The sequence below is a fragment of the Streptomyces sp. SID12488 genome, from assembly GCF_010548275.1.
Taxonomy (GTDB): Bacteria; Actinomycetota; Actinomycetes; order Streptomycetales; family Streptomycetaceae; genus Streptomyces.
Map to the genome: position 1 here is coordinate 113,359 of NZ_JAAGLT010000016.1, position 57,671 is coordinate 171,029.

The 57,671-nt window shown below is 69.4% G+C and carries 43 protein-coding genes (1 of these 43 running past the window's edge); 22 read left to right on the forward strand and 21 right to left on the reverse strand.

The window, feature by feature from the left end; translation table 11 throughout:
• A protein-coding gene (locus tag G3I56_RS23965; protein WP_164412240.1) for a trypsin-like serine protease crosses the window boundary here: on the reverse strand, positions 1–1,893 show its 5' portion. The gene continues 321 nt to the left of window position 1, outside the view; only the first 1,893 of its 2,214 coding nucleotides appear in the window; it begins with the start codon at positions 1,891–1,893; its stop codon lies off the left edge, out of view.
• A gap of 97 nt (positions 1,894–1,990) precedes the next feature.
• On the reverse strand, positions 1,991–2,536 hold the full coding sequence (locus G3I56_RS23970; protein ID WP_203690517.1) for a hypothetical protein: 546 nt from the start codon (positions 2,534–2,536) through the stop codon (positions 1,991–1,993).
• A gap of 541 nt (positions 2,537–3,077) precedes the next feature.
• Between G3I56_RS23970 and G3I56_RS44785 the strand changes: the two genes are divergently transcribed.
• From G3I56_RS44785 to G3I56_RS24040, 12 genes are all read left to right on the forward strand, one after another.
• Positions 3,078–6,407 carry an ALF repeat-containing protein gene (locus G3I56_RS44785; protein WP_343240036.1) on the forward strand — a complete coding sequence of 1,110 codons (3,330 nt, stop codon included), beginning with the start codon at positions 3,078–3,080 and terminating at the stop codon, positions 6,405–6,407.
• Positions 6,408–6,530: 123 nt separating this feature from the next.
• Positions 6,531–6,911: a hypothetical protein gene (locus tag G3I56_RS23980; RefSeq protein ID WP_164412243.1), complete on the forward strand. Its 381-nt coding sequence runs from the start codon at positions 6,531–6,533 to the stop codon at positions 6,909–6,911.
• A 47-nt stretch (positions 6,912–6,958) separates the two neighbouring features.
• Positions 6,959–7,111, forward strand: a complete 153-nt coding sequence (locus tag G3I56_RS44790) for a DUF397 domain-containing protein (RefSeq protein ID WP_203690518.1) — start codon at positions 6,959–6,961, stop codon at positions 7,109–7,111.
• A 107-nt stretch (positions 7,112–7,218) separates the two neighbouring features.
• A complete protein-coding gene (locus tag G3I56_RS44075) occupies positions 7,219–7,962 on the forward strand; it encodes a hypothetical protein (RefSeq protein WP_239135061.1) in 744 nt (247 codons plus the stop codon).
• 461 nt (positions 7,963–8,423) lie between these two features.
• Positions 8,424–8,714: a hypothetical protein gene (locus tag G3I56_RS24005; RefSeq protein WP_164412365.1), complete on the forward strand. Its 291-nt coding sequence runs from the start codon at positions 8,424–8,426 to the stop codon at positions 8,712–8,714.
• Positions 8,715–8,850: 136 nt separating this feature from the next.
• Entirely contained in the window at positions 8,851–9,141 is a 291-nt protein-coding gene (locus G3I56_RS24010; protein WP_164412247.1) for a hypothetical protein, read from the forward strand.
• Positions 9,138–9,530 (forward strand): PIN domain-containing protein, encoded by a 393-nt coding sequence (locus G3I56_RS24015; protein WP_164412249.1) that lies wholly within the window; start codon positions 9,138–9,140, stop codon positions 9,528–9,530. Before G3I56_RS24010 ends, G3I56_RS24015 begins: the two co-directional genes overlap by 4 nt.
• Before the next feature lie 103 nt (positions 9,531–9,633).
• Positions 9,634–10,188, forward strand: a complete 555-nt coding sequence (locus G3I56_RS24020; protein ID WP_164412251.1) for a Uma2 family endonuclease — start codon at positions 9,634–9,636, stop codon at positions 10,186–10,188.
• 161 nt (positions 10,189–10,349) lie between these two features.
• Complete coding sequence (locus G3I56_RS24025) at positions 10,350–10,934, forward strand: TerD family protein (protein ID WP_164412253.1); 585 nt, start codon at positions 10,350–10,352, stop codon at positions 10,932–10,934.
• A gap of 335 nt (positions 10,935–11,269) precedes the next feature.
• The gene (locus tag G3I56_RS24030) at positions 11,270–13,036 is read left to right on the forward strand and encodes a SpoIIE family protein phosphatase (RefSeq protein WP_343240037.1); all 1,767 of its coding nucleotides are present in this window, start codon (positions 11,270–11,272) and stop codon (positions 13,034–13,036) included.
• 45 nt (positions 13,037–13,081) lie between these two features.
• Complete coding sequence (locus tag G3I56_RS24035; RefSeq protein WP_164412255.1) at positions 13,082–13,609, forward strand: SRPBCC family protein; 528 nt, start codon at positions 13,082–13,084, stop codon at positions 13,607–13,609.
• 103 nt (positions 13,610–13,712) lie between these two features.
• Positions 13,713–16,769 carry an FG-GAP-like repeat-containing protein gene (locus G3I56_RS24040; protein ID WP_164412257.1) on the forward strand — a complete coding sequence of 1,019 codons (3,057 nt, stop codon included), beginning with the start codon at positions 13,713–13,715 and terminating at the stop codon, positions 16,767–16,769.
• A gap of 150 nt (positions 16,770–16,919) precedes the next feature.
• On the opposite strand, the gene G3I56_RS24045 is transcribed toward G3I56_RS24040, so the two are convergent.
• Positions 16,920–17,846 carry an alpha/beta fold hydrolase gene (locus G3I56_RS24045; protein WP_164412259.1) on the reverse strand — a complete coding sequence of 309 codons (927 nt, stop codon included), beginning with the start codon at positions 17,844–17,846 and terminating at the stop codon, positions 16,920–16,922.
• A 157-nt stretch (positions 17,847–18,003) separates the two neighbouring features.
• Here G3I56_RS24045 and G3I56_RS24050 point away from each other — a divergent pair, with 157 nt between their 5' ends.
• Entirely contained in the window at positions 18,004–18,591 is a 588-nt protein-coding gene (locus tag G3I56_RS24050) for a TetR/AcrR family transcriptional regulator (RefSeq protein ID WP_343240042.1), read from the forward strand.
• A gap of 56 nt (positions 18,592–18,647) precedes the next feature.
• Here the strand turns inward: G3I56_RS24050 and G3I56_RS24055 are convergent, their stop codons facing one another.
• The 9 genes from G3I56_RS24055 to G3I56_RS24095 form a co-directional block, all read right to left on the reverse strand.
• Positions 18,648–19,946, reverse strand: coding sequence for an ammonium transporter (locus G3I56_RS24055; protein WP_164412263.1), 1,299 nt, complete (start codon positions 19,944–19,946; stop codon positions 18,648–18,650).
• 150 nt (positions 19,947–20,096) lie between these two features.
• Positions 20,097–20,759, reverse strand: coding sequence for an XRE family transcriptional regulator (locus G3I56_RS24060; RefSeq protein ID WP_239135062.1), 663 nt, complete (start codon positions 20,757–20,759; stop codon positions 20,097–20,099).
• 9 nt (positions 20,760–20,768) lie between these two features.
• The gene (locus G3I56_RS24065) at positions 20,769–21,857 is read right to left on the reverse strand and encodes an FAD-dependent oxidoreductase (protein ID WP_164412265.1); all 1,089 of its coding nucleotides are present in this window, start codon (positions 21,855–21,857) and stop codon (positions 20,769–20,771) included.
• Complete coding sequence (locus G3I56_RS24070; protein ID WP_203690519.1) at positions 21,854–23,173, reverse strand: FMN-binding glutamate synthase family protein; 1,320 nt, start codon at positions 23,171–23,173, stop codon at positions 21,854–21,856. Before G3I56_RS24070 ends, G3I56_RS24065 begins: the two co-directional genes overlap by 4 nt.
• Positions 23,174–23,306: 133 nt before the next feature.
• Positions 23,307–23,984: a glutamate synthase gene (locus G3I56_RS24075; protein ID WP_164412267.1), complete on the reverse strand. Its 678-nt coding sequence runs from the start codon at positions 23,982–23,984 to the stop codon at positions 23,307–23,309.
• A complete protein-coding gene (locus tag G3I56_RS24080; protein WP_164412270.1) occupies positions 23,972–24,847 on the reverse strand; it encodes a glutamine amidotransferase family protein in 876 nt (291 codons plus the stop codon). Before G3I56_RS24080 ends, G3I56_RS24075 begins: the two co-directional genes overlap by 13 nt.
• Before the next feature lie 66 nt (positions 24,848–24,913).
• Positions 24,914–26,275 (reverse strand): type III glutamate--ammonia ligase, encoded by a 1,362-nt coding sequence (gene glnT / locus G3I56_RS24085; protein ID WP_164412272.1) that lies wholly within the window; start codon positions 26,273–26,275, stop codon positions 24,914–24,916.
• Positions 26,276–26,436: 161 nt separating this feature from the next.
• The gene (locus tag G3I56_RS24090) at positions 26,437–28,392 is read right to left on the reverse strand and encodes a family 2A encapsulin nanocompartment cargo protein cysteine desulfurase (RefSeq protein WP_164412274.1); all 1,956 of its coding nucleotides are present in this window, start codon (positions 28,390–28,392) and stop codon (positions 26,437–26,439) included.
• Positions 28,367–29,308, reverse strand: coding sequence for a family 2A encapsulin nanocompartment shell protein (locus tag G3I56_RS24095; RefSeq protein WP_164412276.1), 942 nt, complete (start codon positions 29,306–29,308; stop codon positions 28,367–28,369). Before G3I56_RS24095 ends, G3I56_RS24090 begins: the two co-directional genes overlap by 26 nt.
• A 158-nt stretch (positions 29,309–29,466) precedes the next feature.
• Here G3I56_RS24095 and G3I56_RS24100 point away from each other — a divergent pair, with 158 nt between their 5' ends.
• From G3I56_RS24100 to G3I56_RS24120, 5 genes are all read left to right on the forward strand, one after another.
• Positions 29,467–30,369, forward strand: coding sequence for a LysR family transcriptional regulator (locus G3I56_RS24100; RefSeq protein WP_164412278.1), 903 nt, complete (start codon positions 29,467–29,469; stop codon positions 30,367–30,369).
• Positions 30,370–31,173: 804 nt separating this feature from the next.
• Entirely contained in the window at positions 31,174–32,283 is a 1,110-nt protein-coding gene (locus tag G3I56_RS24105; RefSeq protein ID WP_164412280.1) for an ABC transporter substrate-binding protein, read from the forward strand.
• 90 nt (positions 32,284–32,373) lie between these two features.
• On the forward strand, positions 32,374–33,243 hold the full coding sequence (locus G3I56_RS24110; RefSeq protein WP_164412282.1) for an ABC transporter ATP-binding protein: 870 nt from the start codon (positions 32,374–32,376) through the stop codon (positions 33,241–33,243).
• On the forward strand, positions 33,240–34,019 hold the full coding sequence (locus G3I56_RS24115) for an ABC transporter permease subunit (RefSeq protein WP_164412284.1): 780 nt from the start codon (positions 33,240–33,242) through the stop codon (positions 34,017–34,019). Before G3I56_RS24110 ends, G3I56_RS24115 begins: the two co-directional genes overlap by 4 nt.
• Entirely contained in the window at positions 34,016–34,849 is an 834-nt protein-coding gene (locus G3I56_RS24120; RefSeq protein WP_164412286.1) for an ABC transporter permease subunit, read from the forward strand. Before G3I56_RS24115 ends, G3I56_RS24120 begins: the two co-directional genes overlap by 4 nt.
• Before the next feature lie 61 nt (positions 34,850–34,910).
• Here G3I56_RS24120 and G3I56_RS24125 read toward each other — a convergent pair whose 3' ends face one another.
• The 4 genes from G3I56_RS24125 to G3I56_RS24140 all read right to left on the reverse strand — a co-directional run bounded on the left by G3I56_RS24125 (position 34,911) and on the right by G3I56_RS24140 (position 39,383).
• The gene (locus tag G3I56_RS24125) at positions 34,911–36,161 is read right to left on the reverse strand and encodes an ABC transporter permease (protein WP_343240038.1); all 1,251 of its coding nucleotides are present in this window, start codon (positions 36,159–36,161) and stop codon (positions 34,911–34,913) included.
• Complete coding sequence (locus G3I56_RS24130; protein WP_164412373.1) at positions 36,158–36,835, reverse strand: ABC transporter ATP-binding protein; 678 nt, start codon at positions 36,833–36,835, stop codon at positions 36,158–36,160. The genes G3I56_RS24125 and G3I56_RS24130 overlap by 4 nt, the downstream gene beginning before the upstream one ends.
• A gap of 86 nt (positions 36,836–36,921) precedes the next feature.
• Entirely contained in the window at positions 36,922–38,415 is a 1,494-nt protein-coding gene (locus tag G3I56_RS24135) for a peptidoglycan-binding protein (protein WP_164412288.1), read from the reverse strand.
• Positions 38,412–39,383, reverse strand: coding sequence for a hypothetical protein (locus G3I56_RS24140; RefSeq protein WP_203690521.1), 972 nt, complete (start codon positions 39,381–39,383; stop codon positions 38,412–38,414). The genes G3I56_RS24135 and G3I56_RS24140 overlap by 4 nt, the downstream gene beginning before the upstream one ends.
• A gap of 169 nt (positions 39,384–39,552) precedes the next feature.
• Between G3I56_RS24140 and G3I56_RS24145 the strand changes: the two genes are divergently transcribed.
• Genes G3I56_RS24145 through G3I56_RS24155 form a run of 3 tightly spaced genes read left to right on the forward strand, consistent with a single transcriptional unit; the run spans position 39,553 to position 42,337 of the window.
• Positions 39,553–40,245: a response regulator transcription factor gene (locus G3I56_RS24145; protein WP_164412290.1), complete on the forward strand. Its 693-nt coding sequence runs from the start codon at positions 39,553–39,555 to the stop codon at positions 40,243–40,245.
• Positions 40,242–41,768 (forward strand): HAMP domain-containing sensor histidine kinase, encoded by a 1,527-nt coding sequence (locus G3I56_RS24150; RefSeq protein ID WP_164412292.1) that lies wholly within the window; start codon positions 40,242–40,244, stop codon positions 41,766–41,768. The genes G3I56_RS24145 and G3I56_RS24150 overlap by 4 nt, the downstream gene beginning before the upstream one ends.
• Positions 41,765–42,337 (forward strand): hypothetical protein, encoded by a 573-nt coding sequence (locus G3I56_RS24155; protein ID WP_164412294.1) that lies wholly within the window; start codon positions 41,765–41,767, stop codon positions 42,335–42,337. Before G3I56_RS24150 ends, G3I56_RS24155 begins: the two co-directional genes overlap by 4 nt.
• Positions 42,338–42,385: 48 nt before the next feature.
• Here the strand turns inward: G3I56_RS24155 and G3I56_RS24160 are convergent, their stop codons facing one another.
• From G3I56_RS24160 to G3I56_RS24180, 5 genes are all read right to left on the reverse strand, one after another.
• Positions 42,386–43,222 (reverse strand): hypothetical protein, encoded by an 837-nt coding sequence (locus G3I56_RS24160; protein ID WP_164412296.1) that lies wholly within the window; start codon positions 43,220–43,222, stop codon positions 42,386–42,388.
• Between the two features lie 91 nt (positions 43,223–43,313).
• Positions 43,314–44,141 carry a hypothetical protein gene (locus tag G3I56_RS24165; protein WP_164412298.1) on the reverse strand — a complete coding sequence of 276 codons (828 nt, stop codon included), beginning with the start codon at positions 44,139–44,141 and terminating at the stop codon, positions 43,314–43,316.
• Between the two features lie 98 nt (positions 44,142–44,239).
• Positions 44,240–44,521, reverse strand: coding sequence for a hypothetical protein (locus tag G3I56_RS24170; RefSeq protein WP_164412299.1), 282 nt, complete (start codon positions 44,519–44,521; stop codon positions 44,240–44,242).
• Positions 44,522–44,683: 162 nt separating this feature from the next.
• A complete protein-coding gene (locus tag G3I56_RS24175) occupies positions 44,684–45,256 on the reverse strand; it encodes a suppressor of fused domain protein (protein ID WP_164412301.1) in 573 nt (190 codons plus the stop codon).
• Positions 45,253–53,337 carry a ricin-type beta-trefoil lectin domain protein gene (locus G3I56_RS24180; RefSeq protein WP_164412303.1) on the reverse strand — a complete coding sequence of 2,695 codons (8,085 nt, stop codon included), beginning with the start codon at positions 53,335–53,337 and terminating at the stop codon, positions 45,253–45,255. Before G3I56_RS24180 ends, G3I56_RS24175 begins: the two co-directional genes overlap by 4 nt.
• A 583-nt stretch (positions 53,338–53,920) precedes the next feature.
• Here G3I56_RS24180 and G3I56_RS24185 point away from each other — a divergent pair.
• The gene (locus tag G3I56_RS24185) at positions 53,921–57,484 is read left to right on the forward strand and encodes an FG-GAP-like repeat-containing protein (RefSeq protein WP_164412305.1); all 3,564 of its coding nucleotides are present in this window, start codon (positions 53,921–53,923) and stop codon (positions 57,482–57,484) included.
• Positions 57,485–57,671 lie beyond the last annotated feature (187 nt).

The following is a 57,671-nucleotide window of genomic DNA, read 5'->3' on the forward strand; positions in this document are numbered from 1 at the left end:
GTCGACTGTCTCCTGGGGGACGCCCACGGCCAGTTTCATCGTCGCCACGGTGCTCACCGCGCGCGGTGCGGTGTTGACGGCGGTCACGGTCCAGCCGAAGCGGTCGTTGGCCTGCGAGGTGCCGGTGGTGTCGTCGCTGTCGGTGCCCTGGAGGTAGGAGTTGAACTGGGTGAAGGTGCCCGAGGCGGGGATGCGGAAGGTGAGCACGGCGCCAGCGTCGTCTTTGGCGGCACCGTCGATGGTCAGGTCCTCGCCCCAGATGCCGACCGCGAGGATCGACTCGGTGGCTGCCGCCGCGCCCGAGGGGCGGTACGGGACCATGGCCAGGGCGGAGCCGAACTGGTCGCCCGCATCGGCGCCGCCGGAGATGGCGTCGAGGTCCTGGTCGAGCCCGAAGCGCGGGGTGGGCCTGCCCTCGGAGTTGAGGGTGTGGCTGAAGACGGTCGCCATGCCGGCGCCCGCGGCGCTGCCGACGGCTTCGCCCGGGGAGCCGACGGCGAAGTGGTTGCCGTCGGCCGCGATCGCGCCGCCGAAGCCGTCGTTGGCCTCCGCGGTGTCCGGGACGTTCGTGCTGTCCTGGCCGACGCTGATGTTGGTGGTGCCCCGCAGGTAGTAGACGGCGCCCGCCTTGGCGAGGGTCCCGACGGACTCGCCGGGCACGCCGATGATCAGGTACGGCTCGCCTGCGGTGGTGGTGCCGGCCGCGATGGCGTCGCCCATGCGGTCGCCGGACTCGGCAGCGGAGGTACCGATCGCTCCGGAGCCCGTGCCCTGTTCGAAGTGGGTGTTCTTCTTGACGCCGGTGCCAAGGCCGCCGGGGGCGCCGTGCAGGACGTCCACCGTACCCGCGTCGACGGCTGCACCAATGTCCTCGCCGGCGGTGCCGACGACGAGGTCGGTACAGCCGTCCTCGTCGTGGTCGACGGTGGCGAGGGACTCGCCGAACCAGTCGCCGGCCTCCGTGGCGCCGGGGACCCAGTCGAGGTTCTGGTTGATCTCGGCGGTGCCCTTGCCGCCGCCGTACACGACCCGGACAAGACCCGCGTTCGCATCGCCGCCCACGGTGGCCTGGGGATCGGCGACGGCGATGTCCTCCACGCCGTCGCAGTTGAAGTCGGTGACGCGTACCGCTCCGGTCTTGGAGTTCACCCAGGAGGCGAGGTCGTCGACGCGGGTGGCGATGCCGCCGGTGCGGGTCTCGGTGGCGGCGATGCCGAGGCAGCCGCCCTGGTAGGACTGGCTGCTCAGGGCCGCCAGTTGGGAAGTGCCGTTGACGGTGCGTACGAGGGGGCCGCCGCTGTCGCCCAGGCAGGCCGCGGCGCCGTTCTTGCCGGTGACCGTGGCGTTGGTGGCGGTGGACGCGTCGACGGAGAAGGCGCCGGTGTGCAGGTTGAAGGGCGCCCACTCGGTGGTACTGCGGCCGAACCCGGCCAGGGTGAGTTCCTCGCCGGCGGTGGGCGCGGCGGTGGCCAGGGCGATGGGGGTGACGTTGGTGACCGGGCGGTTGAGCCGGGCCAGTACCGCGTCGCGGTCGGTACGGGGGACCAGCTCGACGATCTCGCGGACGGCGCCGCCGGTGCCGGAGAGGTCGGCACGGCCGATGGTCGTGGTGGTCTTCAGGGCCGGCTTTCCGGCGGGCACGGTGAGGCCGGCGGCCGGGTTGTCGACGAAGCAGCTGGCGGCGGTGAGCAGCCATTCCCGGTCGACGAGGACGCCGGAGCAGCCGCGGTCGTGCTCGCCGACGATCACCTGTGCGGTGTAGGCGTAGGTGGTCGTGGCAGCGGGAACGGCGGGGCCGGTGACGGCGGTGGCGGAGCCGGCGGCGAGCGCGGCTGAGCCCAGGGTAAGGGCGGCGGCCAGTGCGGCGAGGCGCACGGGTCTGGCATGACGCATGAAGCGAGTCCTTAGAAAAGCGCAGGAAGCGACGAACGCACAGGAGGCCCGAAAGGCCCGGGAGGCAGGAGAAGGGGCAACGGGGGTGGGGCGAGGGCTACTTGGCCGCGCGGATCTCCACGAGCATGTGCTCACGGCTCTGCTCGTCGGCGCTCTCGCCGACCGCGGTCCAGGTGTTCTTCTCCACGTCGAAGGACTTCTCCTCCGTACCGACCGTCATGTCGACCTCGGTCGCGTACGTGTTGCCCTTGATGGCGTAGACCGAAGGGATCTCCAGGGTCAGCCAGCCGGAGGTGCCCTTCACCGCGAAGCAGATCTTGTCCGTCTTCTCACGGGCCCAGACCTCCAGCAGATCGGTCCCGCTCGCACAGTCGGCCAGCGTGATGTGCCCGTCCCCGCGCTTGAGGACGATGTTCTGCTCGGCCAGGATCTTGTCCGCGTTCGGGTAGGCGAAGTTCTCCACCGCGTACCCCGGGGCCTCATCCGCGACGGCTTCGGCGGCGGTGCCGCCCTCGTCGGCGGGAGTTCCCGGCTGGCTGCCTGTCAGCGCGAGCCAGGCCAGGGCGCCCGCGGCCACGGAGGCGGCCAGGGTACGGGTCACGAGGCGTCTGGTTCTTGACGCGGTGGTGCTGAATGCCTTCATCGCAGTCCTAAATTAGAAAACGGGCGCGAAAGCTGCGGCACGTCGAGGTCCGCAATTTTTTCAAAATTTTCAGCACGACGAAAAATACGGGAAAGACAACAAAAAAAGTGCATGCCGACGGATTCACCCCCACCCATATCCGCAGCTCCCTGAATACAAAACTATTTACTCAAACTTTGTCCACGGCGAAGACCATCACAAACTATCCAAATCCGAAAGATGCCCCGTGACTTGCGTCACCTCGCGGGAGGGTTGTACGGATGCCTGTGGAGATTTCGAAAAGGAAAGATTTCTGGTGGGTAACGTTCCGCTTCTCAACGACTCCCTGGCACCCCGGAAGCAAATAGCGATCGGCATTGACCCGGCAAAGAGTCGTCCGTACCGTCGAATCGGCAGGCTCGCCAACTCCTCTTTCGAAAAAAGCGAATTGGGGAGCCGTGTCATGTTTTCGCAGCCGTGTCCATTACGGCACAACGGGAGGATGCGAACTTTGCAAGCGTCATTGTGGAGCAGACGCCGGATACTCACGAGCGTCGCCGGAGTGGCGGCGGTCCCCGCCCTGCCCTCGATCCTCACTCTGAGCGCCACGCCCGCCTACGCCGCCGACCCGGTCGACACCGGCCTGCCGGACACCGACCGGGGCAAGGCCGTGTGGGCGTACAAGACGGGCGGCCGGGCGGCCCGCGAGGCCGCCGCCGTCGCCCTCACCGGTACCTCGGCGGCCGTGTCGGCCTTTCTCACCGGCGAACTGCCCCTGGCGACCGCGGAGGACAACCGCTTCGGCCTGCTCTCCAGCCTCTCCTACGCCGGACAGTCCACCCGTGCGTCGGTCGAAACCGCATTGTCGGCAGGGGACGCCGCGATCGCCGACTACCTGCTCGACGGCTACAGCCAGCCCTTGACGACGGACCTTCGGGTCGCGGTGTCCACCATCCTGAACAACAGCGGCACCGCGGTGAAGCGGGAGGCCAACAAGGCACTGAACGACGGCACCCAGGCGGCCTTGCGAACGTTTCTCTCCCTGACCCAGTACACGGCTCAGCAGGAGGACGAGGGAGTCGAGGTCTTCAAGATCCTCAACACCTCCTCCCCTCAGGTGAAGTTGTACGCGCAGCGCGCTCTGGACGAGGGAACACCCGAGGCGATCCACCAGTTCCTGGTCTCCGGCCAGTTCATCGCCCGCGCCCGGGACGAAGAGGCCGCGACGATCGACCAGTTGGTAGCTGTCGTGGAGCGCGAGAGCAAGCGCGCCCAGCTCAAGACGGACCAGGCCGTCGCGGCCTCCGACCGTGCGCAGGAGGCCGCCGAGAAGGCCAAGGCCGCCGCACTGGAGGCGGCGGCGGAGGCACGCGCCGCCCAGCAGGACGTCCGTAAGTCGGCCGCCGCCGCGAACAAGGCCGCGAGCGCCGCAGAGGGTGCCGCCGGCGCCGCCAACACCGCGATCGGCGCCGCTCGTACCGCGCAGGCCGCTTCCAGCCGCGCCGCCCAGGCGGCGACGGCCGCCGCTGCCGCCGCCGCATCGGCCGGGGGTGCCGCCTCCCGTGCCTACAACGCGGCCATCGCCGCGTCCAAGGACGCGTCCAAGGCCTCGGCCGCCCGCCAGGCCGCCCAAGGCGCCCGGGACGCCGCCGCGCGCGCGAAGACCGCCGCCGCCGCTGCCGACAAGGCCGCCATCGCCTCCTCCAGCGCCTCCGCAGCCGGTTCCGCAGCCGCGAACGCCGCGCGGAACGCCGCCGCCGCGGCCAACGCCGCCGCCGACGCCGCCGCCAGCGCGGGCGCCGCCCAGTCCCAGGCCGCGAAGGCCAGAGCCGCCGCCGCGGAGGCCAACGCCGCCGCCGCCCGGGCCACCCAGGCCGCGGGCACCGCGCAGACGCTGGCCAACAGGTCGGCCGCCGCCGCCCGCGTGGCCCGCGACGCCGCGAACAGCGCCGCCGCCCACGCGCTGAAGGCCGCTGCCGCGGCCGACGACGCGGCGGACCACGCAGGCCAGGCGGTCGAGTACGCCAAGCGGTCCACCACGTACGCCAACGCGGCCGTGGAGGCGGCCAACACGGCCGCCGCCGCCGTCAAGGAGGCCCAGGAGGTGGAGAAGGCGGCCCGCGACGCGGAGACCGCGCGCATCGCCGAGGACACCGCACTCGGCATCCTGGTGGCCCGTACCAGGGCCCAGGCCGAGATCGCCGACGCCGCCAGGGTCAACCAGCAGCGCACCCAGTCGGACATGACCTCCTCGGAGATCAAGGATCTGATCGCCGCCGCCGAGGGGGCGTTGAACGGCGGAGACACCGCCGCCGCCGTCGCGACCGGCCGGAAGGCCGCCGCCGGACTCCTCGGCTCGACAGGCAGCTGGACCCGCGAGGCCGCCGAGTACGCCCTCGCCGGCACCGACGCGGACATCGTCAACTGGATCGGCGCCGACCGCCTCCTCGCCCAGAGTCAGGACGACCGGGAGAACGTCGTCACCATCGCGTCGGTGGCCACCGCCACCGTCGCCGAGGCCGCGCACTCCGCTCTGGCCGCCGACAACCCGAACGCAGTCGCCACCTTCCTCGACACCGGGGTCATCACGGCATCGGCCGAGGGCAACCGCGTCCTGCTCTTCCAGGTCCTGAACGGGAACCCGGGGACGGCCGTCAGGTCGAAGGCCGAGGCGGCGCTGGCCGACGGCAGTGCCCGCGCCCTGCACCGCTTCATCAACCTGGAACTGTCAGAGGCGGCGAAGGAGGACGACAACGTCGAGATCGTCCGCCTTCTCAACACCGGCGGCCCGTTCATGAAGTCGGCGGCACAGATCGTGCTGGAAGGCTCCACCCGCATGCGGCGCGCCTTCGTCGTCCGGGACAAGTTCAACATCGCCCGCCTCGACCAGGACCACGCCACCCACGTGGCCGCCATCCGGGCCTCCATCGCACACGCCGCGAAGGTGGCCGCGAAGGCCCTGGAGAACGCCGCCCTGGCATCCAAGGCAGCCGCGGAGGCCCGCCAGGCGGCGGCAGAGGCGACCGAGTGGGCGCAGAAAGCGAACAACTACGCAAAGGACGCCGAGAACTCGGCGGCCGAGGCGAAGACGAACGCCGACAACGCGGACAGGTCGGCCGCCGCGGCGGCCCAGTCGGCCAAGGACGCCCTGTCGGCCGCGGCCACGGCGCGCGGCGCCGCCCGTACCGCGAACTACTCGATGCGGCAGGCGGTGAACTCCGCGAGGCAGGCGGTGAACTCCGCCGCCTCGGCACAGGCCTCCGCCACCTCCGCGGCGGCCTCCGCCACTCAGGCCGGCAAGGACGCGACCGCGGCTGCCGCCGCCGCCAGCCAGGCCCGCGTGATCGTCGCCCAGAAGCGGCGCGCCGAGGCCGTCGAGGCGGCCCGCAAGGCGGCCGAGGAGGCACGGAAGAACGCACAGAACGGCACCAACCCGTCCCAGACCGCAGACAACGACGACGGCACCGGTGACACCGACTACTGGGGCATGTGGCCCGAGGACATGGGCGACGCCAAGGACTGGGCGTCGGCCACCGGCCACTGGAGCACCGTGTTCGGCGGGGCGGCTGTCGTGCTCGGCATAGCCGGCGCGATTCCCACGCCGGCCAGCCCCATCCTGCTCCCGCTCGCCGGTGGAGCCAGTCTCATTTCCTGGGGCCTCCAGGGAGTGAGCACCGTCTTCACCGGCGTGGGATACGGCTGGAACAGCAGCCAGTTCCACACGGCGCTCGGCATCACCATTCTCGGCGGCATCTTCTTCGGCAAGGGCAGGCTCCTCGAGAAGTTCGGCGTGGGCGAAGGACTCGAGTCCCTGGCCAACACTGTTGGCGGCAAGGTGTCCAACATCGCCAGTGACGCGACGACCACGGTGATCGGCTGGGTCACCTGGTAGGTACCGTCGTACGACCGGCCGGGGTGGCACGTGCACACACATCACGTGGGCGCGCGCCACCCCGCGACGTCAGGCCTGCGTCGTCGTCCGCCCACCCACAGGCGCACCAGCAGAAGGGATTCCATGCTGACCTCCCATTTCTCCCGCACCGAGTGGTGGATCGCCGCGATCGCGGCCGGCTTCGCCCTGGCAGTGGCGATCCAGTCCCTGGTCCCCGCGAAGAAGGACAAATGGAAGGCGGTGCTGCCGCCCGTGGGCGCCGCGGTGTTCATCGCCCTGAGCACGAGGACATCCCCGAACGACGGGGAGAACACGGCGCTGATGCTGTTCACAGCGATGGCGCTCGGTCTGGCGATCACCCGGGTCGTCTTCGCCGGATTCATCAGACGCCAACTGGAGCTGGTGCGCTCGGGACAGTCCATGGAGAAACTGACGGGCAGGCAGACCACGGTCTTCTTCCTCACCTTCGCTGCCGTCGTGGCGGTGATCGTCGCCACCCTGTGATCCCCTGATGTTTCGGAGGGGTGTACCGGGTACGTCGGTGCCGGCGGGTGCGGTGGGGGCTGGGCAGGGTCCAGACGTACGGGTCCGTACGCGACAGCAAGGACCAGGCCGGCCCGATGCTCACCTTCACTTCCAGCGGCTGGCAGGCCTTCCTGGCCGACGCCAGGTCCAGGGAGTTCAGCCACTCCACACGAGGCTGACGTCGGCCTCAGTCCGGGTTCGGTGGCCTCCTCAATGGACCGTGGCGAGTTCGTGCGGCGCGGGAATTCGGGTGTCCTGATGGCGAGGGCCATGCCAGCATCAGCGGGTGATCGACGATGCGGAGCTGCTTCCTGCCGAACTGGTCGGGAGGCGACTGCAGCAGGTGACCACGGCTTGGCGTCACCACCCCGATGGTGAGCGGTCGTTGCTGCACCTGTGGCTTCACCTGGAGGGGCTGGGCCCGGTTCTGTTCCGCGCGCCCGGTGCCGGCTTGTCGCTGCGGGCCGACCAGCCGCACGGGCCGTATTCGACAGCGGAGCACAGCAAGGTCTCGGTGGTCGACGACTCGCCGGACGTTCCGGTGACCCGGTTCGTCGGACAGCCGATCCGCTCGGTTCGGGAGATCGGCTACGCGGACGGCCATGTCGACTTCACGGCCGGCCTCACACTCCAGTTCCCCGGCGGGAGCGTTCGGCTGCTTGGTCTCGACGACGGCCTCCTCATCGCCCACGATCAGCATCTGGGCGCTGTCGAGACCCATCTGCACGAGGACGTGACCATCGCGCGGGCAGTGCAGACCTGCGAGGGCTGTCCATCGCAGTGGGATGCGTGGACAGCCCGGGGCCAGTATCTGTACCTGCGGTACCGGCACGGCGAGGGGACCGTCGAGCAGCATCCGAGCGAAGACACGGACACATGGGACGGCGAGGAGTCGAGACTCTGGACCAGCTGGGACGACGGGACCGACGGCGGCTGGATCGAACTGGCCGACTTCCTCGCCATGGCCGGTCTGCGGCTGACGCCGAACGCCGAGGTCAGCACCACATCGCCGATCGACGGGAAGGCCTGACGACAGTGCTCGCGCACCCGGATGGCGAGTACGCGATCACCGCGCTGTACTCCGTCCCTGACGACGCCTGGTACCTGGAGCTGGGCCTCGTCCAGGATCAAAGAACCTTCGTGACAGCGATCGTCCCCGACGAGGATCCGGCGCGAGAGCCGACGGTCTGTTTCGACCCCCAAGGACGGCATCTGGACATCCCGTACGAGGTCATGCGCTGGTTCATGGACCGGGTCGACCACGAGATCCGCACGTCCCGAGCCTGGATGCAGCTGCGGCCGGATCTGGTGGAGGTCATCCACCGCTTGCGCCAGGAACACCTGGGCGCCGTCGATGACGCCGACTTTCCCGATGTTCTCGCGGAGGTAAGTGCTGCCGTCCCCACGGCCGACCTGCGTGCCGTCCTTGCCGCCGCCTTCGGGCGGAGTCCTGATGGCACCACTGTGGCAGGCGGGCAGGCACTCCAACTGATGCCCCCCGAACCCGGGAGTCCACCGGGCCCCGAGTGGGAGACCGTCTGCCGTGTCTGTGGGTACGACGACGGTGTGGAGCCCTTCTGGGAACAGGGCTGGCCCAATGAGGGTGCCATCTGCCCGTGCTGCGGCAACGAGCCCGATGTCAGCGACGTCAGCGTCATGGGGATCCGCGGCTACCGCGGTTACTGGCTCGGCCAGGGCGCCCCATGGAGCTCACCGAGTTCCCGCCCGAAGGACTGGGACCTCCTGGAGCAGCTGTCCCACATCCCGCCCGAATGGCGCTGACTGCCGCTGACGGCCGCTGAAGGAGGGACCCGCGGGCACGCTCCGGCGGCTCCTGGGGCCACCCTGAGCCTGAAACTCCGCTTCCCGGCAACATCGGCCGCCGCCGAAATAACAAAACTCTTGTTAAAGTGACCCCATGGGTTCAGCTCCCTCCGCATCCCCCGCCCCTGGCGAAGGCCCCGTCCGCCCGGTCTCCGTCTCTCTCCATGAGGGCACCATCGCCGCCCTCAAGGAGCGGACCGGCAAACGCGGCATGTCCGCGTACGTCGAAGCCCTCATCCAGCGCCAGTTGGAGCGCGACCGGCTGCGCGAACTCATCGAGGACGCCGAAGCCGAACACGGCCCCGTGGATCAGGCCGCCGTCGAAGCCAAGCGGGCGCTGCTGCGAGGAGCCCCAGCCACGGCCGGCTCTGCGGACGCCGCGTGACGGGCACGCTCGTTCTGGACTGCGAGGGCCTGTCCAAACTCGTACGACGCACCCCCGAACTCACCGAGTGGCTCGCCGCTGCCGAAGCCGAGGACATCCGCGTCGTCATCAGCTCCGTCACCCTCGTCGAGGCCCGCGACCCGAGGACCAACCAGGCCCGTTTCGACCACGCCGTCTCCCGCGTCAACATCGTCCCGCCCAGTGAGGCCGTCGCCCGTCACGCGAGCAGGCTCCTCGCCGCAGCGGGCCTGCACGGGCACAAGTACGCCCTCGACGCGATCGTCGCCGCCACGGCACTCGCCTCACCGGCCCCCGTGACCGTCCTGGCCTCGGACCCCGAGGACCTCGGCGTGCTGTGCGGCACGGGTACCCGTGTGATCAAGGTCTGAGGGGCCGGACCGGCGGTAACGGCTGATCGGTCACCCTCTGCCTCCGGACAAGTGACTCACCGCATTGCGCCGTATCCTGATCTCACACGGGAAGGAGTAGTCCATGAGTGTCGACGCGATCGCGCACACCGAGTTTCCCGAAGGGCACGTTGTTTTCTTCGGAATCGACGGAAAGATCATCTTGACTCCGCAGAGCTACGAGCACTCCAGCACGATCAAGTCGATGCAGTACGACACGATCGTGTCTCTCGGACGCCACGCGAAAACTCCCTCCGACGTCTACATAGACTTCCCCGCCGACGAGAACTCCGCTCCCGACCTGGCCATCCTGCGCGAGGACGCCCGCCGGGAAGGCAAGCGCTACAGCTTCGAGGACGTCCTGCTGATCTCCGAGGTCGTCTCGACCTCCTCCGCACGCAAGGACTACGACGACTGCACCGCGAAGTACGGCCGTTACGGCATCCCCATCTACCTGGTCGTCGACCCCTACGCCCAGGAGGTCGTCCTCCACACCCAGCCGACCGCCACCGGTTACATCGCGGCACACACGCACAAGTACGGCACGGGCAAGCTCCCCATCCCCCTGGCCGACGGCCGCACCTTCACCCTCGACCTCGACGAGCTTCCGCCCCCGGAGCCCGAGGGCGACGCCCGCTGACCGAGACACAGCCCTTCCCACGGTCCGGGTCCCCCACTCCCACCCGTCCTGCGCCCAACACGCCCCCGACAAAGATCTGTTGGGAACGGTGGCCCCGGAGTCCCCGGCCATCATGGCGGCCCTGTTCCGGGACCCCGGTGGGGCCCAGGCAGTATGGGCCCATGATTACTCTCACGAAGGAAGACGGCCCGGCGGACCTGGACGGGGTGACCCATCTGTCCATCGGGGCCTCCTGGGACCCCACCTCCGGTGCGAGCGGCGGAGTGATGGGCAAACTCCGCCGCAAGACCGGCACCGACCTCGACCTGATCGCCATCGCCATGCACGACGGCGACCCGGTGCGCCTGGCGGGCCTCGACTCGCTCGACCCCATCGGCAACGGCTCCCTGCTCCACAGCGGGGACAACCAGACGGGGCACGGGGACGGCGACGACGAGACCGTCACGGTCGAGTTCGCGAAGATCCCGCCCCACATCACCTCGATCGTGTTCATCGCCGCCGCCTACAAGAAGGGCAGTTCCTTCCAGAAGGCGCGCAACGTCAGCTTCAAGGTGTACGACGCGAGCGGCGGCAGCACCCAGCAGGTCGCCGACATCTGGCCCAGCATGCTCACCACGGACAACGGCTGCGCCGTCGCCAAGGCCGTCCGGTCCGGCGCCGCCTGGAAGCTCGAAGTGATCAACACCACGGGGAAGATCAAGCAGGGCGACGAACTCGCCCTGATGCGCTTCGCCGCGAGCAAGTAGCCGTACATCGCGGGGAGTCACGCGGTCCCGTCTGCCGCCGGTGCGCAACACCGGCGGCACCGCGCGCCCCGCGCGCGACCTGAAACCGGCGCAGGTTCCGGTCCAGGACGGCCCGCGGCGCGTCCACGCGGCGGACGCTGAGCGCTGCCGTGCCGGGCAACGACGAAGAACGTCCTGGTCCTCCCGGTCGAGAGCCGGAAACGTCCACCGGGACCCAGGTCGCTCGTCCGGGTCCCGCCGGCCCCCTTCGTTCAGTGGCGGCATCCCGCCGTGAACCGGAAGAACCCCCCGCACCTCCGCGTGCGCTCACCCCCCACCCATGATCGGATGCTGGAGTGGACCGGCAGCGGGCCGGCGACGAGAGCGCGGGCGAGGGTAAGCGCGAGGACGAGGACCTGGGCGTGGGGGCGCCGGAGAGTGGTCCCGGGTTCTGGCACGTCTGGTCGGCGCGGGCGCGTGAGCTGCTCGGGCAGATTCTCGACGGGACGCCCGCCGCCATCGCCGTCCTCGACACCGAGCTGCGCTTCCGGTACGTCAACGCCGCCCTCGCGCGCATGAACGGCGTACCGGCCTCCGAGCACCTCGGTCGTACCGTCGCCGAGGTCGTCCCGGGCGTCGAGGCCCGTGAGGACGTGCTGGGGGCCGTCATCGCGGACGGCATCCCGCGCGAGACCATCTCCAGCGGCCACACCCAGGCCGACTCCCCGCTGGAACGCCGCTACTGGCACGGCGCCTACCACCGGCTGAGGCAGGACGGCCGGACGCTGGGGATCGTCTGCATCGTGCTGGAGATCTCGGCCGCCCGGCAGGAGCAGCGGGAGCTGGAGCGGGCCCGTGAGCGCCTCGCCCTGCTCGACGAGGCCGCCACCCGCGTCGGCACCACCCTGGACATGGACACCACCTGCCAGGAGCTGGCCGAGTTCCTGGTGGCGAAGCTCGCCGACGCCGCCACCGTGAAGGTCCTCCCCGAGCACGGCACCAGCCGGGCGCCCCGCGACGGATCCCTGCGGCTGCGCCGGGCGGCGCTGGCCGCGGTGCCCGAGCTGGAAGGGGTGATGCGGCCCCTGGGGCGGCCCGGTGAGTACGTCGACCACCAGCCCGGCTCGTCCGTCGTCCGCTGTCTGGCGGAGGGCCGTCCGGTGATCGACAACCTGATGGACGAGCAGGACATCGGCCGCGCCGCCGCCCACACCGGCAATGTCGCCGCCTATCTGGCCGCCGGCATCCACTCCGCCCTGATCGTGCCGCTGACCGCCCGCGGCCACGAGGTGGGCACCGTCACCATGGTCCGGGCGGGCGACTCACCCCTGTTCGACGAGACCGACGCCGTCATCGCCCAGGACTTGGCCGGCCGGGCCGCCATCAGCCTCGACAACGCCCGCCGCTACACCACCGAGCACAACGCCGTCGTCCAGTTGCAGCGCGCCCTGCTGGCCGAGCCGGGCCGGCCGCACCCGGACATCGACGTCGCCTACCGCTACCGGCCCGCCGGGCGGGGTGTGCTCGTCGGCGGGGACTGGTACGAGACCGTCGCCCTCGACGACGGACGTACGCTGCTCGCCCTCGGTGACGTGATGGGCCACGGTCTGGAGGCCGCCGTCGCGATGAGCCGCTACCAGGCCATGCTGCGCGTGGTCGCCGCCCGGGAACCCGGCCCCGACCGCATCCTGCTCGAACTCGACCACCTGCTCCACACCACCGCCGCCGACCGTCCCGCGACCTGCCTGATCGCCGTCGCCGACCCGCGCCGGGGCATCTGCACCTACGCCAGCGCCGGACACCTGCCCCCCGTCGTCTTCCGCCCCGACGGCCGGGCCACGCTCCTCCCCGTCCCGCCCGGACCGCCCCTGGGCACCGGCCACAGCCGGTACGTCTCCTTCACGACCCCCTGCGAGCCGGGCCACACCCTCCTCCTCTACACCGACGGTCTGATCGAACGCCGCCACGAGGACATCGACGCCTCCCTGCGCCGCCTCACCCGTATCCGCGGCTGCCCGGCCCCCGAGGACCTCCTCGACCAGGTCCTCGACCAGGTCGCCCCCGCCGACCCGGAGGACGACATCGCGCTGGTCGCCGCCAGGTACAACAAAGCCGGGAGCTAGAATTCCGGCCGGTCGACGAGGCCGACGAGCGGGAGCGGGGAAGTCATGACAGCGGACCGAACAGAACATGTGGAACAGGCGGACCAGGCAGACCAGGCGGAGAAGGTCGAACGGTTCGAGGTGAGCCGTGCCATCTCCGCCCCGGCGACCCGGATATTCGACGTGCTCTGCGACCCCGCCGGGCATGTGGCGATCGACAGTTCGGGCATGCTCCAGGCCGCCGACGGCGAGGCGGTGCGCGCGGCCGGGGACTCGTTCGTCGTGCACATGGACCGCGAGGCGCTGAACGACCGGCCGATGGGCCGCTACGACGTCACCGTGGAGATCACCCGGTTCGAGCAGGACACGCTCATCGAGTGGACACCGACCCACCCCTCCTTCCAGCCCTCCATCAACCACCACTTCGGCTACCGGCTCCGCCCTACGGCGAACGGCACCGAGGTGACCTCGTACTACGACTGGAGCCGCATCCACGAGCGGTACCGGGCCGCCGGGATCTTCCCCATCCTCCAGGAGTCCGCACTGCGCGCCACGCTCGGAATCCTCGCCCGGACGGTCGAGCGGAATGCTTGACCAGTACCTGACCTGGTGGGCGTGGGGCTGCTGTTAGTTTTGTGGCATTCGTTCATGGGGGGACAGCCGGAGGCTGGACCATCTTCTGTCCAGGAGGCCTGAGTTGGTCCGCCGTCATGCCGTCGCCCGCGGCGTCATAGCCACGCTCGCCGTTCTCACCGTGACCGCCGGTCCCGGCCCGTTCTCCGTCCCGGCCGACGCGGATACCACCGTCGCCGCGGACACGGTCTTCCAGTCGGACCGGTACGTCCCGCGCCAGGACCATCTGTACGCCGCCGGCCCGAGCGGCTATCTCCACGCCCAGGAGGGCAAGCCGGGCTACCTGTGGACGTCGTACGGCACCGGTGCGACCACCGAGCTGGGCGAACTCCCCCGGCTCAACCTCCCGGCGTACCTCGGCTCGTCCTCCGACACCGTGACCGACGTCGTCTCGGCCACCGGGAAGGTCGTCCTGCGGGACATGGCCGCCGGTACCGGCACCGACGTCGCGATCACCCACGGCACGTACTGGGCCACGTACGGCAGGCACGTACTGACCCAGGCCCGGGACACCGACGGCAACCGGCTGCTGTGGCTGTACGGCGAGGGCGCGCCCGCCGAAGGCACGACGGTCGACGGCTGGCCGACCGGGATCACCGCCAACTTCACGACCCTGGGCGGCGACAGCGACACCGCCGTCATCAGCTACGCCCTCGCGGGCAAACGGCACCTGGCGCTGGTGGACCTGGCCGCCGCGAAGGTCGTAGGCGACGTGACGGTGTCCACCGAACCGACGGCCGTCGTACTGGGCGCGGACCGGCTGGTCTGGTACGCGTCCGGCACCACCGCACACGTCCTGAACCGCGCCGACCTGTCCGCCGCCGAGACGACGGTGCCGGTTCCCGGCACGCTGGGCACCCCCTACCTGGGCATCGTCGGCCGCTGGCTGGTGGTCGCCCGTTCCACCTCGTCGTCGGGCAACCTGGTCGACCTGTCGGGCCAGCAGCTCACGGCCGTCCCCCTCGCGGGCGGCACCCCGCTCACCCTGCTCCGGCACGCGAACACCTCGCTCACCCCCACGCCCGACGGCGCCCTGCTGGTCGCGGGCGGCGCCGACTCCGGGCACTGGGCGGTACGGAAGGTCGCCGACACGGGGGCGGACGCGCCGACGCTGACAGAGCTGACCGCTGTTCCGCCGGTGGCCGCGAGGATCGACCATCTGTCGCTGCAGAACGGCACCATGGTCACCGACGAGGCCGACAGCAGCTTCCTCGGCGCCTACTACACGCGGAAGGTCTCGACGACCGGGACGTCCTACTCGCCGGGCCCGTCGACCTGGCAGGCATGGGACGGCCGCGGGGCAGGTCCGTACGCCACCGGCAACGGGCGCGCGGTGACGTTCACCGCCGACTCCGATCCCGCCGGGTCGTACGTCCAGTCGATCGACACCGACCCCGTGGGCTTCTATCTGCCGTCCGCCTCCGGCAGCGTCCTCGACATCACCGGCCGCTACGCGATCGTCAACGGCTCCTCCCCCGCCAAGCAGTACGTCGGCGACCTCGGCGTCTACACCGACCTCCAGCCGGTCCTCACCCGCTCCGTCACGGCCGCCTCCGTATGGGGGACGAGGCTGTGGTCCCCGGGCACGGCCAAGGGCGTTGTCACCGCCCGGGACCTGAAGACGGGCAAGGCCACCGACACCGTGAACACCGGTGCCCCCTGCGTCCCCAAGGAGCTGCAGACGGTCGGCCGCTGGATCTACTGGTCGTGCGGCCCGACCGCCTCGGCCGGCGTCTGGGACCGTACGGCGAAGAAGAACATCCCCGTACCGTCCGGCCAGGCACTGCTCGGCGACGGCTACCTCGTACGCCACGACACCTCGGCGGGCGCCCTTCTGCTCACCGACTTCGCCGACGGCGGCGCGGCCACCCGGAAGATCGGCGACCTGGCTGCCGGCAACTCCAGCCTGCGGGGCGTCACCTGGACCGTGGACAAGTTCGGCGGACCGGCGGCCTACGTCGACGCGGACCACCGGATCCATCTCGTGCCCAGCGGCGTCGCCACCCAGCCGCTCGGCGTCATCGAGTCCGAGGTCACCGACAACGCCTCGGAGAGCAGCGCGAGCACCAGCCCGTGGTGGCAGTGGCGCGGACTCCTCTCCAAGCCCGCCGCCTCCTGGACGGCCACGTTCACCAGCAAGGCCACCGGCGCCGTGGTGCGTACGCTCACCGGCGGTGCGGTGAACGGCGACCTGACCGCACGCTGGAACCTCCGGAACACCGCGGGTGCGCTCGTGCCCAACGGCGCGTACACGCTCAAGCTGACGGCGCGGCCCGCCGACGGGTCCGGCGCCGCGCTGACGACGTCGCAGGCGGTGAACGTCTCCGCCGGGGCCGCCGTACGCCACGACTTCACCAACGGCGGCACCTGGGCGCCCGACGGGATCGGCGACGTACTCGCCCTGTCGTCGTCCGGTGTCATCAGCTACCGGCCCGGCACCGGCAAGGGCGCATTCGGCTCGGCCATGGCGGCCGGGGGCTGGCCCTCCTCGGTGACGCCGGTCCCGTTCGGCGACCTGAACGGCGACCGTCGTGGCGACATCCTCGTACGGTTCAGCAGTGGCGAACTGCGGGCGTACCGGACCATGCGCGGGCAGGCCTTCCTCACCGGAACTCCGCACACCTCCCTGGGCACCGGCTGGAACCAGTACAACCTGCTGACCTCCCCGGGTGACATCACCGGCGACGGCCGCCCGGACCTGATCGCGCGCAAGGCGTCCACGGGCGAGTTGTTCCTCTACAAGGGCACGAGTGCGGGAAAGCTGTCGGCGCGGGTGCGCGTCGCCGCGAACTGGTCGGGCTACAAGAAGATCGTGGGCGTCGGCGACCTCAACGGCGACGGCCGCGGCGAGCTGCTGGCCCAGGACAGGTCCAACACCCTGTGGCGGTACGACAGCAACGGGACCGGCGGCTTCAGGGCGCGGGTCAAGGTCGCCGTCAACTGGGGCTCGAACTACAACGTCGTCATCGGCGTCGGCGACATCACCGGCGACGCCAGGGCGGACATCGTCTCCCGCGATACGGCCGGCAACGTGTGGCGCAACTCCGGTGACGGCAAGGGGTCGTTCGGGCCCCGTACGAGGATCGCCACGGGCTGGCAGGCGTACAAGGGCCTGTACTGACCCACCGCCGACCCGGCCCTCACCAAGGACGTCACACTGACGGCGGACCTGCTCGGCGACGCACCCGGCAGCGAACTCGTCGACGTGGCACGGCGGTTCGTCGCCGGGATGCGCGCCGGCGACCAAACCTGACCGCACCTGGTCACCTGGTCACTTGGACTCGACCTGTCCCAGCGGGTCGGGGGCGGCCGTCAGCTCGTCGCACGCCGACTGCCAGGCCGGGTCCCCGGGGTGGAGCTCGGTGCGGAGGTAGGCCGTTGTGAGCCGTTGGACCACGGACACCCGCGCGGGGTTCTCGTCGGTGGTCTCGGCGACGTCGTATCCGGAGATGCCGCCGAGGCCGTGCTCCGCGTCGAACAGGGTGAGCAGGGACTTGGGGCCGGGGGCGAGGACGTAGGGATCGGTGTGCCAGTCCGGGCCCATGACCGTCAGGAAGGCGGAGGCGTCCTTGTCGCCGGCGACGACGAGCGTGGGTGTCGTCATACGGGAGAAGTCCGGGGTCGAGAAGAAGGGCCAGTTCTCGGTCACGTGCGGGGTGAGGGCATCGCCTCCCCGGCCCGGCGCGGCCAGGAGTACACCCGCCTTGATCCGGGGCTCGGTGAGGTCCACCACCGTTCCGTCGTCCGGGTCGGTGAGCCGGGCGCCCAGCAGCAGGCTCGCGGTGTGCCCGCCCATGGAGTGCCCGGCGACGGCGACCCTCCCCCGGTCCAGGCGCCCGGCGAGCTGCGGGACGGCGGCCTCGATCTCGTCGAGCCGGTCGAGGACGCGCGTCATGTCCTCGGCGCGCGACCGCCAGTACATGGGCGCCCCGGGGGTGTCGGCGGGCAGGCTCAGCGTCGTCGAGCTGAGATGCGTGGGCTGGACGACGACGAAGCCGTGCGCCGCCCAGTAGTTGACGAGGGGTGCGTAGCCGTTGAGCGAGGAGAGGTTGTTCGAGTGGCCCTGACCGTGCGAGAGGAGGATGACGGGCAGCTCGTTCCCGGTGACGGGCGCGGAGATCCGTATCGCCAGGTCCACGGCTCGGTCAGAGGTCGGCAGTACTACCGGAGCGACCGAGAGGACAGAAGTTTCCCTCATGATGCATACGTCCCTTAGACTGGAAAATGAAGCGGAACAGCGTTCCGTTTAATATACGGAGCACTGTTCCGCTTTGTCAAAGGGCAGAGAAGGACAGAGAAGAAGGCAGAGAAGAAGGGCGGAGAAGGGTGGCGAAAGGATGGAGGAGGACAGCGTGGTGAAGCCTGTGGGCACGTCCGGGGAGGTGCCGGTCCGGGGCAAGCGGGCCGACGCCCAGCGCAACCAGCAGACGCTGCTCACCGCCGCGGCCGCGGTGTTCGTCACCTCCGGCGTCGACGCGCCGATCCGTGAGATCGCGGCGAGCGCGGGCGTCGGGATGGGGACGATCTACCGCCACTTCCCGACCCGGGCGGACCTCGTCGTCGCCGTCTACCGTCACCAGGTCGAGGCCTGTGCCGAGGCCGGCCCGACCCTGCTGGCCGACGCCGGTTCACCGCTCGTGGCACTCCGTCAGTGGGTGGACCTGTTCGTCGACTTCCTGGTCACCAAGCATGGCCTCGCCAACGCGATGCAGTCGGACACCAGCGGCTTCGACGCGCTGCACGCCTACTTCCTCGACCGCCTGGTACCGGTCTGCGGCCGGTTGCTGGACGCGGCGGTCGAGGCCGGTGAGATCAGGTCCGGTACGCAGGCGTACGAGCTGATGCGAGGCATCGGCAACCTCTGCATCGGGCACGACAGCGACCCGCGCTACGATCCGCGGCGCCTGGTCGAGCTGCTCCTGACGGGGCTGGCGACGGACTGAACACTCTTCTGCCGCCCGTCCCACAGGTGGGCCGGGCGGCAGAAGAGGTGCGCCGCCTATCCCGCAGCGGCAGGCTCCGGCACCGGGGACGTGGTGGTCGGTGGGTGGGTGAGGTCGTAGGCGCTCTCCGCGTGCAGGTGGACGTCGACGCCCTCCTGTTCTACCTCGGGGCGGACGCGCAGGCCCATCGTCTTGTCCAGGACCTTGGCGATCAGCCAGGTCACGGCGAAGGAGTACGCGAGGACGGCGAACGCGCCGACCGCCTGCTTGCCGAGGAGGGAGAAGCCGCCGCCGTAGAGGAGGCCGTCGACGCCGTTCGGGGCGTCCGACGTGGCGAGTACGCCGACCAGCAGCGTGCCGGTGAGGCCGCCGACGAGGTGGATGCCGACGACGTCGAGGGAGTCGTCGTAGCCGAACCTGTACTTCAGGCCGACCGCGAGAGCACACACCGCGCCGCCGACGGCACCGAGGGCGAGGGCGCCGACCGGCGAGACCGCGCCGCAGGACGGGGTGATCGCCACCAGACCGGCGATGGCGCCGGAGGCCGCGCCGAGCGTCGTGGAGTGGCCGTCGCGGACCTTCTCGACGAGGAGCCAGCCGAGCATCGCCGAGCAGGTGGCGGTGAAGGTGTTCAGTACGACGACGGAGGCGGCGTTGCCCGAGGACAGCGCGGAGCCGCCGTTGAAGCCGAACCAGCCGAACCACAGCAGGCCCGCGCCGAGCATCACCAGGGGCAGGTTGTGCGGACGCTCCTGGCCGCCCTTCTTCTGCCAGCCGATGCGTCTGCCGAGGACGAGGATCACGGCCAGCGCCGCCGCGCCGGAGTTGATGTGGACGGCCGTACCGCCCGCGTAGTCGATGGCACCGAGCTTGTTCACGATCCAGCCGCCCGTCACGCCCTTGCCGTCGAAGGCGAACACCCAGTGGGCGACGGGCAGATAGACCAGCGTGACCCAGATCCCGGAGAAGGCCATCCAGGCGCCGAACTTGATGCGGTCCGAGATCGCGCCGCAGATCAGGGCGGCGGTGAGGGCCGCGAACAGGGCCTGGAAGGCGGCGAAGACGGAGAGCGGGATGACCGCCTTCGGGTCGTCCGCGATGACGCCGCTCATGCCGAAGAACTCGGACACGTCACCGAGCAGGCCGGCGCCGCCGATCGAGTCGCCGAAGGCGGCCGAGAAGCCGTAGACGACCCAGATGCAGCCGACCAGGGCGACGGACCCGAAGGTCATCATGATCATGTTCAGGACGCTCTTGGCGGCGACCATGCCACCGTAGAAGAGCGCCAGGCCCGGCACCATCAGACAGACGAGTGCCGTGCTCGCGAGCATCCAAGCGGTACTTCCGGTGTCCATGCGCACACTCCACGGAGAAGTCCAACTGAGGGAAACGATGTTTCACCGCAGTAGACAGGTGGTGCGTTACAGGACACCCCTGTGGCCGATTAAGGCCGGGTTTCCGTAGCCGTGGCTGGGTTTCAGCGACTGGGATGCAGTGGCTGGGTCTCAGTGCTGCGGGCTGTCCCCGAAGGCCGTCACCGTCAGGAAGCGGATGGGGAGTTCGACCAGCCGCTCGGGGCCGTGCGGCGCCTCGCCGTCGAACTGGAGGGCGTCGCCGGGGCGCAGGGTGTAGCTGGACTTGCCGTGGCCGTAGGTCATGACGCCCTCCAGCATGTAGAGGAGTTCGGTGCCGGCGTGCTGGAAGAGCGGGAAGACCTCGCTCTGTTCGGTCAGCGTGACCAGCAGGGCGTCCATGCGCTTGTGGGCGCCCCTGAGCGAGCCGAGCTGGGCGTACTCGTGGCCGACCCTCGTGCCGCGCCGCACGATCCGGGCGCCGTGGTCGGCCGGGACGAAAACGGCCTCGCGTTCGTCGTCCATACCGCGGAACAGGGCGGTGACCGGGACGTCGAGGCCGCGCGCGAGCCGGGAGAGCGTGGTGAGGCTGCACGCGGTCTGGGCGTTCTCGATCTTCGACAGCATGGCCTTGGAGATACCGACCCGGATCGCCATCTCGCCGACCGACAGCCCCGCCGCCTGCCGGTACTCACGGGCCCGGACCGCGATGACGCGCTCCAGCGCCTTGTCGTCGGAGACCTCGGAGACCTCGGAGACCTCGGAGTACAACTCGGAGTCCTCGGGTGCTTCGCCATCTTCGTGGTGCTCGGTCATCGGCGCAGTTTAACCAGCACGTGCCAGGCGGAAACGGGGATGGGGTTCGGCGCGGCCGGTGGCCAGGTCGGCGGCCATCGCACCGATGAGCGGGGCGAACTTGGCGCCGTGGCCGGAGCACGGGGAGACGATGACGAACGGGCCGTGGCGGTCGAGGACGAAGTCCTCGTCGGGGGTGGTGGTGTAGAGGCAGGTCGCCTCGGCGACCGGGTCGGGTTCGAGGCCGGGGAGGCGGTCGCGGACGAAGCCGCTCACCCGGGTGCGCGACGACGGGTCGACGACTCCGTCGCGGGTACGGGCGGTGGTGGGCGTGCCGCGGTCGTGCTCGGCGACCTTCATCGCGGGCAGCGGGCCGCCGTCGCTTCCCGAGGGCAGGCCGTAGAGGTGCAGTTCCCCGTCCCAGATCAGGGTCGGCCACCTGACGGACGGATCCCGCTGCCGGAAGTGGAAGACCTGCTGCTGGGTCACCGCCAACGGCGGCAGGGGGACGGGCAGTTGGAGCTCGGGCAGCCAGGCGCCGGCCGCGACCACCACCGTGTCGGCCAGGATCTCGTCACCGTCGTCGGTGCGCAGGAGCACCTCGCCGCTCCCCCGGACCTCGATGCCGGTGACCCGGTTGCCGATGACCGCCCGCGCGCCGTGCTCGATCGCCCGCCGTACACAGGCGGCGACGGTCTCGTCGGCATCGACCGTGCCCGCGTCCGGGTGGTACAGCACCGGCCCGGTGATACGGATGTACGGCCAGCGCTCCGACGCGGCTTCCGGGCCGAGGAGTTCATGGGGCACTCCGGCCGCGCCGAGCAGGCCTGCGATCGCCCCGGGGTCGCGGTCCTCGCCCATGTCGAGCCCACCGGTCTTGCGGAGCAGGGGAGTTGAGCTGTCGTCCTCCAACTCCCGCCACTGCTCGTACGCCTGCCCGGTCAGCCCTACGTAGAAGGGGTCGGCGTACGCCCGCCGGAAGATCCGCGAGCTGCCGTGCGAACTGCCGTGCCGGTGACCGATGTCGTAGGCCTCGATCAGGGTGACCTCGTGCCCCTGCCGGGCCAGTTGCCAGGCGGTGGCCGCACCCATCAGTCCGGCGCCGACGACGGCGATCACAGTCCCTCCCCGGGGATCCAGTTCGTCCCCGCGAGCGGGACACGCGCCATGGCGGCGGACTCGATCGTAAGGGCCACCAGGTCCTCGGGTTCGAGATGGAGGAGGTGGGCCTTGCCACAGGCGCGGGCGAGGGTCTGGGCCTCCATGGTCATCACACGGAGGAAGTTGGCGAGCCTGCGTCCGGCGTCCACCGGGTCGAGGCGGGCGGCGAGTTCCTCGTCCTGGGTGGAGATGCCGGCGGGGTCGCGGCCGTCCTGGTAGTCGTCGAAGTAGCCCGCTGCGGAGCCCAGTCGGCGGTACTCGGCGTCGTACTTCGGATGGTTGTCGCCGAGTGCGATGAGCGCGGCCGTGCCGATGGCGACCGCGTCCGCGCCGAGTGCGAGGGCCTTGGCCATGTCGGCGCCGCCCCGGATCCCGCCGGAGACGATCAGCTGGACCTCGCGGTGGACGCCCAACTCCTGTAGTGCGCGCACCGCTTGGGGCAGGGCTGCCAGGGTGGGGATGCCGACGTGCTCGATGAAGACGTCCTGGGTCGCGGCCGTACCGCCCTGCATGCCGTCGACGACCACGACGTCGGCGCCGGCGTGGACGGCGAGCTTGACGTCGTAGTACGTCCGGGTCGCGCCGACCTTCACATAGATCGGCTTCTCCCAGTCGGTGATCTCGCGGAGCTCAAGGATCTTGATGGCGAGGTCGTCGGGGCCGGTCCAGTCCGGGTGGCGGCACGCGCTGCGCTGGTCGATGCCGACGGGCAACGTCCGCATACCGGCGACCCGTTCGGTGATCTTCTGGCCGAGCAGCATGCCCCCGCCGCCGGGCTTGGCACCCTGGCCGAGGACGACCTCGATGGCGTCGGCGGCACGCAGGTCGTCGGGGTTCATGCCGTAGCGGGACGGCAGGTACTGATAGACGAGGTGCTTGGAGTGCCCACGCTCCTCGGGCGTCATCCCGCCGTCCCCGGTGGTCGTCGACGTCCCCACCTCACTGGCACCACGCCCGAGGGCCTCTTTGGCCTGGGCGGAGAGAGCCCCGAAGCTCATACCGGCGATGGTGACCGGGGTGGCGAGGCGGAGCGGGTTCCTGGCGTGCCGGGCGCCGAGGACGACGTCGGTGTCACAGCGCTCCCGGTAACCCTCCAGCGGATAACGGGACATGGAGGCACCGAGCAGCAACAGATCATCGAAGTGCGGCAGTCGGCGCTTGGCACCCCACCCCCGGATGTCATAGATACCGGTCTCGGCGGCACGCTGAATGGCGTGAATGGTGGCACGGTCGAACGTCGCCGACTCACGCAGGCCGTGGGATGCGGCTTCCAAGGTCAACTCCTTCATCAGGGCTGAGGTGGAGCGCCCCCTTTAGGGGCGCGGGGCTGTGTCGATTTGCGGCTCCGCCGCGCGGGCGCGACAAGCCACGGCGGACCCGCAGCCGAAATACGACCTCACAGCGGAGCTAATACGCAGCGGTGTTGTCGACCTTGAAGTGATAAAGCGTCCTGGCGGAGCCGTACCGCCGGAAATCCGCAGGATCTTCGTCCCGCTCGGCTGCCTTCAACAACTCGGCCAGCTCAGCGAGGTGTTCACCCCGCATCTCCTTCTCGACACAGTCCGCACCGAGCGACTTGACCGTGCCCCTCACATAGATCCGGGCCTCGTAGAGGGAGTCCCCAAGCGCGTCCCCGGCGTTCCCGCACACCACCAACCGCCCCGCCTGCCCCATGAACGCACTCATGTGCCCGACATCGCCCCCCACGACGATGTCCACCCCCTTCATGGAGATCCCGCACCGCGCGGACGCGTCCCCGTCGATCACCAGAAGCCCGCCATGGCCGGTGGCCCCCGCCGACTGGGACGCGTTCCCCCGCACCCGGACCGTCCCGGACATCATGTTCTCGGCGACGCCCGTACCCGCGTTGCCGTGGACGGTGACCGTGGCGCGCTGGTTCATGCCGGCGCAGTAGTAGCCGACGTGGCCCTCGATGTCGACGGCGAGGTCCTCCCGGATTCCGCAGGCCACGGCGTGTGCGCCGCGCGGGTTGAGGACTCGCCAGACATCGGCGGCGCCGGGCGCGTGCAGGGCCTGGTTGAGCTCCCGCACCGGGGAGTTGGCCAGGTCGATCAGCGTCGCCATATGTACACCTCTTCCGGCTCGGGTTCGAAGATGCGGGCGTTCTCGATGCCCGGCAGGACGTCCAGCGCCCGGTACTCGGAGGCCATCGCCACCCACGCGTCGGTCTCGGCGACGAGCGCCGGCTTGCAGGCGATGGCGTCACGGACGACGGCGAAGGAGTCACCGGTCGACACCAGCAGCGTGTAGAAACCGTCGAACCGCTCGCACAGCAGCCGAAGCGCCTTCTCCAGGTCGGCACCCTGTTCCAGCTGACGGGCGACGAACCGCGCACCGACCTCGGAGTCGTTCTCGCTGTCGAACTCGACGCCCTGGGCGCGCAGTTCACGCCGGATGGTGGCGTGGTTGGCGAAGGAGCCGTTGTGCACCAGGCACTGTCCGGGGCCGACCGAGAAGGGGTGCGCGCCCTCCGGGGTGACGGCGGACTCGGTGGCCATACGGGTGTGGCCGACGCCCTGCCAGCCGGTGACGGCGGCGAGCCCGAAGGCATCCGCCAACTCCACGGGGTTTCCGGTGCCCTTGAGTACGGCCACGTCGGTGCCGGAGCCGATGACGGTGGCATGGGGCAGCGCGTCCGCGACGGCGGCGAGCAGATCGGTGACCGGAAGATCCGCGTGTACGACGGTGGTCGCGTCGGCGGCGACGGCCACGGCTCCGGGCAGCGCGGCCTCGGCCTCGTCCGGCGAGACCCCGAGCAGCGAGACGACGGCGCGTCCCGGCGGGGACAGCCGGGGGTCGCCGTAGACCGCGACGCCCGCCGAATCGGGGCCGCGTTCGACGACCTGCCCCAGCATCGCGGTCAGCAGCTCGCCGAGCCGGGGTTCGAGTGAGGGCTCCCGCAGATGGAGCCCCACGATTCCGCACATGCCAACTCCTCTCAGAAAGCGGCCAGGAGACGATCAGAAGGCGGTCAGGGGGCGATCGGAAGGTGGTTAGAAAGCGGTCAGATAGCGGTCCAGCTCCCAGGGGCCGACCGTCGCGTGCCAGTCGAAGAACTCCTCGCGCTTGAGGTCGGCGAAGTACCGGCTCACCCCGGCCCCGGCCGCGTCCAGCGCGCCGCAGATCACGTCGTCCGCCTGGAGCGCCTCCACGGCGTGCAGCAGGGTCGGCGGGAGTTCCGGGCCCTTGCCGGCCGCACCGGGCTCGCCCGGGTCGAGGCCACGTTCGATGCCGTCGAGGCCGGCGGCGAGCGCGGCGGCTGCGGCGAGGTAGGGGTTGGAGGCGCCGTCTCCGCCGCGCAGCTCGATGCGGTTGCCGTCGGGGACGCGGACGAAGTGGGTGCGGTCGTTGCCGCCGTAGCCCGCGACGCGCGGTGACCAGGTGGCGCCCGAGCGGGTGTTGACCGCGCCGGTGCGCTTGTAGGAGTTGACCGTCGGCGCGATGACGGCCTGGAGGGCCTGCGCGTGCTCGATGATGCCGGCGACGAACGAGTAGGCGAGCGGGGAGAGTCCGAGCCCGCGTCCGTCGGTGGCGTCGGGGAAGGCCGGTTCGTCACCCCGCCACAGCGACATGTGCAGATGCATGCCGGTACCGGTGCGGTCGGTGAACGGCTTCGGCATGAACGTGGCGGTCATACCCCGCTGTTCGGCCAGCATCGACACCATGTACCGCATGGTGATGACCCGGTCGGCGGTGGTGAGGGCGTCGGCGTGCTTGAAGTTCTGCTCGAACTGGCCGTTGCCGTCCTCGTGGTCGTTGGCGTAGTTGCCCCAGCCGAGGGAGTTCATCGCGCTGGAGACGGCGGTGAGGTGGTCGTACATCCGGGTCAGCCCGCGTGCGTCGTAACAGGGTTGGGCGGCGGTGTCCCGGGTGTCGGCGACGCTCAGCACACCGTGTTCGTCCCGGTTGACGAGGAAGTACTCGACCTCGGCGCCCACGGACAACGACAGCCCCTGGGCGGCGGCCCGTTCGAGCACCCTGCGCAGGATGACGCGCGGGGCGTAGGGCCAGGGTTCGCCCTCCACGTACGGATCGCAGTGGACGAGGGCGAGGCCGGGCTTGACGAAGGGGACGGGGGTGTAGGAGGAGGCGTCGGGACGGGCGACGACATCGGGGTCGCTGGGCTGCTGGCCGAGCGCGCCGGCCGCGTAACCGGCGAACCCGACGCCCTCGTCGCGGAGTTCCTCGACGGCCTGGGCCGGGACGAGCTTGGCGCACGGCTTGCCGGTCAGGTCGACGAAGACGGCGAGCACGAACTCGATGCCGTCGGCGCGGACCAGTTCGGCGAGATCGATGGAAGCCGGGGAGGCCGAGGGATCCGGGAGAGCGGGGAGATCGGGGATGGCGGTCGCCATGGGCCCCTCCTTGAGTGTCCACTGTGGTGAATCTTTGTTGCATGCGAGTAGACACTCTTGGGGTTACGGCGAGATTTCCGCCGTGGAAGGTCCCCGTAAGCCAGAAGCCGGGCCCCGCCCCGAGAGGCGGAACCCGGCAGATGAGGACCCGGAGGCGCGGGCTAGCGGCGCCGCGCGCCGTTGCGGTCCGCGAGCCGGTGGACCGCCGCGACCAGCGTGTCCACCTCCTCGTGCGTGTTGTAGAACGCGAACGACGGTCGGACGGTGGCCTCCACGCCGTACCGGCGCAGGATCGGCTGCGCGCAGTGGTGACCCGAACGCACCGCGATGCCCTCTTCGTTGAGCGCCGTGCCCACCTCGGCGGGCTCGTAGCCGTCCAGTACGAACGACACGATGCTCGCCTTGTGCGGAGCCGTGCCGATCAGCCGCAGCCCGGGCACCCCGCGCAGGCCTTCGGTGGCGTGCTCGACCAGGGTGTGTTCGTAGGCGCCGATGTTGGGCAGGCCGACACGCTCGACGTAGTCGATGGCCGCGGCCAGCCCCACCGCGTCGGCGATGTTGCCGGTACCGGCCTCGAAGCGGTTCGGCGGCGGTTGATAGGTGGCCCGCTCGAAGGTCACGTCGGCGATCATGTTGCCGCCGCCCTCCCACGGAGGCATGTCCTCCAGGATCTCCCGCTTGGCGTAGAGCACCCCGATCCCGGTCGGTCCGAACAGCTTGTGCCCGGAGAAGACCAGGAAGTCCGCGTCCAGCGCCCTGACATCGATCGGCAGGTGCGGGATGGACTGCGCCGCGTCGACCAGGACACGTGCCCCGGCCCGGTGACCGAGTTCGATGATCTTCTCGACCGGTACGACGGTGCCGAGCGCGTTGGACATCTGGGTGACCGCGACGAGCTTGGTGCGGTCGGACAGCAGGTCGGTGTACTCGGCGAGCAGGAGCTGCCCGGAGTCGTCGACCGGGATCACCTTGATCACGGCGCCGGTCTGCTGCGCCAGCATCTGCCAGGGCACGATGTTGGCGTGGTGCTCCAGGTAGGAGATGACGATCTCGTCGCCCGCGCGGAGGTTCTTGGGCCCCCATGCCTTGGCGACCAGGTTGATCGCCTCGGTGGTGCCTCGGACGAACACGATCTCCTCGGCGGAGCCCGCCCCGATGAACCGGGCGACGGTCTTCCTGGCGCCCTCGTAGGCGTCCGTCGCCCTGGCGGCCAGTTCGTGCGCGGCCCGGTGGATGTTGGAGTTCTCCCGTGAGTAGAACTCGACCAGCCGGTCGATCACGGCCTGCGGCTTCTGTGTGGTCGCCGCGTTGTCCAGCCAGATCAGCGGACGGCCGTTGACCAGCTCGGACAGGATCGGGAAGTCCCGCCGGACCGCCCGTACGTCGAAGGCCGGATGCTGGTCGAGCGGCAGCCCCACCGGTGCGCCGGGTGCGCCCGGTACGCCGGGTGAACCGCCTTCCTGGACGAAGTAGTACGGCGCGGTCGTCGCCGTCGGTGCCGCGGGATCGGGCAGGGGCGGCAGCCCCAGGTGCCCGAAGCCGGGAAGCTCAGGCGCCTCGGTGGGGAACCCGGGTGCCTCGTTGAGGAAGTAGAACTGCCCGGGGCCCGAGAGCTGAGCCGGTGGGGACATCGGTGCGGCGGACGGCGACCCGGGCGCCACCGGCAGGGCCGGCAGCTCCGGGGTGTATCCGGCAACGCCGGGCGCACTCGCCGCGTAGGCGGCCGGGGCACTGGTCGGCGGCGGCCCGGACGGCGGGCTCATGCCCGCCTTCGGCGCCGGAGGCGGCGGGTCGGCGGCCGGCAGGCCGGCCGGTGCCGGCCACGCAGGCGAACCGTCACGGACGGGAGCCTGGGTGGCCATCGACGAACCGTCACGCACCGGAGCCCGACCGGCCGCCGACGGACTGTCGAGGGCCGGAGCCCGAGTGCCCGACGGCGGGACGTCGGGAACCGGGGACCGCATGCCCGCCGACGAGCCGTCGGGGACCGGGGCCTCCGTGTCCGCCGGCTGCCCGGGAAGTGCTCGGAAGAACTCCCCGGCCAGCCGGTTCAGCATCGCCTCGTCCGGCAGCCACGCCGGAGCGGCTTCGTTACCGGTAGTTGGGGGCGTAGTCATGGAACTTGTCCACCTCGACATCGTCGAGCACGGCGAGCGCGTCCTCGGTGAGTACCGCGAGCGAGCAGTACAGGGAGACCAGGTAGGAGGCGATGGCACTGCGGTCGATCTGCATGAAGCGCACCGACAGCCCCATCCCCTGCTCCCCCGCGAGCCCCGGCTGGAACAGTCCGACCACGCCCTGACGGGACTCGCCGGTACGAAGCAGCAGGAACTTGGTCTTCCCGTTCTCCAGGGGGACCTTGTCCGACGGGATGATCGGCAGCCCGCGCCAGGTCAGGAACTGCGAGCCGAACATGCTGACCGTCGCCGGCGGAACACCGCGCCGGGTGCACTCCCTGCCGAAGGCGGCGATCCCTTCCGGGTGGGTGAGGAAGAAGGCCGGCTGCTTCCACACCTTGAGGATGAGTGCGTCGAGGTCGTCCGGTGTCGGCGGCCCCGCCAGCGTGGAGATGCGCTGCGTGGGCGCCGCGCTGCTCAGCATCCCGTACTCCGGGCTGTTGATCAGCTCGCCCTCCTGGTGCTCCTTCACCGCCTCGATGGTCAGCCGCAGCTGCTGTGCGGTCTGGTCGTGCGGGCTGGAGTACAGGTCGGCGATCCGGGTGTGCAGGTCCAGGACCGTCTGTACGGCCTTGAGCCGGTACTCGCGGGGCTCCTGCTCGTAGTCGACGAAGGTGTCGGGCAGCGGCGCCTCGTCGTAGTTGTCGCACTCGATACGTACCGACTCGGGATGCACGACCTTGTTCACGCGGTAGATACCGGCCTCGACGGGCACCCAGGACATCAGGTGCACCAGCCAGCGAGGCGTGATGGAGGCCATCTGGGGAACGGTCTTGGTGGCGTTCGCCAGGGTCCGTGCCGCGCGGTCGCCCACCGACACGGATCGCGACGGTGGATTCGCAGCCTTACCAGCCATACGACATCTCCTTTCCGCGCCCAGGGGGCGGACGCACGTAAGGCATAAAAAGGGGCAAAACCTCTCGCACGAACTTTCCCACTCACCCTCCCAGCACCACCGGTATCGGACCAATGCGTGTTTTCGAGGCTGTCATCGAAGCTGGCTATGATTCGCGGATGATCGACCTGAGTCGGCTGCGTGTGCTGGTGGCCGTCGCCCGTGAAGGTTCGATCACGGCTGCCGCCGAGGCGCTGCACTACGCCCAGCCGTCGGTCAGCCATCAGCTCGCCAAGCTCGAGGCCGAGGTCGGCGTACCGCTGTTGCAGCGGATGGGGCGCGGTATCCGGCTCACCGACGCCGGCCGCCTGCTGGTGGACCGCGCCGAGTCGATCCTCGCGCAGGTCGAGTCGGTGCACGCCGAACTGGACGAGCTGGCCGGGCTGCGCACCGGCCGAGTCCGCCTGGCCGCCTTTCCCTCCGCGCTGGCCACCCTGGTGCCGCTCGCCGCCGCCCGCGTCACCGCCGGGCATCCCGGCATCGAGCTCATCCTGCGCGAGGCCGAACCGCCGGACGCGCTCAGCGCCCTGCGCAACAACGACGTCGACGTGGCGCTGATCTTCGAGCACGGCGACCCGCCCCAGGGCGACCGCCGCGACACCACCATGATCCCGCTTCTCGACGAACCGCTGTACATGGTCACACCGGCCGACCGCTCCTGGGACGGCCCCCGGGCGGAGCTGACGACGTACGCCGGCACCCGCTGGATCGCCGGGTGCGAACGCTGCCGCGAGCATCTCGTCGCGGCCTGCGGGCGGGCCGGGTTCTCGCCGGTCGTCGAGTTCGAGACCGACGACTACGTCGCCGTACAGGCACTCGTCGCGGCCGGTCTCGGCGTGAGCCTGCTGCCCGGGCTCACCCTCCTCGCCAACAGGCACCCCGGGGTCAGGCTCGACCGGATTCCCGGCATGCGCAGACAGGTCGTGGCCGCCGTGTACGGCAAGCCACCCGCGTCCCGGCCCGCCCAGGTACTCCTCGACGCGCTCGACGCGACCCTGTCCGAACCGGAGTGGCCGTCCTGACGAAGCGTGTCTCTGGAGAAGGCGCCCGGCCGGGCGCTCAACCCCCCGCCGGGCAGACGTCGCGGTACGAGGCGTCGGGGATGTACGTGTGCCACTGGTCCCGGGACAGCGTCCTACCCGTGCGGGCGCGGCTGCGGGTGGCCACGTAGGAGAGGGCCTTACCTTCCGCGTTCGGACGGGTCGGCAACGCGGGTCAGAACCGGACATGGAATCCGTAAGCAACGAACGCGGAACGAATGGGCAATCTACGTGCGTCACTCTCGGGCTGGTCGTCCGGCGGCAGAAAGTCGGCACCGAGCACGGAGGGAAGCGCGATGAGCCTTGTCAGCGAGTGCGGCACGGACCTCCGGTGCCGTGTCCATCAGTCGGCCTGGACGCGCGGACGCGTGGCGCACGGCTCACATCCGACGCCCGAGGGTGCTCCCGGCTGACCTCGTGCCGCTGACGCGGCCGGCGTCCTGCCCGGTCCACGGTTGTGCGGTGTCCCTCCCCGGACCGGCCTGCCGAGGCACGCTCTGCCCGCGCACCTCTCCTACGCCGTCATCCTGGCGTGCGCGCCTCATGAGTGCTTGCCAGGCCTTCCGGACGCGCCGGGAGTGACTCCCGCGGGCAGGGCATCCACGGCGTCCGCCGCTCCCGCGCCCGCACCCCCGAACTCCTCCTCGGTCTCCGACCCGGGGTCCATGACCCCAGGTCGCCGCCCGACCGGAGACCGGCCCGGCACTGTCCGGGCCTCGCCCCATCCATGTTCTTCATGTCCGCCATGAGCCGGCGCCCGCCCGGCCAGTGAAAGGAACCCGCGCCATGACCAGAAGTACGAGCAGTGACGACAGAGCGTTCGCCGCCGCCGACCGCCGTCTCTTCCTCAAGCGGGGACTGCAGCTGGGCGGTGCCGTGTTGCTCGGCGGCCCGCTGCTCGCCGCATGCGGCGACTCCGACTCGTCGTCGGCCTCCTCGACTTCCTCGTCGTCCTCCGGTGCCAAGAGTTTCGGTGAGCTGACGCTGCGGCTGTCGTGGATCAAGAACGTCGAGTTCGCGGGCAGCTACATCGCGGACAGCAAGGGCTACTACACGGACGAGGGCTTCTCGAAGGTCACGCTGATCGGCGGCGGCCCGTCCGCGACACCGATGGAGACGGACGTCGTCACCAAGAAGGCGCTCGTCGCGATCAGCGCCCCCGACATCACGGGCGCCGCCGTCTCCAAGGGCGCGCCACTGAAGATCATCGGCGCGCAGTTCCAGAGGAACCCGTTCTGCATCATGTCGATGTCCAAGGACCCGATCGCCAAGCCGGAGGACATGTACGGCAAGAAGATCGGCGTCCAGGCGGGCAACGAGTCCGTGTGGGCGGCGTACGTCAAGGCCACCGGGCTGGACGAGTCGAAGATCACGAAGGTTCCGGTGCAGTTCGACCCGCTGCCCCTGACCCAGGGCACTGTGGACGGCTGGTTCTCCTTCGTGACGAACGAGCCGAACACGCTGCGCCTGAAGGGCTTCAAGGTCTCGACGATGCTGCTCGCCGACACCGGCTACCCGCTGGTCTCGGAGACCTACTGTGTCCGCCAGGAAACCATCGACAATCAGCGCGACCTGCTCAAGGCGTTCCTGCGCGCGGAGATCAAGGGCTGGAAGGCGAACATCGCCGACCCGGCACTCGGCGCGAAGCTCGCGGCCGAGACGTACGGCAAGGGGCTCGGGCTGACGACCGAGGAGCAGACCCTCGAATCCGCTGACGAGAGCAAGCTGATGGTGAGCGCCGGCACCAAGAAGAACGGCCTGTTCACGGTCACTCCGGAGCTGGTCGAGGAGAACATCAAGACACTGAAGTACGGCGGCCTCGACATCACCGCCGACAAGCTCTTCGACCTCTCGCTCCTCGAAGAGGTCTACAAGGAGGACCCCAGCCTCATCTGAGGCTCCGGCGGTACCGGTGCGGCCCCGTCGGCCCGCCGGTGCCGGCTTCCCGTACCCGCACCGCACACCGCACACCGAGGTCGCCAACTGATGAGTACCGCAGCCGCTGTTCCCGAAGCATCCGACGACGCACCCGACGACTCCGCACCGTCCGGCGTCGGTACCGGGCTGTCCCTGCGCGGGCTGAGCAAGGAGTTCAAGCTCGGCCGGCAACGCGTCCCGGCCCTGGCCGGCGTCGACCTCGACACGACCGAGGGCCAGTTCCTGGCGCTGCTCGGGCCTTCCGGGTGCGGGAAGTCAACCGTTCTGCGGATTCTCGCCGGGCTCGACAGCCCGACCTCCGGTACGGCGCTCGTGCACGGCGAGGACCCGGAGGAGGCCCGCAAACGGCACCACCTGGGCATCGCCTTCCAGGACGCCGCGCTGCTGCCGTGGCGCTCGGTCACCGCCAACATACGGCTGCCGCTGGAGATCAGCGGAATCAAGGCCGATCCGGCGGCGATCTCCGACCTCATCAAGCTGGTCGGCCTCGAGGGCTTCGAGAAGGCCCGCCCCGCCCAGCTCTCCGGCGGCATGCGGCAACGCGTCGCCATCGCCCGCTCGCTGGTCGTCGACCCCAAGGTGCTGCTGCTGGACGAGCCGTTCGGCGCACTGGACGACATGACCCGCCAGCGGCTCAACCTCGAACTCCAGCGCATCTGGCAGGCCCGTGCGGTGACCACCCTGCTGGTGACCCACTCCATCAACGAGGCCGTGCTGCTCAGCGACACCGTCGCTGTCATGTCCCCCCGGCCCGGCCGGATCGTGGAGGTCGTCACCATCGACCTGCCCCGGCCGCGTACCCCGGAGATGATGCGCTCGGCCGAGTTCCACGCGTACGCCGACCAGTTGTCGGAACTCCTGTTCGGCCGCGCTGACGCCCCCGTCGGCGACGCCGAGCCCGTGGCGGAGGCGTCATGAGTGCCCGACGTTCCGCCTGGACCGGCGGGGCCGTCGGCATCGCGGCTCTGATCGGAGCGTGGTCGCTGCTGTCCACCACGGTCTTCGGCCCCGGGGACGGCGTACCCACCCCCTGGGCGGTGGTGGCGAGCGTGTTCGACGACGGCTGGACCTTCTACAGCCCGCATGTCACACAGACCGTGGGCGAGGCCCTGACCGGGTATCTGATCGGCAACGCGCTGGCGCTGGGCCTGGCGGTGCTGGTGCTGCTGGTGCCCGTGCTGGAGCGGGTGGTCACGCAGATCGCGGTGGCCTCCTACTGCCTGCCCATCGTGGCGATCGGCCCGATCCTGTCGCTCGTCCTGGACGGGGACAAGCCGATGTCGGCGATGGCCGGGCTGTCGGTCTTCTTCACCACCCTCATCGGCGCACTGCTCGGCCTGCGCTCGGCCGACCCCGCCTCGCTGGACCTGGTTCGCGCCTACGGCGGCGGGCGCTGGCAGCAGATGCTGCGGGTCCGGCTGATCGCCGCGCTGCCCAGCACGCTGGCCGCGCTCAGGATCGCCGGGCCGGCGGCGCTGCTCGGCGCGATCATCGGCGAGTACCTCGGCCGCGTCGACAGCGGGCTCGGCATCGCCATGACCATCGCCCAGCAGCAGCTCGACGTACCGCGCACCTGGGGCATCGCCCTGGTCTCGGGCGCGGTGGCAGGCGTGGCGTACGGCGCGGTCGGGCTCGTCGCCCGTTACGCGCTGCCGTGGTCGCGCACGACGACAGTGGAAGGCGCAGGCACATGAGCACCGCGACGGAGACACGAACGGCCCCCGCGTTGCGCTTCACGGCGGGCGTGCTGCGCCCGCTGCTGAACGTGGTCGTGACGATGGCGGCCGTCATCGCCTTGTGGATCATCTTCCTGGAGGTCTACGACCTGGACCCACTGGTGGCCAAGTCGCCGGTCGACATCTTCCACTACCTGTTCACGGGTGCGGACGCGGGCGCCCACCGCTCCCTGGTCTCCTCCGGTCTGGGCCGTACGCTGCTCGACGCCGGGTTCGGCTTCGTCGCCGGGCTGGTGGCGGCGGTGGGGGTGGCGGTCGTCTTCGTCCTGGTGCGCAGCGTCGAGCAGGCGCTGCTGCCGATGGCGGTCGTCGTGCGGTCCGTGCCCCTGGTGGCGATGACCCCGCTCATCACCCTCGTCTTCGGCCGGGGCCTGATGGCCACCACCGTCATCAGCGGCCTGATCGTCTTCTTCCCCGCCCTGGTCACCATGACCTTCGGCCTGCGCTCCGCCTCCCGCCAGGCGGCCGACCTGTGCCGCGCGTACGGCGCCGGGGACTGGACCATCGCCCGCAAGGTCATGCTGCCCAGCGCGGTCCCCGCCTTCTTCGCCAGCGCCCGCGTGGGCGTCCCCGGAGCCCTGATCGGCGCGATGCTCGCCGAATGGCTCTCCACCGGACAAGGCCTCGGCTACGCCATGCTCAAGGACTCCTCCACCTTCGACTACGACCACCTCTGGGCCTCGGTCGCGGTCCTCACCGCCGTCTCCGCACTCGCGTACAACGTCATCGCGGCCATCGAGGCCGTCGCCCTGGCCCGCTTCGCGCCGAACATCCGGCCGGGCACCTGACCATCCTGTCCGTGGTTCGGCTGTCCGTGGTTCGGCCGTTCGCCGCCCTTCCGCCGGCGGCTCAGGAAGGCGCCCGGAGCGCGTCCACCGGTTCCATCCGGGCGGCGCGCAGCGACGGGTAAAGACCGGCGAGCAGGCCGACGAGGGCTCCGGCGAGCGGGGCGCCGAGGGCGAGGTTCAGGTCCAGGACCGGGGTCCACTCCTTGAACACGGCGACACCCACCACGACGGCGATGCCCAGGGCCGCGCCGACGATCCCGCCGAGCAGGCCGATCGTCGTCGACTCCAGGAGGAACTGGCCGGCCACCTGCCGCCTCGAGGCGCCCAGCGCGCGCCGCAGGCCGATCTCGCCGACCCTTTCCATCACCGTCACCAGGGTGACGTTGGCGATGCCGATCGCGCCCACCACCAGCGAGACCAGGCCGAGGACGAGGAAGAGGCCGTTGACGTCGCTCTGGACGCCGTCGCGGGCCTTGGACATGTCCGCCGGCGCCACCACGGCGAGGGACTCCTCCTGTCCCGGGGCCAGGGCGATCGGCGCCTGGCGCGCTACCTGCTGGGCGGCTCCCATCGCGGTGTTGATGAGTACGCGGGTGACGTCCTGGAGGCCGAGGCGGTCCGCGGCGGTGGTGGGCGGGAGCAGCACGGCGGTGGACAGGCGCTGCTCGCGCTGGATGCCGTCGAGGACGCCGATGACGGTGTACGACTGGCCCTGGAAGAAGATCGCCGGCGAGTCCTGCACCCGGCTGATGCCGAGCAGCCGTGCCGCCTGGTCGCCGAGGACCGCCACCTGGGCGTGCCGGGCGATGTCACCGGCGTCGTAGAACCGTCCCGAGGTCATCGCACCGCGTACCCCGGCAGGCAGGTCGGCCGAGGCGGCCACCACGGCCAGGGTCTGGCCGGAGACGTCGCCGGGCGCCTTCACGTCGTTGGACCGCACCTGGACGCTGTTGGTCAGCGGGGAGTCGGCGAGGGCGGCGGCCGAGTCCACGCCCGCCAGCCGCCGGACCGCGTCGGTCCCCGACCAGTCCACCAGTGGCTTGTCGTCCGAGCCTGCCTGCGTGGGCGGCACCGTCACGGTCACCGAGGTCGCGGTGAGCGCGTCGAACCGGCCGACGATCTGGTTGCCGGCGGTGGAGGCCACCCCGATGGTGATGACCAGCGTGGTGATGCCCAGCACGGTGCCGAGTGTGGTCAGGGCGGACCGTACGGGGCGGGCCATGACGCCCGCGAGAGCTTCCGTCCACAGGTCCCGGGGGTCCATCCAGGGGCGTTCGATACGCGCCCCGGTCCCGGCCGATACACGTTTCACGCGGTCTCCAGGGTGAGGCTGCCGTCGGTGATGCGGACCCGCTGGCCCGCGCGGCGGCTGACCGTCTCGTCGTGGGTGATGAGCACCAGGGTCATGCCCTGGGCGCACAGGTCGTCGAAGAGTTCCAGTACGGAGAGGGTGTTCTCGCTGTCCAGGTTGCCGGTGGGCTCGTCGCAGAGCAGCAGCGCGGGATCGCTGATCAACGCCCTTGCGATGGCGACGCGTTGGCGTTCGCCACCGGAGAGCCGGTCGGGCCTGAAGCCCGACCGGTGCCCGAGCCCGACCCGGTCGAGCGCCTCCCGGGCACGGTCGAGGCGGGTACCGCGCCCCCGCCCGGGGCGCGGCCTGCGGTACGCCTCGGCCAGCATGACGTTCTCGTCCACGGTGCGGTACGGGAGGAGGTGGAAGGCCTGGAACACGAACCCGATGCGGCTGCCGCGCAGCGCGGTGCGTTCGAGGTCGCCGAGCCCCGTGGTCTCGACGCCGTCGAGCCGGTACGTACCGGAGGTGGGCCTGTCGAGCAGGCCGAGCGTGTTGAGCAGCGTCGACTTGCCGGAGCCGGAAGGGCCGACGATGGAGAGGTGCTCCCCGCGCCGAACGGTCAGGTTCACGCCGCGCAGTGCGTGCACCGGGGGCTCGGAGTCGAAGGTCCGCTCCACACCGGTGAGTTCGATGACGGCGTCCGGGCCGCCGTCCTCGTCCTGCGGCGCGGCACTGCCGGTCGTCGGGGCTGTGGTGTCCGCCGGGGCGGGGCCGGGGGTCAATCGCCCACCACCACCTTGTCGCCCTGCTCCAGCGTGCCACTGGTCGGCTTCACCTCGACGAGACCGGCCGAGGAGAGCCCGACGGTGACGTGGACGTCGCTCAGCCTGCCGCCGCGCTCGACCTGCACCCGGACCTTTCCGTCGGACGAGGTGCGGATCGCGGCGAGCGGCACGACGAGCACCTTGCCGTCCGAGGCACCGATCTTGATGGTCACCTTCACCGCGGTCTCGGCCTCGTCGGCCAGCTCGCCGGAGTTGGGCACGGAGATCCGCAGCTGGACCGGGGCCGAGGCGTTGGAGGCGGAGGTGCCGGCGGCTTCGGTCTCGGTGCCCTCCGACGTCGACCCGGCGGACTCCTCGCCCTCGCCCTCACCCTCGCCCGTCGTCGTTGTCGTCGAGGCCGCGGCGTCGGCGCCGAGCGCTGACACCTTGCCCGCCGCCTTCTTGCCGTCCGTCGTCGTCAGCTCGACGGCCATCCCCTTCCGCAGCAGTTCGGCGTCCGCGCCGGGAACGACCGCCTGTACCTCCAGGTCGGAACTGGTCACGGTGCCGATCGGACCGGACGCGGTGTCCCCCGTCTTCACCGTCACCTTGTTCAGCCGTACGGGCAGTTTCGGGAAGAAGACGACCTCGCCGGCCGGGACCTTCGTCCCGTAGGAGGCCTGGAAGGTGCTGAGCGCGGCGTTCGCCATGTCCAGCGACTTCCTCGCGGACGCGAGCTGCAGTTGGTGGATCTGGGCGTCGGTGCTGGACTGCGGGTTCGGTGAACTCGTACTGCTGCTCTCGCCCGCCTCAGTCCCTGCCTCCGCCGCCTCCGTCTCCGTCGCCGCTCCGCTGCCGCCGGTGCTGTTCGTGGTGAGCAACGTCTGCTGGGCGGACGACACCGCCTGCTGCAACTGACCCAGTTGCTGCTGGTCCTCCGGACTGGGCTTCTGGGCCTCGTACCCCTTGCTCGTGAACCAGTTGGTGACCGCCGACGCGGTGCCCTGGCGGTAGTTGCCGCTGATCGACCCGGGATCGAAGCCGAGCCGCCGCAACGCCCGCTGGAGCTGCTTCACATCGTCGCCGGAGGCACCTGGGCCCAACGCGCGGTACATCGGTACGGATCCGCTCAGCGCGAGCACCGGACGGCCGTTGACCGTCATCAGTACGTCGCCCTCCTTGACCTTCGTTCCGGCGACCGGGGCCTTGGTGATCCGCTGCTCCGCGCCCTCGCCGCCGGCGGTCGCGGACGCTCCGGTGCCGACCGCGCCGGCCAGCGCGAGCGGACGCGGCGAGGCGAACTCGACAGATCCCGACGCCACCACGGTCGCGGTGAGGGACTGCCGTTGGACCTCCACGGTCACCGGGCCTGCCTTCGGCGCGGTGTGCGCGGCGGCGGCGTCGGCGGGAGAGCGCACCTGTGTACCGGCGATCCAGCCGCCCGCGCCGATCAGGACCACCACCCCGACCAGCGCCCCCAGTTGCTTGCGGCTACTGAGTCGGCTCATGCGTTGTTCCCCCAGTACGGGTGGGCCTTCTCCTTGGGGAAGTACGCGGCCCGGAACTTCTTGCCGCACTCCAGGTCCTTCAGGGAGAGGTCGATCTCCTTGGTGAGCAGGGGCAGCGCCTCCTCCTTGGTCAGGCTGAAGTGGTCCTCCGACACCTCCTGGTTCAGCCGCACCATGTCGGACATGCTGGTCGGCTGGGTGGTGGTGACCGGAATGCCCTGCCCCTTCAGGCAGGCGGCGTACTCCTGTGCCAGCTGGACCAGTTGGGCGTCGCCGTTGAGCTCAAGGCCGTTCGCCCGGTTCTCCTCGACCTTGGCGTCCCACGCCTTCTTCTCCTCGTCGGCGCTCAGGGCCGGTCCGTTCGCCGCCACCGATCCCTCCAGTTCGCAGCCGCCGAGTTTCTCCTCTGCCTTGCTCTTGGCCGGGGGGCCCGACAGCGCCGCCGAGTACGCCTTCTTCTGGGCGTCGGTGAACCCCTTCTCGTCGTTGTCGACGGGGTCGAGAACCTTTCCGCCCTGCCTGCCTCCCCCGTTGCCGAAGGGCGCCTTGGGGTCGTCGGGGTAGACGAGGGCCGCGTAGTTGCCGAACCCGTACTTCTCCCGGGACTTCTTCCCCGCTGCGTAGTCCTCCGCGTTGATCCCGGCGACGGTGTCGTCGCCGGGTGTCCCCACATGCGGTGTGTAGGTGAAGCCCTGCTTCTTCATACAGGCCGCGATGGTGTTCTCGGTGAGGTACAGCTTCTTGGTGTCGTCGTCCACGCCGTCCGGGACGGTGAGCTGCACTGCCCCGTCGGCGTTGGTCGTACTGTCGTTCGCCGCGTTCGCTCCGCTGCCGGCTGCGGAACCGGAGTTCGTGCCGGACTCGTCGCTCGAACCGCCGCAGGCGGCCAGGAGCGGCAGCAGGCCGATCGCGAGGGCGGTGGCCACGGAAACGCGGAGCCTCTTGGGCATGTTCGTGTGTGCGGTCATGGTGGATCAGGCTGGACCCGCGGTGTGATGGGAACTGGCCCGGAGTGTGATCAAACGGCAACAGCCGACGGCCCGGTGACGATGCGTCAGAACATGTCACCCGTCCGCGAGTATGTGATCGTCCCGTAACAGCACCGGCCTGGCCTGGTGTTGTACGGATACTGAGCACATGCCACGTGTCCTGCTCATCGAAGACGACCGCGCTGTCCGTGAGGGTGTCCAGCTCGCGCTGCGCCGCCAGGGGCACGACGTCGCCGCCGCCGGGACGGGTGAGGACGGGCTGGAACAGCTGCGGTCGTTCCGGCCGGACGTCGTGGTCCTCGATCTGATGCTGCCCGGCATGTCCGGGCTCGACGTGTGCCGCCGTATCCGCGGGGCCGACGACCAGGTTCCGATCATCATGGCGACCGCCCGGGGCGACGACGTGGACATCGTGGTCGGACTCGAAGCGGGAGCCGACGACTACGTCGTCAAGCCCGTCCAGGCCCGCGTACTCGAAGCCCGTATCCGTGCCGTCCTGCGACGGGTCGGCGGCACACCCCCCGACGGAACCGCGCCGAAGATCGAGACCCATGGGGAACTGGCCATCGACCGGGCCGCGTTGACCGTCACCCACGAGGGCGCGCCGGTCGCCCTCGCCCCCTCCGAACTACGGCTCCTGCTGACCCTCTCCGCCTCGCCCGGTCAGGTGTTCAGTCGGCAGCAGCTCCTGGAAGCCGTCTGGGAACACAGCTACCACGGCGACTCACGGCTGGTGGACGCCTGCGTCAAACGGCTGCGCACCAAGATGGGCGAGCCCCCGGGACAGCCTCGCTACATACAGACCGTGCGCGGCTTCGGCTACCAGTTCAGGACCCGGTGAAGGCGCCCCCGCCGCTGCGCGGTCTGCGCGGCCGGCTGCTGGTGGCCTTCCTGCTGGTCGCCGGCGTCGCCACGCTGACCACCGGCGCCCTGACGTTCCGGGAGGCGCGCACGGGGGTGCTCCAGCAGAGCCAAGACGGTGTGATCGCGCAGTTCCGCGACCATGTCAGCACCCTCGCCGCCGACCTCGACTTTCCCCCGAACCAGAGCCAACTGAACGTGTTCGTACGGCAGTTGGCGCGCTCCGAACCGTCGAAGAACTGGCGTGTGCTGGCCACCTACGGTGGTCTGAGCGCCACCTCCGCACCGGGGGACCGGTTCGACGTGACGTCGGCCATGCGCGAAGCCGTGGCCTCCGACGGGAGCACCGTCTTCCAGCGGGTGACGACGAACGGCCGCCCCGCACTCGTCGTCGGCCTGCCCGTCACCTTCGGCACCGCGGAGGAGCCCACGACCGACCTGTCCGGGATCGGCGTCTTCCTGACGGTGCCGCAGACCACCGAACAGGCCTACGTCCAGGCCCTGGTCCCCGCCGTCGAGCGGGCCACGGTTCCCGCGCTGGTCCTGGCCGTCCTGTTCGCGCTGCTGGCCGCCCGTGGCGTACTGCGGCCGGTACGTGAGCTGCGCCGGGCGACCCGCAGCATCGCCGAGGGCCACCTCGACACCCGGCTCGCCGTCAACGGCTCCGACGAACTCGCCGATCTCTCCCACACCTTCAACGAGACCGCCGCCGCCCTGGAGGAGTCGGTCGCCGAACTGCGCCGCATGGAGGCACGCGCCCGCCGCTTCGCCGCCGACGTGTCGCACGAGTTGCGCACCCCGCTGGCCGCCATGTCTGCAGTCACCGACATCCTCGACGAGGACGCGGCCCACCTCGACCCCGACACCGCCACCGCCGTACGGCTCATCAGCGAGGAAACCGTCAAGCTGGCCCGCCTGGTGGAGGACCTGATGGAGATCTCCCGCTTCGACGCCGGCGCGGCCAGTCTGCACCTGGACGAGATCGACCTCGCGGACTGCGTCCGGCGCACCCTCGCCTCCCGCGCCTGGCTGGAGACGGTCGACATCCAGTTGCCACCGCCGGGCGCACTCCGCGGCAGCCTCGACCCGCGCCGCCTCGACGTGATCGTCGCGAACCTGGTCGGGAACGCCCTCCGCCACGGCGGACGCCCCGTACGGCTGAGTCTCTACGACTGGCACCACCCGGACGACGGCCGGCGGGCGGTCATCGAGGTGCTGGACAGCGGACCGGGCATCCCCGAAAGCGTCCTGCCCCATGTCTTCGACCGCTTCTACAAGTCGGACACGGCCCGCACCAGAACCGAGGGCAGCGGCCTCGGCCTCGCCATCACCGCGGAGAACGTCCACCTGCACGGCGGCACCATCCAGGCGGCGAACGGCCCGCACGGCGGCGCCGTCTTCACCGTAGAACTCCCGCTGCGACAGTACGAGCCACCACCCGAACCGGACGAGCCGAATGAGCCGGCCGAGCCGCACGAATCGACCGAGGGAAGCCACCCGTGAGCCCCGCCCACCGGGCCGTCCGGCCCGCGCTGCTTCTCGCGTCGGCGCTACTGCTCGGCGCCTGCGGCATCCCCACGACCGGTGTGGTGGGCTCGGGGGAGCCCGCCACCGGTATCCGGTCGACCGTCACGCTCTACTTCCCGGGCAAGGGCGGCCTGACACCGGTCCCCCGCAGGACCCCTCAGCGGCCCGGCGTCGAAGCGGCCATCCGGCTGTTGTTCCGGGGCCCGACCAGCTCCGAACAGCGCGTGGGCATGGTCAGTCTGCTGCCGAAACTGACGAAGGATCCGACGGTCCGCGCCGATGGCGCCAAGGTGTCGATCGAGCTGGGCTTCGACAACCGCGAGGACTTCGCGACGGCTGCCAAAGCACTGAGCGGCGACGCCCTCGCCCAGCTGGCCTGTACGGCCGTCAGCGCCCGCCACGCCGAAGACCCGGACGTCGAATCGGTGGAGGTGGCCATGAAGGCCACCATGGAAGGCGCCGAGAGCCGGTGGAACATCGAAGGGCACAGCGCGACCTGCTCCGCCTCGGCCAGGAGGTCTGCCGCCAACTCCGGCTCCGGATAGGCGCGTCGCTGCCCTGACGATCACCCCGTCGGAGACCGGTGGGACAGCTCAGCCGACCCCGGCGAGCTTGGCGAGCTGGGCCTGGACCAAGGCGGCGGGGAGGGTGAAGGCGTCCCCGGTGGCCTGGGAAGCAAGATTCGTGGCGGGGAAGTAGCCGACCGTTCCGCCCTCCCGAACCACGACCACCCGCACCGGCCCGCTCACCCCGTCGACCGAGACGGTCAGGTTCGCCGCGATCACCTCGTCCGCGCCGCCAGTACCGGAAGGCGCACCCGTCTTCCCGACCTTGACCGTCTCCACCCGATCCTGGCCCGCCACCGTGTACACGAACCCGCCCGCGCACTCCCGCACCGCCCGGCCGATCCCGGCCATCACGGCCTTCGCCGCCGACTCCTGCCCGTACGAGGCCAGCGAAACGAAGGAGGTCGTCGCGTCCAGCGCAGCGGCAGCCAGTTCCTTGTCCGACGGGTCCGCCCCCAGATCCGCCTCGGACATCTCCTGCGGCCCGATCCACATCCGCCGCACCACCGACACCGGCGCCCCCAACACCGACCCCGCCTGCACCGTGGCCAACGGCGTACACACCGCCTTCTTCGCGACCACCATCCCCGCATTGGGGAAGTCCCGATCCGACACCTCCGCCGTCACCGTCCCCCCGGCGACCACGTCCCCGTCCGCCAGCGCGACCGCCTCCAGCCGCTCCGGCGGCAGAGCCACCGCCCCCATACCCGCGCCCTCACTCGCCACGGCAGACGCCGACACCTCCGCCTCCGCGGAAACAGCCGCCGCCACATCGTCACCGTCCGGCTCACTCCCGGACGCCGAACACCCCGCCAGCAACGCAACCGCGAGCACCCCGGCCGCCGCAACTCCACTACGTCGCACAGCACTTCTCCTCACGATTCCGCTCCCTGTTCCCCGCACCGGCAACGCCCCGTCTATCACCTGAGACCACCACACCTGACCGGCACCCGCGCTACCGCACGTCGACGTAGTCCCCTACGGACGTCTGCGAGCCCGTCACCGAGTCGCCCCCGTACGACCAACGCCACGAACCGTCCACCGACGCCGCGGCCGTCGCCTTCAACGCCCCCGTGCTGCTGGACGTCACCGTCTTCACCGTCCTGTACGACGTCGCACCGGCCGCCTTGAACTGCAGCTTCACCGACCGCCCCGCATACCCGTCATACCGGTGCTTCGACCAGTTCGCCCGCGTGATCTTCCCCGTCACCGTGACCGTCTTCCCCGCCACCACCGGCTCCGGCGTCGCATTCACCGTCAGTATCGCGTGCCGCTTCAGGCTGACCGTCGCGGAGGACTTGTCGGTGTCGGAGCCACCCGCCGCCGTGTGCGCCCGCCCATACGTCTTCCACGCCTTGGCATCGGAGTTCACCAGATTCCTCAGGTTGCCCTGAATCCCCCGAGGATCGACGGAGATGATCCGCTCACAGGTCCGGATCGTCACCCCGCCACTGGTCGACTTCCTGCACGCGGACTCCTGCTCCGAGAGCCCTCCGATCTCCCCGTAATCGACTCCATCGGTCCCTCGATAGGCGAACACCTGAAGGAAGTCCTCCTTGATCGCCACGCTGCTCTTCACCGTGAACGTCAACGACACATCCACATAATTCGCCGTCCCCACCACGACCGGCTTCCCGCCATTGAAAACAATCTTCGAGAACGAGATATCCGACTCCGCCGCCCCCGCCGGCAAAGCGAACACCCCCAACACCGCAAACCCCAACACGCCCGAACCGACCGAAAAACCTATACCTCTACGCACGCTAATTCTCTTCTCTGGCATCAGAAAATAAACTATTCCAGCAAATCACCTGACAGCTGGACAAGAAACGGTTGGTCGGGCCACGAGGTGACCCGACCAAACATCACGAGCACTTGAGTCTAATCCTCCTGATAGGCATCATTATCTGCGTAGTAGACGATCGCCTCACACGCCTCACCTATAGACGGGACCCTGCTGTCTCGCCAGGACGACCACACCTCTACGACCTCGCGGGCGATAAACACCTCGAGCAGGTATCGCCAATCAGCCGGCGGATCCTCCCCGGGCAGTACAACCAACGCGAGAGTGCTTCCGTTGACAGTCACCCCGCCTTGGGGGACATAGATGGCACCTTCCCTAGGAAGCTGGCCCAAATCGCGAGCGACATCATAGAGGTTCATCGCACCTCATCATCCCCAAATCTTGAAGCCGCCCCTACGGCCGGGATGGAATATCCCTCGAAATAGGCCGCCGGCACTATGTTGCCCCATCGGAACAAGCAGATTTTTCCGGGATCTGCGCGATAACGCCAGCTCTACTCCAGTGCACACTGGGACTCTCAGTTAGACAACCGGACTTCGGTCGGGATCTAGCACATTCACACCTTTCGAATCCAGCATAGATTCGAATTCATCAAGCGTTTCGCGCTTAATAAAATCTGCCTCACTTTGGTGAATCGGAAGCAGCCACAAGAACTGTGCACTCCCAGCCTCCGGTGAAGCCCATTCAAGTTCGGGACCGTACGGATAAGGAAGACTCACCAGAAGATTTTCCATGCGCGAATCCGGCATCCATGGACGACCGATATTAATGACCGATCCGATACCCAGCCGGTGGGCCTCGAACGAATGATAGTGACTTACCATAGCCAACGTTTCCGAGTGAATGTTGGCAGCGACAGGCGACATGATGAAGAACTCAACTCCACCGACTTCGCGCCCATCAATCGAGGAGCCCACCGTCACGTAAACCCAAGCCTCGCCAGCGCGCATAGGGAAGACTCGATAAGCGGCGAACTGGGGAACTCGCTCCAGGATCGGCCCATGCTCCCATGGAGCCGATTCCATAATATGGCCATCCCAAAATTTCTGAACATGCCGCTCGAGAGCAGCCAATCTTTCATTTTCTTTGGTCATAGTCCCAGGTTCCTTTTAATCGCCTTGGAAACCTTCGCCATTTCGGCTCCTTGCGATTGCTGGCAGGGTTGGCAAGCCGCACCATTGATGCCGTCGTTCTTCGCATAAGCTCTTCGCTCTGCGTTTGTCATCGCTGAACCTCCGCCGCGGTAGTAGTGAAGAACCAGCGCCGGATCATGTTCAGGAACGGGAGGATTGGCAGTTCCCGTTCTCATCGTCGCGCCGCACTCCGGACACGGCTGGCCTTGCGCCTCAGCTCGTGCCGTGCGTCCGCCAGGACCATTCGTTTGAGAGCCACCGTAGTGCTTAGCGCGATTGTATGGCTCAGTTGCCGTGACCGGGTTTTCCAGATCCGATGCAACCCCGCTGGAATCCACCTCGAACCTGGCGCCACCGCAGTTATGGACAAGGACCGGTGCGGCGCCTGCGAGCACATAGTACGTGTGGACGTTACTGACGGTCAGGTCATGTGTGACCTGGGTCCTGGTGTAGCGGGTGATCGCGGTGATCTGGACGTGGGTGCCAGCGCTCGTCTGGAGCCACTGGCCGGGCTTCAGGGTGCCGCCCTCCACCCACGTGCCGTCGGTGGGGTCGGTGGCGGGGTCGGTGACCCAGAAGGGGTGGGTGTCGGTGGTCGTCAGCTTCGACGTCGTGCCGTCGGCCGTTTTGACGGTCAGGACGGTGAAGTCCTTGTCGTCGTAGGTGGTGATGGTGGCCGCGGCGGGCTCGGTGCCCGAGGTTGTCGAAGTCTCGGGGTCGTTGGCGGCCAGTTCGTCGCCGGTCTTGACGTCCTCGATGTTCTTGGTGGTGCCGTCCGCCATGAGGACCTGGGTGCCGGGCAGGAAGCTGTGGGCGGACGCTTCGCAGGACCCGCCCGATCCGCTGTCGTCGGCGTCCGTGCTGTCGCCGCCGTCGGCGTGATTGTCCTTGGCCTTCTTCGCTCCGTTGGACTTGGCGCTGGCGGATGCCTTGGTGTGTTCGGCCTTGCCGGCCGTGCCCTTGGAGCCGGTGCCGGTTTTCTTCTTCGCGGCGGCCTTGGCCGCCAGGGCTTTCTCCTTGGCCTTCTTCAACGCCTCGGCGGCCTTGCGTTTCGCCTCGGCCTTGGCCCGCTTGACGGCGGCCTTCGCCGCCTTCAGCGAAGCGATCGTCTTACGGGCGACGTCCTTGGCCTTGTTCAGGGCCTTGATGCCGCTGATGATCCGGCCGACGACCTTGGCGACCTTGTAGGCGAGCTTGAAGACCTTCGTCCAGGGGATGGCGTCCACCAGGAGGGACCCGCAGGCCCACAGATCACCCTGGGTGAAGCAGCCCACCACCTCGTCCCAGCCGATGAACTCCTTGAACAGGGCCCATCCATACGTCCGCACGATGTCCGTGACAGACCCGGACAGGATCTTCTCCTGAGCCGCGATCTGCGCGTCCAAAGCGGCCTCGGCCGCGTCGAAGGTGGAGGCGGTGGAGGTCAGGCCGGTCGGGTCCGCGTGGGTGACGGGATTGTTGTTGGCGTAGTTGTAGCCGTTCGCCTGGAGCGGATCCGTCAGGTCCAGGACCGGGTCGGCCGAGAGGAAACGGCCGGTGGACGGGTCGTACTCACGGGCCCCCAGATGGGTCAGACCGGTCGTGTTGTCGTCGGTGCCGCCCACGTAGCCGGTGTGGGAGCGCCAGTTGGAGCTCTCCGTACGCTCGTTGCCGTACGGATCGAGCCGCGAGAAAACGGTCTGGTTGCCGGTGGTGAGCTTGATCTCGGCCATCGGTGTGCCGTGATGATCGGCGACCAGGGCGTACAGGTTCGCCTCACCCGCACCCCGACGCACCACCGTGGGCGCACCCGGCTGGACGTAGGACCGCTCGACATAGTTCACCGCACCCGTGGAACGCAGCGAGAAGGTCGTGTCGTCCAGGTACAGGGTCCGGTCGTTGGCGGTGGTGGAGATGATCCGGTTGCCGAACGCGTCGTACACGTAGGACGTCTTGTTCGCCGGGTTCCAGGCCTGGGTCGCGGTGCCGTCGCAGGCGCCCAGCACCAGATCGACGCCGGTGGTGGTGGAGTTGGACGGGGAGACGAGGCACATCGAGGTGGTCGCGTACTTCAGGGCCCCCGTGGAGGTGACCGTCCACTGCTGGGTGGCTGTGTCGTCGCAGGCCGCGACGACGACCGCGGTACCGGCCGTGACAACCTTGCCCGTGGGCTGCACGCACACCCCGGCCACCTGCAGCGGGCCCTTGGTGGCGGTGTCGGTGGTGACCGCGTCCTTGACCCGGAACTGTTCGGCCTTGCTGCCGTTGCACGGCCACATCTGGATCGCGGTGCCGGCCGTGGTGGACGCCGAGGACAGGTCCATGCACAGGCCCGCGTTCAGCCCCGAGGTGTAGGCACCCTTACCGGCCGCCCCGAAGCCCGTGACCGTCTGCGCCTTGCCGTCCCAGGTCCAGGTGATGCCCTGCGCGTCCCCACCGATCGTCCGGGACGTGGTCTGCCCCAGCGCGTCGTACTCCAGGGCGGAGGCCTCGGTCACCTTCGAGCCGCCCGAGTTGGTGTAGGTGGACGTCATCGAGGTCAGGGTGTGCGGCTGGGCCAGCCCCGAGCCCTTCGTGGCGTCCTCGATGCCGTAGACGTAGGACGTGGTGGAGTCGGCGGCGGTGTTCACCGCCCCGTCCAGGGTGAAGGACACCTTGGCGTTGTGGGTGTTCAGGGTCTTGCGGTTGCCCAGCTCGTCGTAGGTGTACGACTGCCAGTACCCGGCGTTGTCAGCGGTCACGTTCACCGTGCCGTCGGTGGCGACCGGCACCGTGCACCCGGTGCGCTGGGTGGTCCAGGCCTCGGTGAGCTGGCCGATACCGTCGTAGGTGAAGCACTGACGGTCCACGACGGCCGCGTAGGTGTCGGCGGTGGTGGTGATGTTGCCCGACAGGTCGTAGGCGTAGGTACGGGCGTTGACCCGGTTCCCGGTCAGCCCCGAGGTCGCGTCCGAGGTCGACTCGCGGTCCACCAGGGTCGTCTCGGCCTGGCCGGTCGCCTCGTCGAACAGGTTGGTCGTCCACACCCGTGAGCCCTGCTCGCCGGTGGTGGTGCGCAGTACCTCCCCGTACACGCTGTAGGAGGTCTGGGAGGTGTACCAGTCGGTGCCCGAGGTGGAGACGGGCAGCCCGTCGGCGTTGTAACGGACGATCACCTTCTCCTCGGGCAGGCCGCCCATCGCGGGAGTGGTGTACGAGGCCAGCTGCCCGGACTCGGTGTACGCGTAGCTGGTTTTGTAGGTGGTGGCGAAGCCCTCTGCCGTCGAGAGCAGCCCCGACGCCACCGCAGGCAGGGTCAGGGTCTTGGACGTCGGGTTGCCGTCCAGGGTGTAGCCGCCGACCGAGGTGGTGTACGCCTTGCCGTCGGTGTAGCGGGTGGCTCTGGCCAGTTGGCCCACGCCGTTGGCGACCGTGGAGTCGTCGTACGTGTACGACAGCAGGTCGGTGCCGGTGCTGTTGTCCTCGATCAGGAGGGGGCGGTCCAGGACGTCGTAGCTGGTCTTGGTGGTGAACCCGGCCTGGTTCTTCGAGGTCGCGACCCGGCCCAGGGTGTCGTAGGTGAGGGTGGTGGTGCCGGTGTCGGGGTCGGTGGAGGTGTCCGGCTGGCCGATCGCGTTGTAGGTGGTCTTCCAGACGTTCCCGGCGCTGTCGGTGACGCCCGTCTGGTCGCTGCGCGCGTCGTAGGTGTAGTCGGTGGACTTGAAGTCGGACGCGGTGAAGGAGTTGGACGCGGCGGCGGACTTCGAGGAGAAGGTGTCCATCCGGGTGGTGCGGCCCAGGGCGTCCACCCAGGTGCGGGAGGAGGCCGAGCCGGTCGGCTGGACGACGGTCGTGTAGTCCAGGCCGTAGAGGTAGGTGGTGGTGCGGTTCTGGGACTTCGTACCGTCGGCGTCGGTGGTGCCGTCCTGGACGTACGAGTTGTAGACGGGGGTGATGGTGGTTGTGCGGCCCAGGCCGTCGTACGTGTACTGGGTGGCGTTGGGGATCGTCGAGGTGGAGGCGGCGGCGAAGACCGAGGTCTCGGGGACGCCGTCGGTGTAGTAGGCGTTGTTGGTGGAACTGATCTGGCCGTTGCCGTTGTAGAGGGTGTCGGTGATCAGGCGGCCCTTGCCGCCCACCGCCCCGGTCTGCTCCTGCCGTACCCGGCCCAGGCCGTCGTAGATGACGGTCGTGTCGGTGTAGGTGCCGTCGTCCTTCAGGCCCGAGGTGACCACCGAGACGGGCCTCTTGGGGTCGGTGTTGTAGACGAAGGTCGCGTTCGGCCTGCCGGTGGACTGCTCGTCCCAGGTCCTCGGGGTCTCACCGTCGTCGCCGACGGGCAGGTCCTCCTCGCACACCGGCCCGTAGGTGGTGTTCGGGATGGTGCCGGCCTCCCAGCCGGCGCACACCCGGCCCAGCGGGTCGTAGGCGACGTAGGAGATGTTGCCGTTGGCGTCCTTCTCGGTCAGCCCGACCCCGCGGCCCGGCTCCAGGGTGGAGGTCGAGGACTGGGTCTTGGCGTTGGTCGACGTGACCGAGTACACCTGCCCCTTGTCCGGGACGAAGGTGATGGTGTCCTGGTTGTCCTGGTAGTCCTTGGACGAGACCACCCGCCCGTAGCCGTCGTAGCCCGTGGTGGAGGCCGGGACGGTGTTCCAGGAGGTGCCGGCCGCTACGGGGTCCCACACCTTGGTGACCTGCCCCTTGGTCAGCGTCTGGCCGGTCGAGGCCGCGCTCGCCCCGTCGTAGGCCATCTTCGAGGCCGAGAGCAGGGTCGACGCGGTCGACGAGGACAGACCGGTCGCGCAGCTCGTCCCGCTCACCGAGATCGTCGAGGAGACCAGGCCGATCAGGTTCAGCGTGGCGTCGTTGACGTAGGACGTGTAGGTGCAGGACTCGTCGCCGGTCACCGCGAGGTCGCCGTGGGAGACGACCTTGGTGGGCAGGCCGTAGGCGGAGTCGTAGTCGGTCTGGGTGGAGACCGTGCGCAGGGGGGAGGAGTCGTCACCCTTGCCCGAGGACCTGGTGACCGTCCTGGTGGTGTCGAGGGTGACGCGCCAGGCGTACAGGTCGGGATCGTCGGTGATCACACGGCTGGTGTCGGTGTCAGCGACCCCTCGCACGCGGGTCGCGAGGACCGTCGGGTCGTCGGGGATGTTGACCGTCCGCGACACCCAGTCCGCGGCGGAGGACCCGTCCGCGTACACGATCGCCTCGGCGACCATGCCCGCGTACGGCTCCTTGTCCGCCTTGATGGTCGCTCCGGCGGTGTCCGTCATGGTGGTGTCGCGCGTCTTCCACACCGCGCTGGTCCCGCTGCCGGAGACGTACAGGTCGTCGCTCATCCCACGGAAGTAGCGGGTGGCGGTCCTGGTGGCCTTGGAGCCGGTGCGGTCCGAACCGACGGTGACGGTGACCCGGGGATAGCCGCGCCACTGGTCCCAGGTGCGGGTCTTCTTCCGGGTGCCCTCGGCCCGGTTGTAGGCCCACAGCGCCCCGTCGACCGCGTCGCCGAAGGTCGTGTAGTCGTAGCTGGTGGTCTTGTTGTCGAGGCCGGTCATGTTCGGCATCTCGACGACCGTGTCGACCACGTACTTCTGGAACCAGGAGATCTTCTGGTCTGCCAGTTCGGGGTCCGCGTGCCAGTACACCGGATAGCACAGCAGGTGGTTCTCGTCGGGGTCCGGGAAGCCGGTGCCAGAGGCGCACGCGCCCTTGGGGGTGGAGTAGGTGACCTGGGTCTCGCCGCCGTACTCCGAGACCACCGTGTCGATCCGCAGCCGGGCGAAGGTCGGGCCCTCGTCGGTGGAGCTGGTGGGTATCCGGTTCGGCAGGAGCTTGCTGTGGAAGGACACCGGGTTCACGGACTCGGTGGACCCGTCCACCCCGTATCCCGTCCTGGTGACCGACTCCAGCCACAGGGCGGTGTAGTGCCCGGTCTTGTCCCAGGGGAAGGACTGCTTCAGCGACCACCGGTCCACCTTGGCCAGGGGCGTGCTGGTCTGCCCCGGCAGGGCGCAGGCGTGCCGGTCGCCGGTGCCGGCCTTCGAGTCGTACGGGGTCAGGGAGGCGCCTCGGACCCGCTGGGTGCAGGAGGTCACCTGGGTGATCAGCTTGCGGGACCAGAAGGTCGGCGAAGGGGTCGTGCAGTCGCCCGAGTCACCGCAGTACAGGTCGGCGGGGGTGTCGTACCAGATGTGGTTCTCCGACCAGTTGCCGGAGGTGAAGTGGCCCGAGGCGCACTTGGCCTCGGACTCCAGGCACCGCTCGTCCGCGGTGAAGGTCATCCGGGCCAGCGGCTCGGCGGTGTAGAGGGTGTCGGAGCGCTGTCCGTAGTCGATGCGCTTGAGGAAGCCGCCGCGCTCGTAGGCGACGGGGTTGTCGAAGTCGAAGGCCTTGGCGTAGTGGTTGGTCTCCGACTCCCACCACAAGGACATGGCGTTGCCGTTGACGTCGACGACGTAGTCCAGGTTCCACTTCCAGGCCTGGTCCTGGAAGGAGTTCTTGAAGGTGGCGTCGTAGCCGGGCTCTCCGTCGTGGTTGGAGGCGACCGGCACGGTGAACACCGAGTCCGTGGTGCCCTTCCCTGACGCCCAGCCGGGAAGGTGGTTCAGCCCGTAGTAGTACTGGGTGCCCGCGGTGTCGGTGATGCGCCAGTACTCGCCGTCGTCGTCCCCGTTGGCCAGCGCGGTGTTCGTCAGCAGCTCGATCTTGGTGTTGTCACCGTTCGCGGTCCGCCACGCCCCGGACTGGTAGACCAGTTCGGTGGTCGTCCCGTTCAGGGTGAGCGTCGCGTTCTTGGTGCCGTAGCACAGGTCGGCGGACGTCTTGCCCTTGTTGTTGGCTCCCGTGGTCGCGTCCAGCATGCACGAGGTGTACGTGCGGGTGATGCTGCCCGGGTCCCAGGACCAGCCCTCGCCGATCCCGGACGCCTGGTTGTTCGTCGAGGAGGTCTTGCCGTCCACCGACTGGGAGTTGTACGAGAAGGCCACGTTCGGCGTCGGACCGTTCGGCACCGCCGGACCGGCCAGCGGATAGGAGTAGCTGAACGCGCCCGAGGAGGATCCCGCCGACCACGAACCGGACGCGGGCAACGGGGTCGCGGCGAAGTCACCGCCCGCGCCGGCCCCATCGGAGTTGCCCATCAGCACACCCGAACCCGACGAGCCGCTCGCGATGGTGCGGATGCCGGAGTCGGCGCCGTCGTCCGAGGGGGTGGTGTACACGGCGTTGGACACCGACCCCGTACCGGTCGCGTCGGCCGTCGTCGCCGTGGACGTGGTGGCGGTGGGGTCGGCCACCAGCGCCTCCACATCCACCGTGACGTGGACCGTCGGCGCGAGGTCCGTGCCCGCCTTCTCGGTGGTGGTGCTCGCCCCGCTGTCCTCGTCGACGGTCGTGTCGGTGATGGTGGTGGCGACCTCGTCGTACACCACCTCGGTGGGCACCGCGGTGGGCTCCGAACAGCCCTCCACATCGGGGGTGGTCAGGAAGCAGGACGGGTACATCCAGAAGTCCAGGCGGTCCATCCACTCCGCGCCGTAGTTCTGCGAGAAGTCCGCGGCGTCCAGCGCGATGACGGCCTCGCCCGTCGCGGTGGCCGGCGGCGCGACCTCCAGGACCACGCCCTTCACACCGGCGGCGTCCGCCTGCGCGTCCGAGGCCATCTCCACCGACCAGTTGCCCTCAAGGGCTGTCGCCTCCGCGCTGGTCGCGTCCGTCGGCGCGCCGATCTCGACCGGGACCGTGCCGTCCGTGGCGGTGACCTTCACCAGCTCCCCGGCCTCCAGACCGGTCAGACTGGCCGCGGCCGAACCACCCTCGATGGGTTCGGTGTACAGGGCCTGGAAGTCGTCGACCTCGGTGGAGGTCGCCGTCTCCAGAGACTCGAGTGAAGTCGTCGCGGTGCTGTCCTCAGCCAGCGCCTCGGCCTCGGGCAGCTCCACCAGGTCCACGCCGGTACGGGCGTCGTCCTTGGGCGGCAGGGCGTAGGCCACCGGCGAGGCCCCCAGCATCAGCGCCAGGAAGAGACCGGTCACCACCGCCAGCCGGGCCCGCGCACGACGCGCACGCGTCTTTCTCAACGCCCCGCGCCCACACCAGGAAGCACTGCGCACCGCCGACCCCGCCCTCTCGACCCACGCAATCCCGGAATCCCGAAGCACCCTCGACAGCAAGGCGATTGGGCAGGCGGCGTCACAACATTATTGATACGAGCGCGATTTCTACATGCCGCAAGGATCTCCGGTCAATACCCACCGGAATTTATAACGAATAGACAACGGAGCAATTGTCGCAGACAAATAAAAAGGACTCGAAAGCACACATGAGGCATCTAACTTCCTGCAAGAAGACAACCCAAGATGGACTATTCATTTAGCATAGGAGAGGTAAAATAGGGGCAACTCGACCTGGATATTGACCCGTCTCGCCACGTTACGTCCGATCCCCCACGCGATGCGGCACACACCGACCTGCCGCGCAAAGCATTTCCCTCTCCCAATTCCGGATGCATAGAATCCGCACAGCATTTGACGCATCTCCGAAGGTCATTCCCGGGAGGGGTGATACTTCCCCAGCGATCCTCTTGCCCGTGGTGTGTCCGAAAACGGCCAGCGAGGAATTCGGGGCGGCATCAGAGATATGCGTGAGGGGACGGGAAACACCGTGGACGAGCAACCGACCAAGAGAGCCGGCCACCGGCGGACGAAGCCACTCGTGGCACTCGTCGCCGCGGTCACGGCGACCGCTCTGGGCCTGGCCCTGCTGGAATCCGACTTCGGCTTCGGCACCCCCGGGTCAGGACCGGAAAAGCCCGCCGCCAAGGTGAGGACGGTGGACGAGGACACCGCGCAGGACAGGGCCCGTGCCACCGGCAAGAAGGCCGAGGTGACCGCGCTGCGCGACGAGTCGTCCACCACCTACGCCAACCCCGACGGAACCTTCACCCTCACCACCCACGCCCAGCCCATCCGTGCCAGGAACGCCGACGGGCAGTGGCAGGACATCGACACCGGCCTGGTCGCCACCGAACAGGGCTGGACAACCACCGCCTCTCCCACCCCGGTCACCTTCTCCCCCGGCGATCCCGGCGATCCCGGCGACAGCAACGGCGGCAGCGGCGGCGCGGTCAAGTCGGGTCTGCACCAGGCCGGTTACGCCGGTGCACGGCAGGCCGCGTACACCGCCGACGACGAGACGGGCACCGGGACCACCGAGGAGGACCCCGCAGCCCCCACCATCCCGACCACCTGGTCGGACCTGGTCACCCTCACCACCGGCGGACACAAACTGACGGTGTCCTGGCCAGGCGCGCTGCCCGAACCGGTCATCACCGACGCCCAGGCCCTCTACCAGGACGTCCTTCCCGACGTGGACCTCCTGCTGACCGCCCGTGACACCGGCTTCTCCCACGTACTGATCGTCCACACGCCCGAGGCGGCGTCCGACGAGGCCCTGACCCAGCTCACCTACCGGCTCACCTCCCCCGACCTCACCTTCCAGATCGACCCGGCCACCGACACCGTGACCGCCCACACCTCCGACGGCACCGAGGTCGCCGTCTCCCCCACCCCTCTGATGTGGGACTCCGCCGGCACCCCCGACACCACGGTCGGCGACGACCCCGAACCCGAACCCACCGACGAGGAATCCGCCTCTCCCGAGGCCGAACCCAGCACTTCGGCTTCGGAGGAGACGGACGACGAGGAGACCATCACCGAGGGTGAGAACGACGAGGCCGTCACCCCGGAGGAGCCCACCCCGGACAACGGATCGACGTCCGCCACCGCCTCCCCCGACACCGGTACGAGCGCCGACACCGGTACGGGCGACGGCACCGAGACCGCCGGAGCCGAGCCCGCGAGCTTCACCCGCGCGGCCCCGGCCGGCCTGTCCACAGCCGACACCCTGGCCCTGCAGGGGCTGGCCGGTCCCGCCCCCGGCACCCATGCCACCACCGCCCAGGCCCTCCTGACCGACGGTGCCTACCTCACCGTCCGGGCGGACACCCGGCTCCTCACCTCGTCCGGCACCACGTACCCGGTCTTCATCGACCCCTCCGTCTCCGGTGTCACCGACGCCTGGACCACCGCCTACAAGAGGTACCCCTCCTCCAGCTTCTTCGACGGCGCGAACTACAACACGGGCACCACCGAGGCCCGCGTCGGCTACGAGTCCGACACCTGGGGCACCGCCCGCTCCTTCTTCAGGCTCAAACTCAGGAAGACGATCAAGGGCGCCACCGTCAGATCCGCCACCGTCAAGGTCCGGGAGACCTATTCCTGGTCGTGCTCGGCCCGCCAGGTCGAGCTGTGGCACACAGGTGGCATCTCCTCGTCCACCACCTGGAACAACCAGCCCTCGTGGAAGACGCTCATCACCGAGAAGTCCTTCGCACACGGCTGGAAGTCCAGCAGCTGCCCCGACGCCGACGTCGACTTCAACATCAAGTCCCTCGCCCAGTCCGCCGCCGACGGCGGCTGGACCTCCTTCACCATCGGGCTGCGCGCCAACTCCGCCTCCGGTTCAGGTGCTGAGACCGACCCCTACACCTGGAAGAAGTTCAGGGCCGAGGGCAACGACGCGCCCAACCTGTCCATCACCTACCTCCGGGCGCCGAACACCCCCACCAACCTCGACATGACCGCCGGCAGCTGCGACACCTCCAGCAGCCCCTACATCAACATCGGCAAGCAGACCACCATCACCCTGTCCGCCAAGGCCACCGACCCCGACGGCGACCTCGCCTCCCTCTACTTCGAGTACTGGCGAACCGGTTACGGCACCACCACCAAGGTCACCGCCACGAAGACCGCCGCCACCGCCACCGGTGCCGCCTCCTGGGCGATCGCCGGCACCAAGTTCACCAACGGCTACGACTACTCCTGGCGGGTACGGGCCGAGGACGACGACGGAACCGACTCCGGCTGGGCCCCCACCACCGGCGACGACGTCTGCCGCTTCACCTACAACACCTCCATCCCCACCACCCCCAAGGCCGTCTCCACCGTCTTCCCCGAGGACGTCAACCCCGACGGCAGCAGTGCGAACGGCAGCATCTGGTCAACGGTCACCTTCGGCACCTCCGGCGCCTTCACCTTCTCCACCGTCGACACCGACGTGGTGAAGTACGCGTACTCCTACAACTCCACCAGCTACGCCAACTACGTCTGCGCCTCCACCTCCGGCACCACCGGTGGCCCCACCGCCTCCTGCTCCACGGTCATCACCTCCAAGACCGTCACCGGCAAGCCCACCCTGGCCGGGCCCAACGTCCTGTACGTCAAGGCGTACGACGCCGCCGGCAACGCCTCGAACGCCAAGAAGTACGTCTTCTACGTCAAGCCCAAGGCCGTACCGGACGGGGCCGCCGACTACACCGGCGACCAGATCCCCGACTTCGCCACCATCCGCACCGACGGCCGGCTCAACATCGAGAGCATCACCAACACCGGCACCCACGTCGCCTCCAGCCAAACCACCCACGACGAGGGCACCCTCCTCACCGCCTCCACCTCCATCGGCCATTGGTGGAACGGCACCAGCACCTACGCCCTGATCACCCACAACGGCGACTTCGCCCCCGGCGACGGCGTCACCGACTTCATCGTCCGCACCCCGGACGGCGGCCTCTACCTCTACCCCGGCGACGGATACGGCGGCACCGACATCTCCCAGCGCCAGGAGATCCAGCTCCCCTCGAACGCCCCGGACCCCGCCACGCTCACCGACATCAAGTCGATGGGCGACGCCAACGGCGACGAACAGCCCGAACTCCTCGCCGTCTCCGGCGACGCCCTGTGGATCTTCAGTGGTTACAGCGGTGGCAGCTTCGCCACCGCCACCCAGCTCTCTGCGAGCAGCTGGTCGGGCCGCGACCTCGTCACCCTCGCCGACTTCAACTCCGACGACACCATCGACATGCTCTACCGCACCGCCGCAGGCAACCTCTGGCTCCGCCACTCCGCCGCCTCGACGACCGGCACCGACTGGACCACCCTGGCCAGCTCCGACGCAAGCCTCGACGGCGACAGCGCCTACGCCACGGGCGGCTTCCTCGCCACCACCTATCCCTACCTCTACGGCAGTCCCGGCATGACCGGCACCGACCTCCCCGACGTCTGGGCCCTCACCCCGGCCGGTCTCCTCTACCGCCTCGACGGCACCGCCACCGGCATCAGCGCCACCACCTACACGGGAAGGACCCTCACCGTCGGAGCCATCGGCTAGAGGATCACCGGGCCCCCTCCAAGCAGGCGGCGCCGACGACCGCGAGTCGGACGCTCCCGCGCAACGACGCGGCTCCTGGCGGACATGGGTTCTCAGCCGAGATCACCCGTGTCCGCCAGGAGCCGCACCTGCTTGTCCGGCCCCACGAGGCGGTCGTCCGCCCGGTCGGGCGAGACAGCCGAGTCGC

Excerpts from the sequence above, each read along its gene's own strand:
- G3I56_RS23970 (WP_203690517.1), bottom strand. The coding sequence starts at position 2,536 with ATGAAGGCATTCAGCACCACCGCGTCAAGAACCAGACGCCTCGTGACC.
- G3I56_RS23980 (WP_164412243.1), top strand. The coding sequence starts at position 6,531 with ATGCTGACCTCCCATTTCTCCCGCACCGAGTGGTGGATCGCCGCGATC.
- G3I56_RS24005 (WP_164412365.1), top strand. The coding sequence starts at position 8,424 with ATGCCCCCCGAACCCGGGAGTCCACCGGGCCCCGAGTGGGAGACCGTC.
- G3I56_RS24010 (WP_164412247.1), top strand. The coding sequence starts at position 8,851 with ATGGGTTCAGCTCCCTCCGCATCCCCCGCCCCTGGCGAAGGCCCCGTC.
- G3I56_RS24020 (WP_164412251.1), top strand. The coding sequence starts at position 9,634 with ATGAGTGTCGACGCGATCGCGCACACCGAGTTTCCCGAAGGGCACGTT.
- G3I56_RS24025 (WP_164412253.1), top strand. The coding sequence starts at position 10,350 with ATGATTACTCTCACGAAGGAAGACGGCCCGGCGGACCTGGACGGGGTG.
- G3I56_RS24035 (WP_164412255.1), top strand. The coding sequence starts at position 13,082 with ATGACAGCGGACCGAACAGAACATGTGGAACAGGCGGACCAGGCAGAC.
- G3I56_RS24045 (WP_164412259.1), bottom strand. The coding sequence starts at position 17,846 with ATGAGGGAAACTTCTGTCCTCTCGGTCGCTCCGGTAGTACTGCCGACC.
- G3I56_RS24055 (WP_164412263.1), bottom strand. The coding sequence starts at position 19,946 with ATGGACACCGGAAGTACCGCTTGGATGCTCGCGAGCACGGCACTCGTC.
- G3I56_RS24060 (WP_239135062.1), bottom strand. The coding sequence starts at position 20,759 with ATGACCGAGCACCACGAAGATGGCGAAGCACCCGAGGACTCCGAGTTG.
- G3I56_RS24075 (WP_164412267.1), bottom strand. The coding sequence starts at position 23,984 with ATGGCGACGCTGATCGACCTGGCCAACTCCCCGGTGCGGGAGCTCAAC.
- G3I56_RS24080 (WP_164412270.1), bottom strand. The coding sequence starts at position 24,847 with ATGTGCGGAATCGTGGGGCTCCATCTGCGGGAGCCCTCACTCGAACCC.
- glnT (WP_164412272.1), bottom strand. The coding sequence starts at position 26,275 with ATGGCGACCGCCATCCCCGATCTCCCCGCTCTCCCGGATCCCTCGGCC.
- G3I56_RS24090 (WP_164412274.1), bottom strand. The coding sequence starts at position 28,392 with ATGACTACGCCCCCAACTACCGGTAACGAAGCCGCTCCGGCGTGGCTG.
- G3I56_RS24095 (WP_164412276.1), bottom strand. The coding sequence starts at position 29,308 with ATGGCTGGTAAGGCTGCGAATCCACCGTCGCGATCCGTGTCGGTGGGC.
- G3I56_RS24100 (WP_164412278.1), top strand. The coding sequence starts at position 29,467 with ATGATCGACCTGAGTCGGCTGCGTGTGCTGGTGGCCGTCGCCCGTGAA.
- G3I56_RS24105 (WP_164412280.1), top strand. The coding sequence starts at position 31,174 with ATGACCAGAAGTACGAGCAGTGACGACAGAGCGTTCGCCGCCGCCGAC.
- G3I56_RS24110 (WP_164412282.1), top strand. The coding sequence starts at position 32,374 with ATGAGTACCGCAGCCGCTGTTCCCGAAGCATCCGACGACGCACCCGAC.
- G3I56_RS24115 (WP_164412284.1), top strand. The coding sequence starts at position 33,240 with ATGAGTGCCCGACGTTCCGCCTGGACCGGCGGGGCCGTCGGCATCGCG.
- G3I56_RS24120 (WP_164412286.1), top strand. The coding sequence starts at position 34,016 with ATGAGCACCGCGACGGAGACACGAACGGCCCCCGCGTTGCGCTTCACG.
- G3I56_RS24135 (WP_164412288.1), bottom strand. The coding sequence starts at position 38,415 with ATGAGCCGACTCAGTAGCCGCAAGCAACTGGGGGCGCTGGTCGGGGTG.
- G3I56_RS24140 (WP_203690521.1), bottom strand. The coding sequence starts at position 39,383 with ATGACCGCACACACGAACATGCCCAAGAGGCTCCGCGTTTCCGTGGCC.
- G3I56_RS24145 (WP_164412290.1), top strand. The coding sequence starts at position 39,553 with ATGCCACGTGTCCTGCTCATCGAAGACGACCGCGCTGTCCGTGAGGGT.
- G3I56_RS24165 (WP_164412298.1), bottom strand. The coding sequence starts at position 44,141 with ATGCCAGAGAAGAGAATTAGCGTGCGTAGAGGTATAGGTTTTTCGGTC.
- G3I56_RS24170 (WP_164412299.1), bottom strand. The coding sequence starts at position 44,521 with ATGAACCTCTATGATGTCGCTCGCGATTTGGGCCAGCTTCCTAGGGAA.
- G3I56_RS24175 (WP_164412301.1), bottom strand. The coding sequence starts at position 45,256 with ATGACCAAAGAAAATGAAAGATTGGCTGCTCTCGAGCGGCATGTTCAG.